This is a genomic window from Bacillus sp. 22446 (genome assembly GCF_052044955.1).
GTDB classification, from domain to species: Bacteria; Bacillota; Bacilli; order Bacillales; family Bacillaceae; genus Bacillus; species Bacillus altitudinis.
Window position 1 is genome coordinate 173,015 of sequence record NZ_JBQEOD010000001.1, and the last position, 56,806, is coordinate 229,820.

A 56,806-nucleotide genomic window follows, 5' to 3' on the forward strand; every position below is an offset into this window, starting at 1 on the left:
CTTTAGGCCGGCGAAAGTCTTCATATTCTGATTCAGTCCGAAACGTAGTGACCTCATAGCTGACCCCGTCAAGTAAAACAATAACAGTGCCATGCTCTTTGCCGACATCTACTGTTTTATCAAATAAAGACTCCACCACATCAGGTGTGGCATCTGTCGCAATATCGATATCTCCAATTTCCCTGCCTAAAAGGACATCTCTCACCGCACCACCGACAAAATAAGCTTGATACCCATGTTCGTGCAGTGTATGTAAAATAGGGATCGCATGTGTGAATGGTTCATTCATTTTCAACATCACCTTCGATCAATTCTAAGTAAAGCTCTTCATACTCTCTCACAATTTTGTCAGAAGAGAAATTGGCTTCAACACTAGACTTGGCTGCCATCGATATTTGCTTATGGAGCGCATTGTCTTTCAGAATAGAGATGGCATGTTTTGCTGCTCCATCTACATCACCAAGCGGAACAAGGAATCCTGTCTCTCCATGTGCAATCACCTCTGGAATTCCTCCAACGTCTGTTCCTATACAAGGTACTCCGCATGCCATTGCTTCAAGTAGTACAAGACCAAAACTCTCTTTCTCAGAAAGCAGCAGCTTCAAATCACTAATCGAATAGAGCTCCTCCACTTTCTCTTGCTTTCCTAAAAATAACACGCGGTCCGTTAATCCAAGCTTTTTCACAAGCTCGCAAACAACCGATTTTTCAGGTCCGTCCCCAATCAGTAGCAGTTTTGCATTCACCTGTTCAGAAATCTGTTTAAACACATGGATCACGTCATGCACCCGCTTCACTTTACGGAAATTTGATACATGGATGACGACCTTCTCATCCTGCAGAAGACCATAATGCGTCTTCAGCACTTCGTGATCTTCACGCAAATATACACGCTCATCGACGAAATTATGGATCGTATCAATTTTCTTATTCGGTTTAATCAGATCGTATGTCTGCGCAGCTAATGAATGTGATACAGCCGTTACGCGGTCAGATGATTCGATCGCAAACCGGATGACTTCCTTTAAAGATGGGTCATAGCCTAAAACCGTAATATCCGTCCCGTGAAGTGTGGTGACGACTTTGACAGACTGTCCAGTCATTTGCTTAGCTAAGAACGCACAGACGGCGTGAGGGACCGCATAATGCGCATGAATAATATCAAGCTTCTCTCGTTTTGCCACTTCTGCTAGTTTACTTGCCAGTGCAAGGTCATAAGGCGGATATTGAAACACAGCATATTGATTGACATCCACCTCATGAAAATAAATATTCGGATACACTTTATTGAGTCTAAACGGAATACTCGAGGTAATGAAATGAACATCGTGCCCTTTTTCAGCTAAACGTTTTCCAAGCTCTGTGGCAATAATGCCCGAACCGCCAACACTCGGATAACAAGTGATTCCGATCTTCAATTTTTTCATAATTACCCCCCAAGTAAGTCATCGTCCATCAAAAGTGGCTTCTTTGTCAGAAACCCTTCTGCAAAAGGTTTATTGACTTCCCTTCCATACATCGACTCTCTCATTTTGACAAAATCAATATAACCATTTACAAGCGGTGTCTCCACTGAACTCTCTGTTTTGACAAATTGGCTTTTATACGCATGTAAGCTATCAATTTTTTGCTTCATCTCGTCTGAAATATCAATCACAAAATCTGGACGATGGTGGCCGTTAATCATGTAATAATACATCTGGCTTATTTTATGCGCTGGCTGCTTGTATGAATCTTCAAATTTATGTATACCTGCAGAAAAAGCGGCCTCTTCTACAAGTGAACCCGCATGACCATGATCAGGATGTCGATCTTGGTGGTGCGGGGCAAAAATAAGTTTTGGTTTATATGTTCGGATGACACCTGCAATTTCTTTCATCGCTTCGTCATTCAGATAAAGTCCTCTATCTGGCAGCGTGAGCTGGATTCGAGTCGTGACGCCTAAAATGGCAGCGGCTGCTCTGGCCTCTTCTTTTCGGCTTTCAACCGTTCCATTTGAAGATAATTCAGCCTGAGTCAAGTCACAAATCCCAACACGTGCCCCTTTTTTTACGTATTTTGCAATCGTTCCACCCATACCGATCTCTACATCATCGCTATGGGCACCGAATGCAAGGATATCAAGTGGTTTCATGCGTTCCTCCGTTTTTTGCTACATCTCGAAAATCAAACGTACCTTTATTTAAATTCCTGACTAAAATTTCGGCAGTCCCCATATTGGTTGCTAATGGGATGGCATACACATCGCAAAGCCGGATGAGTGCAGATACATCCGGTTCATGCGGCTGTGCAGTGAGAGGGTCTCTAAAAAAGAGCACAAGATCCATTGCATTATCAGCAATCATAGCACCGATCTGCTGATCTCCTCCAAGTGGTCCTGATTGGAAACGATGAATGGGCAGCCCAGTCGCTTCTTTCACTCTTAAACCTGTGGTTCCTGTTGCATAAAGTGTATGATCGGCCAAAAGATCTTGATACGCAATGGCGAATTGAATCATGTCACTTTTTTTCTTATCGTGAGCGATTAAAGCAATGTTCATCAGGGATCCACTCCTTATTAGTCGATAATATTTTCTAAGCCATAGACGAGTTGATCAATATGCATCACCTGTTCAACAGAAAGCTTCACACCTGACATAAAGGATGCACGGTTATAAGAATCATGACGGATCGTGAGCGTCTGTCCGTCCATTCCAAACAGCACTTCTTGATGAGCAATCATGCCTGGAAGCCTTACGCTGTGAAGGCGGATGCCATCATAATCTGCTCCTCGAGCACCTTCGATTAGTTCTTTTTCTTCAGGGTGCCCCTGCTTTTTGCTTTCTCTTACTTCAGCAATCATTTCAGCCGTTTTTAGTCCTGTACCACTCGGAGCGTCCAATTTTTTATCATGATGAAGCTCAATGATTTCAACATCAGGAAAATAATTTGCTGCCATTTTGGCAAACTTCATCATTAAAACAGCACCAACAGCAAAGTTAGGCGCAATAATACAGCCTATCCCTTTTTCTTCTGTTAATTGCTGAAGTTCTTTTAGGTCGTCTTCTGAAAAACCTGTTGTGCCTACGACTGGACGTACGCCATGTTCAAGGGCTTTTTTTGTATGTACTTTCCCGATTTCTGGGGTCGTCAAATCAATTAACACATCCGGTGCTGTTTCTGAAAGACACACGTCAATATCCGTATAAATGGGCGCATCAGATGTTGTATGAAGCACATCAGATAGCTTTTTCCCCTCATGTGTGTGATCAAGTGCTGCTACTAGTTCGAAGTGGCTTGTTTCTTCTGCCAGCTTGACAGCCTCTATCCCCATTCTTCCTCTTGCTCCAGCGATTACAACTTTGATGGTTTGATTCGTCATCTTCTCTACTTCCCTTCTTTTTTCGTCCAGCGGTCTTTGTCTCTTGTATTGAATTTATGCATCACACGATCATGGGCTTCTTCAAGTGATATATTGAGTGAATTGGCAAGGCATGTTAACACAAACAGCACATCACCAATTTCTTCTTCCATGCTTTTCTCTGTTTCCGTTGTTTTTTTCGGCTTTTCTCCATAGTAATGGTTAACCTCTCTTGCCAGCTCACCTAATTCTTCTGTCAGACGGGCCATCATGGCAAGCGGGCTGAAATAGCCTTCTTTAAATTGTCCTATGTAATCATCGACTTCTTGCTGCACGTGACGCAGCGTTTTTTCATTCGTCATGAAGCTCATCCTCCTATCCATCTCTTACATGTTAGCGAAATCATAAATATTTGACAAATGTTTAAAACTCAGTTTGCTTGTTTCTCTTCCATACCATATAATATTATCGCTGTCTAAGCAAAAAAAGGAGTGATCTTTTGCTAAAAGAAATTCGTCTTAAAAATATCGTATTTATTTTAATAGGATCTGCGATTTTTTCTTTCGGCCTTGTTCATTTTAATATGCAGAACAACTTGGCGGAAGGCGGATTTACAGGTATCACACTGCTTTTATATTTTCTATTTCACATTGACCCATCTATTTCAAACCTTGTGTTAAACATTCCGATCTTTTTTATCGGCTGGAAAATGCTTGGCAGAACCATGTTTACATATACAATTGTCGGAACCGTCAGTCTTTCTGTCTTTCTAGCCATCTTCCAGCGCTTTCAAATACATATGCCCCTTCAGCATGATTTAGCCTTAGCCGCACTTTTTGCAGGTGTGTTTATCGGAACAGGCCTCGGAATCATCTTTAAATTCGGCGGGACAACAGGCGGCGTGGACATAATTGCAAGACTGATCAACAAACATTATCAAGTCGCAATGGGAAGAACGATGTTTATCTTCGACGCATGCGTCATTACCATCTCTCTTACCTATTTAAATTACAAGGAAGCCATGTATACACTTGTTGCCGTATTTGTTGCTGCAAAAGTCATCGATTTCATGCAAGAAGGCGCATACGCTGCCAAAGGAGCGATGATTATTTCTGAAAAGGATGACATCATTCAAAAGAAAATCACAGAGGAAATGGAGCGCGGAGTGACCATTTTAAAGGGTGTCGGCTCCTATACGAAACAGGAACGCAACGTCCTTTACTGCGTCGTTCCAAAAAATGAGCTTGTCCACCTCAAGAGCGTCGTAACTTCCGTCGATCCTCATGCCTTTGTATCAGTGAGTGACGTGCATGACGTACTTGGTGAAGGCTTCACATTAGATGAACATAAAAAGCCGCTCAATCCCCACTAAAAAAGAAGCCCGATAACGGTGCTTCTTTTTTTATGACTTTGGATAATCGGCTTGTCTCTTTTGCTTTTTTTCTTTTTCAGCACGGTATTTCCTAAACCCAACATACGTTAAAGTGAGTAAAATCATACTTCCTGTTGTTAAAATGACCCATAAAAGCGATGGATCCGCTTCATCTTGATCAACGTTCGCAAACACACTTGATAAATCTTCTTCGAGTTTCGTGAGACGCTCAAGCTTTGTCCCACTCGATGCCTTTAAAAATTCACCTTGTTCAATTACTTCCATGTGCTGCTTAATCGTTTGCAGCTTTTCAGGCGAGATATCAATGGTTAAGCTCGGATAAATCATATCATACAATGAAACCAGCTCATTCCAAGTTTCATAGAACGTCGTCGATTCTGGATCTTTTACTTCTTTCTTTAATGTCGGAAAAGACCCCATAATCGGCTTCTCGAGAGATCCCCAAAGAGGTTCTGAATTTGATTGTATCGCATCGAGAAGCATTCTAAACTGAGAGGCATACCGAAGTTTTTCGCGCTCATTTAAGTCTTCCTGCGGGAGTCCTTTAATGATATCTTGATAGCCAAGTGTAATTTGCCGAACTTGCGTATTCGTCAAAGTTCCGCGCCAATTCCCAGCTTTAAATGTCTTTTCAGCATACAATGCAACTTGTAATGCCTCATCATATTTAGCTTGTCTCGTTAATTGAAAGATTGAATCTGATAGTTCCGTTAATTCTTGCAGCGCTTTAGCAGCTGTTGTTTCCTCACCTTTTACAGCAGCTGGATGCAAGACGAGAAATAATAATAGAATCATCGCGATTGACTTTCGTTTCATGCAAGTCCCTCCTAGCCTTTCTCCATACAGCGTATGAAGAAAAGGACAAGGTTAGACCAACATTGTTAAGGGAGTTCAAGCTTGACCGATTTTTTCGAGAGGACAAGATAATACGAAACAAGAAGAACGGCAATACTTAACCAAAACGTCACGTAGCCGATCTCATTTGAATAGGCAGAAAGCATAGAATAACGCGGCATCATTCCAAATACATAATCAATCACATCATTATGTAAAATCCATATGCCTGCTACAACCAAATGACGCATGTGAAAACGATAATACGGCGCAAATAACACAGCCTGTACCGCCATCGCAAAGTGCGAACCAATTAGCATATATCCTTCCCACGGAAAATCATCAACAGAAACGAGCACGAAAAGATTCATCCCTACAGCCCATAATCCATATTTGATCAAGGTGACAAGGGCCAGTGCTTCAAAATAAGGAGCATGGCGTTTCATTAGAAAGGCTAGTAATACAAATAAAAAGAAAAAGCTTGCCGTCGGACTGTCCGGTACAAAAGGTAAAAAGACAGCCGGCGTCTCAACGAGCTGCGGAATATACCAGTAGTAGCCGTACACAGTACCAAGAAAGTTGACAATGAGCACAAGCACAAGCATGTAGCGTGTGGCTAGCAAATATTGAATCCATCTCATATTTCTATTCACTCACGATCTGTTAAAATCAGAAAAAAGCTGACAGCGCCAGCTTTTTTCTCCTTTTGAGTATATCCTTGTACTTACATTTAAACAACTGAATTATTTAGATTTGACCTCAGATAAATATTTCGAGAGCTTTTCAAGTTCTTCATCGCTGCCTTTAAAAATGCCCTTAGGCATGTTGCCTTTTCCTTCTACAGCGATTTTCGCAATTTCCTCTGGTGCTAAACCATTGTCAACAAGTGACGGTCCAGCTGCCCCGCCTTGCATATTATCTCCGTGACAGGAGATACATGTCTGCTCTTGATAGATTTTATACTCTTCAGCTGAGGTATCAATCTCTGCTTCTTTCTTGATTTCACCTTGCTTCGCTGCTGCTTCCCAGTCATGAGTAGCAACAGACTCCCATGTTAAATAGGTTGCTGCACCAACTGCAAGAATCATCATTCCAACTGCAATTGGTCTTCGATATGGCCTACGTTCAGGACCAGAATCAAGAAATGGTGCGAGTAAAAGAGCACCAAACGCAATTCCAGGCATAATCATTGCGCCAACCACCGTATAGCTCCCTGCAGCAAACTCATATTTTAACAACTGGTACAAAAATAGAAAATACCAGTCTGGCAGCGGAATATAGCCCGTATCTGTCGGATCAGCCATCCGCTCAAGCGGAGGTGCATGAACAACAGTTAGGACAAGAAATCCAATTAAAAAAACAGCACCTACAAGCCATTCCTTTAAAAGAAAGTTCGGCCAAAAGGCTTCGGTTTTTCCCGGATATTCGGAATAGTCTTTAGGTATGTTAGGTTTTCTTTCTGCCGGTATTCTGGAATCTCCGACAAACTTCATCCCTTTTCCCCTATGCAAAGTCATCCCCTCCTCATTGAACATTCATCAAACGCAAAATTTTACAGCGGTCCAGAAATTCCTTGCTTACGAATCATAATAAAGTGGGCAGCCATCAGCCCAAATAATGCCGCTGGCAAGAAAAAGACATGGATAGCGAAAAATCTCGTCAGCGTTTGTGCACCTACAATGTCAGGATGACCTGCAAGCAGCGTTTTAATCTCTTTCCCAATGAAAGGTGTCGCCTCTGCAATTTGAAGACCAACCTTCGTCGCAAATAGCGCCTTCATATCCCACGGTAAAAGATATCCGGTAAAACCAAGTCCAAGCATCACAAAGAAAATGAGCACACCGACAATCCAGTTTAGCTCTCTAGGCTTTTTATACGCCCCTTGGAAAAAGACCCTCAGCGTATGTAAAAACATCATCACAATGACTAGACTCGCACCCCAGTGGTGCATCCCTCTAACAATCTGTCCAAATGCCACTTCATTTTGCAAATAATAGACAGATTCCCATGCGTTTTTAATATCCGGTACATAATACATCGTTAAAAACATGCCCGAAAGGACTTGAATGACCGTCACAAAAAACGTTAAACCGCCAAAACAATACACAAAAGCAGAGAAATGATGTGCTGGATTGACGTGCTCAGGCACTTCATGATCCGCAATGTCTCTCCATATCGGTGTGATGTCCAGCCGCTCATCTACCCAATCGTAAATCTTGTTAAGCATCGTTACCCTTCCCCTTTCGGCACAGCTTTTCCAAGATAGAGGTATCCGTCCTTCACTTGCTGCTTATAATGGTCAAGCGGTGCAAGCGGCGGAGTTCCGGGTACGTTTGTACCATCCTTGTCGTACAGCCCATAATGGCAAGGGCAGAAAAATTTGTTTGGATTTTTCGGATCACTGTTCCAGTTCACTGTACATCCCAAATGTTTACAGATTGGCGATAAAGCGACAATTTCATCCCCTTCTTTGTACACCCATGCAGACCTAGATTCCTTTGACTCATACCATGCATCGACTTGATCAATTTTAAAGTCAAAGCGCTTCGGTTCTTTTGTCAGTTCATCTACACTGACAACTTGAACCATATCCTGATCCTCTGTTCCTTTTAGCACAGGGTCAAGCGCAAAGCGAACCATAGGCATGAGCATTCCAGCGGCCATAAATCCCCCCACGCCGGTCAACGTGTAATTCAAAAATTGACGCCTGGACACTCCATGTCTCTTCTCGCTCATTTTTTTCTCCCCCCCTCAGGTCGTCAGCTACTTTATAACTGAATTAGAAAAAATTTCATAAAACTAGGACACCCTCATAATATATCAATCTATTCACAAGGTCAACAGCCTAAAAAGCTATGTACAATGCAAATGTAAGGGTTTTTATGAAGGGTTCCATTTTTGTAACAAAAAGTTCAAAATTTGTTCTACACTGTCTTGAATGACTTTTTGCTTTAAATTGACCTTTAAATGCTCAAGCGGAACAGACTGCAATATAAATGCCGATTCGCTCACTTCTAGCTGTTCTTTCCATTTGTTATCAGATGTGATAAACACAACATGCTGAAAATGTTCTTGCAATGATTGTTTTACTGCAAGTATGTCTTCTTGCTTACGATGATTTACTTCTAAATATGTATGTGGAGGAAAAAGAAACACTCTGCCTTTCAGTTGCCTTTCAAGATCCTCTGCCACAAGCATTGTAAACTCACCTAAAGACACGGTTTGTTTGATATGGCTTGCATCTATCCCAACTAATGGAATGATAGCGGTATCAATGTAATCTTTAGATTGTAAAAAGAGATCCGCGTCCTCCGCCTGAAACTTCATCTAGTTCCCCTCTTTCATCACATAAGCCCTGCCTGTATAGGGCAAGGCTTATTGGCTTGGTTTATGATAATAGGCTTAATTCTTTTGCTAACTTATTAAATGTTTCTTGATCATGACGGTCAAGCGCTTCATCGATTTCTTTCATCAGCCGTTCTTTTTGGAAAGTAGCAATAGAATGCTCTAGCACTTTCTCAGCAAGATCTTTATCTTTTTCATTTTCATAAAGATCTTTAGGAATATGAGGATTTGTTTCAAGTACAGCGGCATATTCCGGCGAACGATATGCAGATCGGAAATTCAATTGAATAAACAAATCTTGCTGTTTATTCAAACGAATATCATGAAATGATTTTTCTGCATCTGTCGTCATGATATTTTCTTTATAAAATCTAAAGGGAACTTCATCCACACAGTGTGTTGACATAATAATTCCCCTTGGGCAAAATTCTGCTTGCTCTACAAAATGAACCTTTTCCATCAAAGAGTCGTGACTCATTAAATAATTTAATATCCAAACACACTCTCTTCGCTTTAACTGATAATGGTTTAAGAACCACCGGATAAATTCCTTCTTTTCATTGACAGAAACAGGGGTCTGCATGTTATTCCCTCCTCTATCGTAAATTAAATTGCTATACATGAATTATTCAACAAACCAGTTCTTCATTCCTGCAAACTATAAGGAAATTTCGTCTTCAATTCTTAAAATCGTTTCTTCAATTTCTTCATTCGTGCCATCTTTCTGAAGAACTTTTCGTAATAACGGCAAGGCTTCTTTTTGTCTGCCTTCTTCTAAAAGGAACGAAGCATATTCATATAAAAAGTCACGTTCCTCATCAAAATCAGGCAGAGCAAGTTTGAAATACTCAGCGGCTTCATCATATTCTTCTCGTCCGACAGAAGCAGAAGCAGCATACCAATTCCATTTTGGATCTTCTTCCCCAAAACTTTTAACCTCTTTAATCACATCCAGAATTTCATCAAACAGCTCTTCATTTAAATAGATCGCAAGCAGCGTTTGAACCGCTTCAATATATCCTGGATCAAGAGCAAGTGCTTCTTGAAGCAATTTTTTCGCATCTTCCGAATGGCCATTTTTCAAATCAATCTTTGCCCCATATAAATATAACTCTTTGTTATACTCATCCACTTTAATTCCTTCTTTTACTATCTCTAAAGCTTCATGATATAGTCCTTCTTCCTCATAGCTTTTAGCTAAAGGCATATAAAGTGACGAATACGAAGGATCAATATCTTTTAGTTCAGAAAGCTGCTGAATAGCCGTTTTCGTTCTGCCAGCCCTCATCGCTGTAAATCCGTAGCCAAAAAGTGTATTTGGATCCACTTGATCCTTTACAGCCTTTTCATACCATTCAAGGGCATCTTCAAATTCTCCAGCTGTGCTTAATGATTCAGCGAGCCGCTGATATACATTGACACCGCCAATTTCATTTTGTTGATCGGCCACTTTGTAGAAATAGTCGGCTGCTTTCTTTGAAAGACCTTGAGAAAAATACAATTCCCCTAAAGCAAAATCAATGACGGCTTCATGAGGTAGTAACTCTTTCGCTTTTAAAAGCTTTTGTTCACTGACTTCAAATAGTCCTTGCATTTGATACAAATCTGCCATTAACAATAAACTCTCTGGATACGCATCGTCATCTTCAGGAATCGTTTCAAGAACTGCTATTGCCTTCTCTTCTTCATCAGAGTCTATTAACAGCTCTGCATAAAAACAGGTTAATCCTGTTTCTTCTGGATATAAATCATGTAAATCACTAATGAGATTCCGTGCTTTATCAATATCTCCCCAGTCATAATATAACTGAGCTGCCTGCGCTTTTTCTTCATCATGAAGATGCTTCTCTGCTTGAGCAAGTGTTTGGAGTCCCTTTTCAGTCTCACCCGCCTCAACTAATTTTATGGCTTCTTGTAATGAACTATTCAAATCAAACCGTTCCTTTCTGTTTCCAAAAACCTAAACTGTTGTTACTTCATATCATAATCGACAGCTGCATATCCAGCAAATATGTTGCTCTTTTAACATGAAGCCATTTTTGTGTTTTGAAGACTCTTTTTCAATCAATACTTTACTAAACTGATGATTTGTAAACCGAATACGCTAAAAAATTGTTTTTGAATCAACAAAATGCTCTTTTTCAAGGTTTCACCTTGAGACAAGCTATGCTATAGTTCTTTCAAATATGCAAAAGGAAAGAAAAAGCCTGAGGAAATCCTCAGACTGTTTGCGTTAAGTATTCAATGTGTTCAAAGAAATTTGGGTAAGATACACGTACTGCATCTGTATCTTCAATCTCGATTGCTTGCTCTGTTATACATGCCGCAATTCCTAACATCATACCAATTCGATGATCTCCGTAGCTTGAAACGACTGCGCCGCCTTTAAGGCTCGTTTTACCATGAATCTTCATTCCATCATCTGTTGCTTCAATATGAGCACCTAGTTTTTTAAGTTCTGAAACGACTGTATCAATACGATTGGTTTCTTTCACTTTTAATTCAGCGGCATCTTTAATGATCGTTGTTCCTTCTGCTTGAGTAGCTAGGAGCGCAATAATAGGAATTTCGTCGATCAGTCTAGAGATCATATCACCTGAAATGTCGATCCCTTTTAATGAAGAGGTAGAGATCGTTAAATCACCGTACGGTTCTCCGCCTTTAGCATCCACTTCTTGAATGTCGAGGTTTGCACCCATTTGTTTTAGCACATCTATAATACCAGTTCTCGTTTTGTTCAAACCGACATTTCTCAATACAATCCGGCTGTTTGGAACGATAGATCCAGCCACTAAGAAAAATGCAGCTGAAGAAATATCTCCAGGGACAAATACATCTGTTGCTTTTAACGTTTGTCCACCTTCAATTGAAACACTTTGTGCATCTTCATGTAGCGAGACACCAAACATTGATAACATTCTTTCGGTATGGTCTCTTGATTTATGCGGTTCAGTTAACGTCGTTGTTCCTTCTGCCTGCAGTCCAGCTAAAAGGACAGCCGATTTAATTTGCGCACTTGCAACCGGAGACTCATAAGAGATAGCTTTTAAATTGCCCCCACGTATAGAAAGCGGTGTATACTCGCCACTTGCTCTGCCATCTATCTTGGCTCCTAATTGTCTTAGCGGACCTGTTACCCGTTTCATCGGTCTTTTGGCAATACTTTCGTCTCCGATCAGCGTACTGTGGAACTCACAGCCAGCCAAGATTCCCATCATTAAACGAATAGTCGTGCCAGAGTTACCGACATCGAGAATATCACTCGGCTCTTTAAGTCCTTTTAGTCCCTTACCATGAATGACAACATCTGTACCTTTTTGTTCGATGTCGACACCCATTTTTCTAAAACAATCAATCGTGCTTAAACAATCAGCGCCAGGAAGAAAGTTTTTTACTACTGTAGTACCGTCAGCAATAGCGCCAAACATCACAGATCTATGAGAAATGGATTTATCTCCTGGAATATGAATTTCTCCATTCATAGGAGCACTTTTATGAATTTTCATGTTCCTCACCTCAATCAGCATAAAATGTATCGTAATTTGCTCTATTTTTTATACAGAGTTCTGCCCGCTTTCGATCGTCATCTGTTTGAAAACTAATGCGTAAAATCCCGTTAATGTCTTCTCGCGTTTCAATAATACGGATATTTGTAATACTGATGTTTTCATTTGCTAGATATCCTGTAATTTCCGAAATAACACCAGGATGATCCGGCACATCGACATAAAGATCATAAAAAGCAGGGATAGCTCCTTTTTTCCTCAGAGGCAGGCCGTCGCGATATTCCTTTGCCTCTTGGAAATAAGAGAATAACCCCTCAGCATCTTCTTGTTGCACAAAGGATTCAATGCGGTCAATCTCTTTTTTCCATTCATGAAATCGGTCTAAAATCTTGTTTTTATTGTGCAAAAGGATATCGCGCCACATTGCAGGATTACTTGATGCAATACGGGTAATATCTCGAAAGCCTCCAGCAGCAAACCGTTTCACAAGAGGAAATTCTTCTTCAAAATGATGCGCTTGATGCACAAGACTGGCAGCGACGATATGTGGAAAGTGACTAATCACACTTGTCACAGCATCATGTTCTTCGGGTGTCATTTCAATGAAATGAGCATTGGTTCCCTTCAGCAGATCCTTCAAACGGTCAACAGTCTGACGACTTGTTAGTTTTGCTGGCGTTAAAATGTAGAATGCATTTTCAAATAAAAAGTCTTTCGCTGCAATGACACCTGACTTATGAGACCCTGCCATCGGATGCCCGCCAATAAATTGGTAATGATCAGGCAACGTTTTTTCAGCAAAGTGAACGACCTTTTGCTTTGTGCTCCCTACATCCGTAATCGTGAGCTCTCTTTCAATACCAGATGCTGCAATATCACTTAACATTTTGACGGTTTGTTGTACTGGCGTTGCCAAAATAATCGTAGCTGCTTCATTTAAGCCTCCTATAAAGGATTCGGCAGTCGCGTCGATGATCCCTAGTTTTGTTGCAGCAATCATTTGTTCTTTAGAGACATCATAGCCTACAATTTTTTTATGTGGAAATTCTTTTTTAATCGACAGTGCAATAGAACCACCAATTAAACCAAGTCCAGCGATTAATATGGTTTCGTTTGCTTCATTCATGTTCATCACCTGATTTTTCGCGAAAATTAAACAAGCTGTTTCAATAGCTTATATGTATATTGGATGAGTTACAACGAAAGCCATATCCCATAAACAGGATATGACTTCATTGTTATGCTACGCACGAATGCCTTGTAATAAATCGGCAAGTGTAGTTAGGATTTCTTCATTTTGCTCCTTTGTTCCAACAGTAATACGTAAAGAAGTTGGGAATCCGAGAGCTTGACCAGATCGAACGATATAGCCCTTTTTCAAAAGTGCATTGAACAGCTCATCTGCATCTCTTTTAAAATCAATCAGCACAAAGTTTGTTTGAGATGGATAGATAAACAATCCAAAACGGTCTGCAAATTCTTGATATTGTTTAAGACCTGCTTCATTTTTTTGTCTGCACGATTGAATGAAGTCTTGATCTTTAATGGCTGCACGTGCAGCTGCCTGAGCGATACGACTTGTATTAAAAGGCTCTCTCGCAGGTTCAATGGCAGTAATCAACTCCTCTGAGGCAACCCCATAACCTACTCGAAGTGCCGCAAGTCCATATGCTTTAGAGAACGTGCGCAGTACAATGACATTTTGATAGGCTTTTAATAGAGATAAACTGTTCGGAAAGTCTTCCGCGCGAACATATTCAAAATATGCTTCATCTAGAACGACAAGCACGTGAGCAGGCACTTGATCTAAAAACGATACGAGCTCAGACTCTGACAAATGATTTCCTGTCGGATTGTTCGGGTTACACACCCAAACGACTTTTGTGTTGTCATCCACCGCATTCAGCATTCCCTTTAGATCATGAGCTCCTCCATTTAGAAGTGGTACTTCTCTAATCTCTGCATGCTCAATCACTGCATTGTGACGGTATTGCGGGAATGACGGAGATGGGATCACCGTATTTGTATGTTGATCAAGGAATGCCCTAGCAATAATTTGCACAAGTTCATCTGAGCCATTCCCGAATATTAATTGTTTTTCATTTACTTGAAGAAACTCAGCCAGTTCCGTTCTTAAACTTGCGCTGTATCCGTCTGGATAAATCGCTAAATGTTCAAGTTCAGCTTGTATGGCCTCTCTTGCATGTGTGGAACATCCAAAAGGGTTTTCATTTGAAGCCAATTTCACAATTTTGTCTAATTGATATTCTTTTTTGACCTCTTCAATTGGTTTCCCAGGTTGATACGGTTTTAGCTGTTTTAATTGATCTTTGATTTGCAAAATGTTTCACCTCATTTGAATGAATAGAGGGGACTAAATGTTTTTGCATATGTTTCAAATTCTCTTAAAGCCTCTTGGCGTGTATCACTTGCTACTAATTGTTCTTGAAGCTCTTCAATTTTTTTGACAAGCGCACTGCCGACAACGACACCATCACTCATTTTATTCATTGAGTCTACTTGTTCTCTTGTTGAAATACCAAAACCTACAGCAACTGGTATTTGACTCAACTGTTTCACTTGTTGAATAAAATCTGTAATCGATGCGTCGAAAGATTGTCTGACACCTGTGACGCCGAGAGATGAAACACAATACACAAAACCTTCTGCCTGCTCTACAATTTTTTCTAATCGTTCCTTGCTTGTTGGTGCAACGAGTGATATATATGAAATGTCGTGTGCTTGACAGTTCTTCTGCAGCTCGCTACTCTCTTCAAAAGGCAAGTCGGGTGTTAAGAGCCCCGAAATATGATTTTTGCGCAGTAAAGCGAAAAAGTATTCTGTGTCTAATTGTAACACAGGATTATAATACGTAAATAGAATTACAGGAATTTTTACGCCGTTTTTTTTCATCTTTCCTGCTAATTCTATCGCTTTTACGATATTCATACCATGATGAAGTGCTCTTTTAGAAGCTCTTTGAATGACGGGGCCGTCCGCTAACGGATCGGAATACGGAACACCTAGTTCAATCGCATGTGCCCCTGCTGCTTGAAGCGCGAGGGCTAAATCAATGGTGATCTCTTCTGATGGATCACCCGCTGTAATAAATGGAATAAATAATTTCTGACCTTGCTCTAATTGAAATGTGATCATTTTGTTTCACCCTCACTTTCAAGCACATTCATTAATGTATGCACGTCCTTATCTCCTCTGCCTGACAAGCAGACAAGAACAATGTCGTCTTCACTCATGTTCTGGCTCATTTCAAACGCTTTTGCTAAAGCATGTGCAGATTCGATCGCTGGCAGGATTCCTTCTTTTTCTGTGAGCAGCTTTAACGCATCTAGTGCTTCTTGATCTGTCGCACTCACATATTGAACCCGGCCGCTCGCATGCAAATACGCATGCTCTGGCCCGATCCCCGGATAGTCTAATCCAGCTGAAATCGAATAAGGCTCAATAATTTGACCAAATTCATCTTGAATCAAGTATGTCAAAGATCCATGTATGACACCTTTTGTCCCTTTCGTGATGGTCGCTGCATGAAGCGGAGTGTCGATTCCTTTCCCAGCAGCTTCTACACCAATGATATCGACCTCTTCATCTAAGAACGCCCGGTACATTCCTATCGCATTGCTCCCTCCGCCAACACAGGCAACGACTTTATGAGGAAGCTGCCCTTCCTTTTCAAGTATCTGCGCTTTCGCCTCATCTCCGATCATCCGCTGAAATTCACTGACGATTTGAGGATACGGATGAGGTCCAACGACTGAGCCGATCATATAAAAGTGGTCACTGCAATGCTGGACCCAATAGCGGATGGCTTCATTGGTTGCATCCTTTAATGTTCCGTTCCCGCTTGTGACAGGTATGACTTCAGCGCCGAGCAGTTTCATTCGGAACACATTGAGTGATTGTCTTTCCACATCTTCTTTTCCCATAAATACAGTGCAGGATAAACCGAATTTTGCGGCCACCGTTGCAGCAGCTACACCGTGCTGACCTGCTCCTGTTTCGGCGATGATATTTGATTTCCCCATTTTTTTCGCTAGCAGTGCCTGCCCAAGCGCATTGTTAATTTTATGAGCGCCTGTATGGTTTAAATCTTCTCTTTTTAAATAGATTTTAGCACCACCGAGATATGCCGATAATTGATCAGCGTATGTGAGTGCAGTTGGTCTGCCTGAATAGTTTTTCAAAAGCGATATATATTCCTTTTGAAAAGCAGGGTCTTCTTTTAATTCACGAAAAGCTTGTTCGATCTCTTCTAGTGGCTGCATGAGCGTTTCAGGAACGAATTTCCCTCCAAATTCTCCATATCTGCCAATCTCATTTGGATATGCGTACATGGTTCAACATCCTTTCTTCGAGCACTTTCATCTTTGTACTGCTTTTCTTTCCGTTTTCTTCTATACCGCTTGAAAGGTCTATGGCGTCTGGACCAAAAGCAAGCAGATCTATTATGGTGTCTGGCGTGATCCCGCCAGCAATGGCGCAAGTTTTCCCCAGTTGTTTTGCATGCTGAACATATGAAGGCACCGCCTCCCATGCAAAAGCTGTTCCAGAACCGCCTCTCATTCCTTTTACTTTCGCATCAATGAGAAAGCCGTCGACACTTGGAGCAAATGCCGTCATATGTTCAAGTGTGTCGTTTACATCGGGCTCGTGATGGAACACTTTCCAAACGAGCGCCTTCGTTTGTTGTTTGATGTCGCTTGCATCTTCTGGCGTCTCATCGCCATGAAGCTGCACAATATCTAAGGGGAGGTTGTTTGTGATCTCGCACACTTTTGGTGTTTTTTCATTCACAAATACCCCCACTATCTCTTTTTTGCATTTTACTTGTGACAGCCAGTGTTTCACTTGATCTGGATCAACTCGTCTTTTACTCGGCGCAAAAATAAAACCGATGGCATCCGCTTGAGATTGCGAGATGCATGCGACATCCTCTTGTGAGACAGCCCCGCAATATTTTAAGTAAGGCTTACTTTTCTTCATTCTCCGAACAATGCCTGAACGGCTTTCTCCTGTGATTGTTCCCTCATTAAAGATTCACCAACAAGAACGGCATTTGCTCCGTGCTGTTTCACAAAGGTCAGATCATCAAATGTCTTTATCCCGCTTTCACTTACTAGTAATACGTCTTTTGGAACAAGTGGCGCGATCTCTTTTGTTTGTTCAACAGTTGTTGTAAACGTATTGAGATTCCGGTTGTTCACACCGATAATCTCAGGAGTGAATAGGTGTAAGATCTTTTCTAGTGTATGTGCTGCATGTACTTCAACGAGGACATCCAGTCCTTTTTCTTTCGCTTCTGTATAGAGCTCATACAGCTTTTGCGGCTCAAGCGCCTCTCCAATTAATAAAATGGCATCTGCCCCTATCCGTTTCGATTCTTCTACTTGTATAGAGTCAATAATGAAATCTTTTCTTAAAATAGGACGTGTGATGTGTTCTTTAATAAGAGACAAATATTCGTTTTTCCCTTGGAAAAACGGTTCATCCGTTAAGACAGATAAACAATCTGCATTTGATGCTTCGTATGCTTTTGCTGTCTGTAAAGGATCAAAATGAGGCTGAATGATTCCTTTGGAAGGAGACGCTTTTTTCACCTCAGCAATCAGTCCGATCGACCGGTGAGGATTCATAAGGGCTTCTTTAAATGATTGTCTTTCATAATGTCCTTCCTCAGGTAATTGCAAGGTTTGCACATGTTCTTTTTTACGGGCGATAATTTGATTAAGCATAGATCTCTTCCTCTTTCGTTTTTTGTTTTAGACGGGCTAATTGTTCTTTAGCTGATCCGTTTTTGATCGTTTCTAATGCTTTCATTGTGCCTGCCATCAGACTCTCTGCTTTTCCTGCCACATATAATGCGGCCCCAGCATTAAGCGCTGTAATATGAAGCGGTGCTCCACCCGCTTGATAATTCAATATATTCTGAATCAATTTGGCACTTTCTTCTGGTGATTGAACCTGAATGTCTGATAAATGCCCTTTTTCAAGTCCGAAGTCTTCTGGGTTTAACGTATATTCTGTCATGACACCTTTTTTGAGTTCAATGATGTATGAATTTGCTGTAATGGTTAATTCATCCAGCCCATCATCTCCGCAAACAAACAGGACATGTTCTGGCTCTAAAGGAGCAAGAGCTTTCGCCATGAGCTTTGCCTTTTCCTTTGCATACACACCGATGATTTGCTTTTTGGCCTGCATCGGGTGGCAAAGCGGTCCTAATAAGTTAAATACCGTCCGAAATCCGAGCTGCTTGCGTACGGCGGCTACTTGTTTCATAGAAGAATGATAGAGCGGTGCAAATAAAAAGCCCATGTTTTTCTGCTGTATTTGCCGTCTTGTTTCTTCAGGTGTGGATTGAATTTGAATACCAAGACATTCTAGCACGTCAGCACTCCCGCTTTTAGAGGAGACGGAACGATTTCCGTGCTTGGCGATTTTCGCCCCAGCAGCCGAAGCAACGATGGCAGCGGCTGTTGATATATTAAATGTTGATAAACCGTCGCCTCCTGTCCCGCACGTATCAACAACATCAAGTGACCTTTCTACTGGTGCTGCATGCTGCCTCATGGCTTTCACGAAGCCTGTCATTTCTTCAGCGGTTTCTCCTCGATGCGCTAAAATAGATAGACTAGCAGCGACTTCAGCATCTGTTAACGAGCCGCTCATCATATCATGCATCAGGTCATTCGCTTCTTTTTCTGATAGTTTTCCTCCATTAACAAGAGCTGATAGTCGTTGATTCATTTGGCACACTCTCCTTTTCTGAGAAAATATGTTCAGCAAGCTGAATGGCTTTTAGAAGTGCTCCTGCCTTATTGCACGTCTCTTCCCATTCGTTTTCTGGAACGGAATCAGCGACAATGCCGGCACCTGCTTGTATAGAAGCAGTCTGATGTTTGACGCTCATTGTGCGAATGGTAATACAGGAATCGATATTGCCGTCGAAACCAATATAGGCAATACAACCGCCATATGTCTCTCTTGGCTCAGGCTCCATTTCGTTTAATAATTGCATTGCCCTAATTTTTGGGGCGCCTGTCAATGTGCCTGCTGGAAAAGCGGACATAAGCGCGTCTACTGGATGTGTATCCTGCTTCAGCTTCCCTGTCACAATAGAAATAATGTGCATGACGTGCGAAAAGTTCACGACTTTTGTAAAAGTTGGGACAGACACACTGCCGTATTCTGCCACACGTCCAACATCATTTCGAGCCAGATCCACTAGCATATAATGTTCTGCTTTTTCTTTTTCATCATCGAGCAACTCTCTTGCTAGTGCATCATCTTCTTCTTTTGTCATTCCTCGTTTTCTTGTACCAGCAATTGGATGGATTTCTAAGTGACCGTTTTTCGCATGGATTAATCGTTCTGGCGAGCTTCCGACTAAGTCTCGATCTTTTAATTTCATAAAATACATATACGGTGATGGATTGACAATCCGAAGCACACGATACAATTCAAATGAGCTCACTGTCACTGGAATGTCAAAACGCTGAGAAAGTACACCCTGGAAGATATCACCCGCTCGAATGTACTCCTTGATTTTTTCGACATCCTTTAAAAATTTTGCTTTTTCATAGGTAGACGTCACCTGTTCAAACGAAGGGGGTTCATTCATATTCCCTGAGATAATCAGTTCTTTCATATCAATTTTTGTATGAAGCTGCTGTACCATCAGTTCAAGCTGCTTTTGATTTTCTCGATAAACCCGAATTTTTTCTTCCTCTGTTTCATGACCGTTCAGCTGCGTGTACTGAATAAAATGAACTTGGTTTGTTTCGTGATCAAATGCGATCATTGTTTGGCAAACAAATAATGTGCAATTATCTGTCGTTGATGCATTCGGATGCGGCTTGACAGACGGCTCAATGTTTGGAATGAGGTCGTAACTTAAGTACCCTACGGCTCCACCAGTAAATGGGATATCAATTTCAGGTGTCTTGATTAGATATTGCTCTTTCATCCAGTCAAGCAACTCTTTCAGCTCCGCTTTTTGCATCACTGACTTTCCCGCAGCGTCACGAGCAACATAATGGTCTTGCTCGTCATGTAATGTTAAAAAAGGATGTAATCCGATAAAGGAATATCTCGACCAGCTAGAAGATTCGTCTTTGCTTTCTAGCAAATACACAATATCCTGTTTCAGTTTCTCGACAATTTGAATGGGTGAGAGCGTATCAACTGTAATGGTTTCAACAATCGGGATGGTTTTGTAAAACTGACTGTCTCTTAAAAATTGGGTAAGGTTTGATTGGGATTTCATAAGCACACTCCTTAAATGGAATTAAGGAGAATGAGGGGACATCTTGAGGATTTGTTTGAGTATACGAAATAAGCCTAAAAGAGGCTTCGCTCTTTTAGGCAGTATGATTAAATAGAAGTATCGTATCTCTGCTCAACTCTACTCATCTCAACTACCCTAGTCTCATTCTCATCTTCTCTAAGCTTGCAATGCCGTTCACACCTGTGTGTAAACTTCGGCTGTTCATATCGTATTATAATTCCTTGTTTTTTGTCAACTGTAAATCAGGCCGAAGCGTGACAGCCTCTTCCAAGTATATGTGCTGTATGTCTTCCTGCTTGACATCTGTCTGAACGGTCATTAAAACGCGAATGCACTTCTTTAGACCTCCATCAATGTCAAGCTCTTGCATACAAGTGACAGGCACATAGGTCCATCCTTCAAACTGCCTGAGTGCTTTTGCTGGAAAAACGGAGTGAATATCTTGTGTAGCTGAAATCAAGATCTGCACGACACGCTCTGGATCTACTTGGTTTTTTGAAATGATCGCTTCTAGCAGCTGCTTCGTTTTGGTTAACACTTCTGTTTCAGTATCTTCTGTCACAGTTGTAGCCCCGCGTATCCCGCGAAACATCATAGACAGCCCTCCTCCCGTTTCCATTCTTCGAGCCAGTGATACAGCTCATCTTTTGTGAAAGATTGCAGGGTGACGTCTCCAACTTGTTTTAGCAAAACAAATTGAACACTCCCGCCTCTTGCCTTCTTATCACCAATCATGCGATCGACAAATGTTTTGGTTGAAATCGTTTGTGTGACTTGTACTGGGAACCCTAGTTCTTTCATCCACACTTTAAGTTTCTCACGATCTAGGCTGAGTCCTTGCTCTTTTTCACTGACATATAAAGCAAACTGCATGCCAATTGCAATGGCATCTCCATGCGTGATCGCACCGTATCCATACTCCGCTTCAATGGCATGCCCTAGTGTATGACCTAAATTCAAGTATGCCCGCACACCATGTTCTTTTTCATCTTCTTGAACAATGGATGCTTTCACTTGAATCCCTTGATAAAGCATATGTGCCAGTTCATCCTTTGATAATTCTGTCAACGAACGAATGGACATCAGTTCTGATAAAAAGACTTCACTTGAAATCAGTGCATGTTTTATCACCTCAGCAAAGCCTGATCTTAGCTCTATTGGTGAGAGTGTCTCTAGCATACTTGTATCATAGATGACAGCAGCCGGTTGATGAAACGCACCAATTAAATTTTTGCCGAGCGGATGATTGATTCCGGTTTTTCCGCCGACTGCACTATCATGTGCAAGCAGCGTGGTCGGTACTTGAATAAAATCAATGCCTCTCATATAAGTGGCAGCAGCAAAGCCAGCCAAGTCTCCAATCACCCCACCTCCTAATGCAATGATGCATGAGGAGCGGTCGAGTTGAAATTGGATGGCTTTCGTATGAATCTGCTCAAACTGTGCAAAAGATTTTGATTGTTCTCCGTTTGGCACCACTACTTTTTGTACAGACCATTTCTGTTTAAGTAATTGAACCATTTCATCTCCATAAAGGGCATCGACGGCTGAATCTGTCACGATGAAGAGCTTCGTGTAAGATCGCCCAGTGGAAGTAATCAAGTCTACGATATTTTGTCTAATCCCATCACCGATATATACAGGATAAGTGGCTGAAGACGTCTTCACTTCCAGTGTTTTCATTAAAACTCCCTCTGAAGCTGGCGCATTTTGTCGACATTTTCTTTAATGCGGTCAATTTGATCAAGACCAAACTGCTCAACCACTGCATTGGCGATTTCCCATGCAACGACTGCTTCTGCCACAACACTTGCGGCTGGAACAGCACAGCTGTCAGAACGCTCAATACTTGCAGAGAAAGGTTCTTTTGTTTCAATATCCACGCTTTGCAATGGTTTGTATAAGGTTGGGATTGGTTTCATAACCCCTCTTACGACAATCGGCATACCAGTTGACATTCCGCCTTCAAGACCACCTAAGCGGTTTGTTTTTCTCGTATAGCCTTTTTCTTCATCCCAGATGATTTCATCATGAACTTCACTGCCATTTTTAGAAGCTGCCTCAAAGCCAATACCGAATTCAACACCTTTAAAAGCGTTGATACTCAGTACTGCGCCTGCAAGCTTGCTATCCAGTTTACGGTCATAGTGCACATAGCTGCCGACTCCAACTGGCATCCCTTCAACGATGACTTCGACAATACCACCAATTGAATCGCCGTTTTTCTTCGCTTCGTCAATGGCATCCATCATTTTTTGACCAGCTTCACTGTCATAGCAGCGAACAGGTGATTCTTCTGTTACTTTTTGCAAATCTTCAATAGATTCATAAGCGGTATGGGAAGCTTTTACTCCACCAATTTCAAGGACGTGACCAGCCACTTTGATTCCAAGGTGAGCCAAAATTTGTTTAGCTACTGCACCTGCTGCTACACGAACCGTTGTCTCGCGTGCTGATGAGCGCTCTAATACGTTTCTCATATCACGGTGACCATATTTAATCGCACCATTTAAATCCGCATGCCCTGGTCTTGGACGAGAGATTTGACGCTTCATTTCACTCTCTTCTTCTTCAGTAATCGGCTCTGCACCCATGACCTTTGTCCAGTGCTTCCAATCATTATTTTCAACAACAAGTGCAATAGGAGAACCTAATGTTTTCCCGTGGCGAACACCACTTAACACTTTCGCTTGGTCTTTTTCAATCTGCATTCTTCTTCCGCGGCCATGACCTTTTTGTCTTCTAGACAGTTCATAATTGATGTCATCCTGCTCTATGTAAAGTCCCGCTGGAACTCCTTCAATAATTGTGGTCAGTTGTGGACCATGTGATTCACCTGCTGTTAAGTACCTCATGACTTATTCTCCCTTCATCGCATTAACGCTTTTAAGTAAAACTATGATAACACACTTCCTACTAAAAAGTCAGCTACTACCCCTTCTTTTGATAAAAGAAAGTATCAGCAGAGGTTAATCCAAACTTTTCTGGGTGAAAAATTTGTTCTGTAGAACCAACAAATAATACGCCATTTTGCTTTAAACTGCTGCTCATTTTTAAGTAAATTTCTTCTTTCGCCTCTTCTGTAAAGTAGATGAGAACATTTCGGCACACGATGAGATCCAGCTGTTTTTCATATGGATCCGCTAAAAGGTTGTGTTTCTTAAATTGAATGTGCTTTCGAATCTCATCCTTCACCGTGTAAAATGAAGAATCTTCTTTTGTGAAATATTTTTGCTTGATTTGATCTGGCACCTCTTGCAAAGATCGTTCATGATATCTTCCTTTTTGCGCGGATTGCAAGACTTTATCATCAATATCCGTTGCAATAATTTGGAAGTCTTTCACAAGCGGATGGCTTGATAGCAGCATTGAGAGTGTATACGGCTCTTCTCCAGTAGAGCAAGCTGCACTCCATATTTTTAGGGTGCCACTGTTTTTTGAAAGCAACGGCAGGATTTTTTGATCAAGTACTTCCCAGCGCTGATAGTTTCGGTAAAATTCTGACACATTGATCGTCATTCGATCCATCGTTTCATCTAATAGCGCTTTGTCCTTTTCAAGAGCAGACGCAAATGCCTCAAAATCTTTATATCCTTTTTTATCATAAAGGGATGTTAATCTTCGTTTCATTTGTGCTTCTTTATATAAATTCAGATCTACCCCAGTTAGTTTTTTCCATTTTCCAACAAATACTTGATACTGATCCATCAATGTCCTCTCCTGTCTCATCTATCTTTGTCCTAGTATAGCTGTTTTTATCATAAATTTGTATCATCTCATGCGAAAATTCGTATAGAAATCTCAATATAAAAAAGCCAAAGTGATCATTTGATGAACACTTTGGCTTGAACATTAATAAATCCAGCTTGAGATCGTTTGATCCCAGTTTGTCAGTTCTTCTTGTTTAAAGAAAAGGTTGATTTCTCTTTCGGCACTTTCTGGTGAGTCTGAGCCATGGATAATATTTTTGCCAACAGTTAATCCATAGTCGCCTCTTATTGTTCCTGGAAGCGCTTCCTTCGGATTTGTCTTTCCAATAATCTGCCTTGTTACGTCTACGACTTGTTCACCTTGCCATACCATGGCAAATACAGGTCCTGACGTAATAAAGTCAACCAATTCACCGAAAAATGGTTTTTCTTTATGCTCTCCGTAATGTGTTTCTGCTACTTCTTTTGGAATGCTCATGAGCTTTGCTCCAACAAGCTGAAGCCCCTTTTTTTCGAATCTTGACACAATTTCACCGATTAATTGTCTTTCCACACCATCAGGTTTGACCATAAGAAATGTTTTGTCCATATACGTTTTCCACCCCGTCGTTATGTATGTATAGGCTTACATTGTTACAAAGTGATCGTATCATTTTTTTTTATAATAATCAATTTTTGACAAAAAATTTCACAAAAAAACCAACCAACGAAACGTTGATCAGAATTTTCGTTTACCAATATATTTTGCAATCGACGCTAATGAAGATTTAGCCCGCCCACGCGGAAGTTGATCGAGCTGTTCAAATGCTTTTTTCAAATACATTTCACTCACTCGAATGGAACGGTCGATCGCATCTGTTTGTTTGAGATGTTCAATTACAGGTTTCAGCTGCTTTTCTGTCGTTTCACTATTGATCAGCTTCAACTGACCTTCTAACGTCGGGTTCTGAAGCGCATATAAAACAGGAAGAGTGACATTTCCTTGTAAAAGGTCCCCACCAACAGGTTTGCCTAATTCTTCTTCAGTTGATGTAAAATCAAGGACATCATCAATGATTTGGTACGACATACCAACATAGTACCCAAACCAGTAAAGGGCTTTATGTGTTTTTTCATCTGTTCCAGCTGCAATCGCGCCTAATTGACAGCTGCCTGCAATAAGCAAAGCTGTTTTTCGTTTAATTCTTCTTAAATATGTACGAAGGTTTTGGTCCATGTTGTATTTATCTTTGACTTGTTCTATTTCCCCAAGACAGAGCTCGACGACCATTTTTGACAAAATTTCATGTGCCATTGGGTGATTGATTTTCGTCATGTACTCGAGTGACCTTGCAAATAAGTAATCCCCCGTGTACATCGCAATTCTGTTGTCCCATTTTGCTTTAATCGTCGGTTTTCCTCTTCTTAGTTCTGCATCATCAATGACATCGTCATGGACAAGTGATGCCATATGAATTAATTCAAGCGCTACGGCTACATATTTAATTTTATTAATATCATAGTCACCAAACATGCCTGAAAGGAGAACAAAAACGGGGCGGATTCGTTTCCCGCCCGCTTGCAGCAAATGAAGACCGGCTTCACTTAATAATGCATAATCAGAGCGAACGGTTTGTTCAAGCTCTTTTTCAATTATATCGATATCATGATTTAGAAAAGAAATCATTGCTTTTAGTTTCATTATTTTCACCCAAATATCGTTTATTCAAAGCTTCTTTCCGATATGTGTTGCTGCTACACCGCCTGTAAATGGATGATACGTGACATCAGACAGACCGGCCTCTTCAAAAAGAGACGCCAGTTCTTTCATGCCAGGGAACGTTTTGGCTGATTCTTGAAGCCATGAATACTCCTGATAGCTTTTGGCAAACAGCTTGCCAAAGAGCGGCATGATGTATTTGAAATAGACATAATACCCTTGTTTAAACCCAATCATCTCAGGCTGTGATGTTTCAAGGCAGACAACCATTCCACCGGGTTTTACCACTCGTGTCATTTCCTTTAGCACTGTTAAGTAATCAGGGACATTTCGAAGGCCAAAACCGATTGTGACATAATCAAATGAGTTGTCCTCAAAAGGGAGCTCCATTGCATTGCCGTGGAGCAGCTCAATTTGATTGTAGCCGCCTGTTTTCACCTTCGTTTCGCCAACACTCAGCATATTTTTACTGAAGTCAAGGCCTTTGACCTCGCCAGTTTCTCCAACAGCGTCTGCAAGCGCAATTGTCCAATCGGCAGTTCCACAGCATACATCTAGTGCTTTGGCTCCTTTTTGAACATTCATGAGCTTCATTGTTTTATCGCGCCATTTTTTATGCTGTTTAAAGCTAATGACAGAGTTCATTTGGTCATAGTTTTTATAAATTTTTTCAAATACACCGTGTACTCGCTGTTCTTTTGATTGCTGCATGACTTACCCTTCTTCCACTTTCTGATGGTACGCAGGTTCATTTTTCATATGATCCAAGCGATTTAATAGCTCTTTTTGAACGATCGGAGATGAAACTAGATGCTCCTTGATTGATCGTTTGGCCTTTTCATAGCCTTCATTCTCAAAGTTGTCAAAACATGTATAGGCGTCCGTATAGCTATCGTTCAAAAAAAGTTTTAAATGTTTGTCGTCTTCTGCTTGTTTCATAAAACGTTTATAAACAAGGAAGCGACTTGCAATTTCATTCCAATGCGTCAATTGAAAGTGCTCAGAAATTCTTTGGAATAGCGCAGATTCCACTGTAGCAACACTTTTATAAAAGTGGGCTGCATCTTGAATGGATCGATCATATAGTCTAATTTTATGTTCATTAATCTCTTTGATCGCCGTGGCGAGAGTGCGGATCATGTAAATATCTTTCATGTCAGAGAGAAGAGAGTAATAGAGACCGCTGAAATAGTCTCCTGCTAGGATGGTCAACTGACGATTTTTGAACTCGTCTTGTTTGATGGCTGCAGCAGTTGTGACTTCGTCATGGGTATCAAGGGCAATTTGCACAAGCATCGCCGTTAAAATATAATTTTCTTTTTTCTCAGCATCGATTTGAGCTTCATCAAACATTGCATGAAAAAGAAGGAGCTTATCTTCATCGATGAGCGGCGCACGCAAATGCTTCGCCAAATAAGGATGAGAAAGCTTTTTGTTTAATTTTATATTCAGATTAGATAAAATTCCGTAGATGTCTTGCAAAGATATCACCCTTGTCCCAAAAATTACAGTTTCATATGTAGCTCTCTAGATTGTATAGAGATTTATTATACCATATCAGGCCTGACTTTCATGCTATCAAGTGCATAGTCGTGCGTTATTTCTTTGCTTCGCTTTGAATTTCACCGAAGCTTGTTTGAATGACAGCATCGCCCCGCACTTTGATGGCTGATGTGTGCTCAGTAAATTGTGCGATAATGACTTCACCTTTATCGAGCTTTTCGGAATGGTGAAATCTTGTATCGGAACCTCTAGTTAAGCCGATCACATTGACACCATTATCAATGGCTTTAATCACCACAAAATCAGATGCTTTATTTTCACTCAATCTGTTCACCTTCCATCTATGGATTAGTCGTTTTTAATAAATGAAAGCACTTCTGCTCTTGCTGCCGCATCATTTGCAAATGTACCGCGTACGGCTGAAGTGACTGTTTTAGCGCCGGGCTTCTTCACTCCGCGCATCGTCATACACATATGCTCTGCTTCAACGACAATCATCACACCATGTGGATTTAAAGTTTCCACCATACTATCTGCAATCGTTGATGTAATGCGCTCCTGAAGCTGCGGGCGCTTTGCCACGGCTTCTACTGCTCTCGCCAGCTTGCTGAGTCCCGTTACTTTTCCGCCGCGCGGAATATAAGCGACATGGGCTTTGCCATAGAATGGCACAAGATGGTGTTCACACATTGAATGAAAAGCAATATCTTTGACAAGAACAAGTTCTTCATGATCTTCACCAAAAATGGTTTTAAAATGTTCTTTTGGATCTTCATTTAATCCCGAGAACACTTCTTCATACATTTTTGCTACTCGTTTTGGGGTATCAAGAAGTCCTTCACGATCTGGATCTTCTCCGATTGCTTTTAATATATCGCGTACCGCGTGTTCGATTAATTCTTTATTTATTTCACTCATGTATTATATCCTCCAAAGGCGATTACATTTCATTCAGATTCTAGCACACTTCAGATCCTAAAAGCAAAGGAGAGCGTTCTAAACAAACCATTTGATTCAAAAGGAAAAGCCCCTTATCAAAGGGGCTTTTCTAGACCAGTGTGAAACTGTATATGTATAACTCCTTCAATAGGATCATTACACATAACGATTATTTACCTGCCACCGCGTCTTTAAGTGCTTTACCTGGTTTGAAAGCAGGTACTTTGCTTGCAGGGATTTCGATCTCTGCACCAGTTTGTGGGTTACGTCCTTTACGAGCTGAACGCTCACGTACTTCAAAGTTACCAAAACCAATAAGTTGGATTTTGTCACCATTTTTAAGTGCATCTAAAATTGTATCAAAAACAGAATCAACTGCTTTTGTCGCGTCTTTTTTAGATAACTCGCTTGCTTCAGCAACCGCGTTAATAAGTTCTGTCTTGTTCATGCCTTTCACCTCCTCCCAAAAATATGCATTCAATAGATTGTTATCATTTCTTCACAATTCATCTTCTTTCTATACACTTTTTTTGAAAAAAAGAGCGTCTAGAAAGCGTCATACATGGCTTTTCATTAGAAAACTTCTCTTTGAAGGAATGTTTGTCCAACAAAGTGAAGATTTTCTGTAAGTAGATTAACACATATGAAATACCATATCAAGCATTTTAAAGGGAAGAATCCTTATTCGTCAAGGATTAAGGGCACTTTTGCGAACGAATATTCCTAATTTCAGCCTGAATCTGACTAATCTTTATACAATTGTCTTTTTATGACTTCACCTGCACGCAAAAAAAGACCCCCATCAATGAGAGGTCTCACATCCTATAGAATAATCGCGATCAGACCGCCTGATCCTTCGTTAATAATTCGTTCAAGCGTTTCCTTTAGTTTATACCTTGCATTTTCCGGCATTAGCGAGAGTTTTGCTTGAATGCCTTCTCTGACAAGCGAGCTGAGTGAACGTCCAAATATATCGGAATTCCAGATAGAAAGCGGATCATCTTCAAAGTCTTGCATTAAGTATCGGACGAGCTCTTCACTTTGTTTTTCTGTTCCGATAATCGGCGCAAACTCACTTTCTACATCTACCTTAATCATATGAATAGATGGCGCGACTGCTTTTAATCTGACGCCGAATCTTGATCCTTGCCTAATGATTTCCGGCTCATCTAAACTCATATCTGACAAAGCTGGTGCCGCAATTCCGTATCCAGTCTGCTTCACCATTTTTAAAGCATCAGACACTTGATCATACTCCGTTTTCGCATGTGCAAAATCTTGCATGAGCTCAAGAAGGTGATCTTTGCCCCTAATTTCCACACCAACCACTTCTTTTAGGATATGATCATATAGATCATCCGGCGCATACAGATCAATTTCTGCGATCCCCTGACCCATTTCAATGCCTGCTAAGCCTGCTCTTTCGATAAAATCGAATTCACTGAACTGACCTACCACTCGGTCAACATCTCTTAATCTCTTAATATCCTTGACGGTTTCTTTCACTGAATCCTGATAACTCTCTCTTAGCCAATGATCTTCTTTTAGTACCATGACCCAGCTTGGCAGGTTCACATTCACCTCAAGCACTGGAAATTCATATAATGCTTCACGAAGTACACTGAGAACGTCTTGTTCTCTCATACTTTCGACACTCATCGCGAGTACAGGAATATCATATTTTTGACTAAGTTCCTGCCGCAGTGCTTCTGTTTCAGGGTGATAAGGTCTCACAGAGTTGATCACCATAATAAACGGCTTTCCAACTTCTTTGAGTTCGTCAATGACACGTTCTTCTGATTCAATATAGTCATGTCTTGGGATTTCTCCAATTGATCCATCTGTTGTAATCACAACACCAATGGTGGAATGCTCTTGAATGACCTTGCGTGTACCAATTTCCGCTGCTTCATGAAACGGGATTGGTTCTTCATACCACGGCGTATTAATCATTCTCGGACCATTTTCATCTTCATACCCGCGTGCACCAGGCACGGTGTAGCCTACACAATCGACAAGCCTAATGTTGACATCCAGGCCGTCACTCACGTGAATGGATGCCGCTTGATTTGGCACAAATTTTGGTTCTGTGGTCATAATGGTTTTTCCTGCTGCGCTTTGCGGCAATTCATCCTGTGCTCTTGCACGGTCTGCCTCATTATTGATATTCGGGAGCACCACGAGCTCCATAAACTTTTTAATAAACGTAGATTTCCCTGTACGAACGGCTCCAACGACTCCTAAATATATATCGCCTCCTGTTCGTTCAGCGATATCCTTGAAAATATCGACTTTTTCCAAGTGATCCCCTCCCGGACTTGCTATCCTCGTTTTCAAATAAAATACTCTATACTTCAATCAAACGGTGCTTGAAAGGTGTCAGGACAATATATGTGTATGACGTTGTCCTATTTGAATATGACACCTTTTTTGTTTTGAGAGTATGTTTAGCCATAAAAAAACCTTTCTCCTCATTTATATGCAGAGGAGAAAGGTTCATTCTTGTTTATGACGTCTTTTTTTCTAAAAAAGCCGGCTCACCTTTTTTGTTGATCGTATATGGAACAGAAAACGCTGGTACAAACGGGGTTTCCTGCCAATAGACATCTTGAATATTTTCACCTGGTTTCAGCTTTTGTTTCGTATTTTTCAAAATCTGGGCAAAATCACTGCGATAGTCAACATAGATTTCGCCATTTGAGGAAATCAGTAATGGAAGTGATTCACCCGTGACAGGGCTCGTCACTGTAGGCGGTGCTTTTAACCCTAGTTTTTTTTCATTTAACGTATATAAATCTTTAGAGACTACTTTGCCATATGGCGGATATGTATGTTCATCTTGATATATTTTGATCCTTAGACGTAATTCACTGATCGTTTGTGTCATTTTGACATCAAGCAGTTTCACCGTTGGGTTTTGTTCGACGTCTGTGAGGACATAGATATATTCGCCCCCGCCTTCAAAAGATGTCGACGGTACATCGTGTAAATATCTTGGTGACAGACGCTTAAAGTCAATGACATACTTCTGATAAATAGGTGTGTCGCCTTCTTTTGTTTCAATCGGTAAAAGGCCATTTGTCGCTTTTTGAAAATCTTCAATTGCGGTCTGCACACTTTGCAGCTGCTCTTTATATGGCACGCGGTTTTCAGCTTTACGATTCTCTGGATAGAGGCACCCCGTAAGTAAAATAAGTGTTAACAGCATGACACTGATTTTTGCTTTGATCATCACATTCTTCCTTTTTCTTTATTCATTGACTGGTCCGCTAAATACAACTAAAAACACAATGATACCTGATATGAGCATTAAGCTGTACGCGACAGTTGAGGCTGTTATTTTCAGAAACCGGCTCTTCAGCTTAAACCTACTCAGATAAATGGTTACAACGGCTAAAAACATGAGCCCCATTGAACCAAGCGCAAACCACATCTTGATTAAAGCAAAACTCATCGTGCCTGTCCCCCTTTAATACAAACGAATTGTAAGCGTTTATATTTCATTCTAAACCAAAATTAAGTAAAATATCAATCATTTTTCCAATCAATTCAGAAAAAAATGCATAAAAAAACTGAAGCAAAGAGGGGGACTCTGCTTCAGTCATTAGGTCGACTATTTTTCCTCATTCTGTAGAGGCAAAGCTCTATTCAAACTTCATTGTTATGTTATGCAAGTCTTCCCCTTCTTGCATCCTCTACACGCCTAAGTTCAGTCTTCCAATTATTTTGTTTGGTTTTCGAACATGTTCACAAGGTCTTCCATCTCATGTGTTTTCACACGTGCCATTAATGATTCTACAGCATCGTCTACCTTTTTCCCTTCAAATAGGACGCCGTAAAGAGCCTCTGTAATCGGCATGCTGACCTTGTATTCTTTGGAGAGCTGATAAGCGCCTTTTGTTGTGCGGACGCCTTCGACAACCATCCCCATTTTTTCAAGCACTTCTTCGAGCTTATATCCTTTACCGAGTAAATTCCCGCAGCGCCAGTTACGCGAATGAACACTTGTACAGGTGACAATCAAATCTCCAACACCTGTTAATCCGGCAAACGTAAGAGGGTTTCCTCCCATTTTTGTGCCGAGGCGGGCGATTTCAGCAAGACCCCTTGTGATGAGCGCTGCTTTCGCATTATCGCCATATCCGAGTCCGTCTGTGATCCCTGCCGCAAGAGCGATGATGTTTTTCAGCGCCCCGCCAATTTCCACCCCAATCACATCAGGGTTTGTGTACACTCTGAAGTTATTGTTCATAAACAAATCTTGAACAAATTGAGCCGCTTCAATATGTTCTGATGAAACTGTAACAGTTGTCGGATGACGCAAGCCAACTTCTTCAGCGTGACTTGGTCCTGACAGGACAACAACTGCTTCTCTTTTTGCTTCTGGGACTTCTTGTTCGATCATTTGAGAAATTCTAAGAAGTGTATCTGGTTCAATTCCTTTACTGACATGAACAAATGGCACCTTTGACGTAATGAACTCATTTGCCTGTTTCAATACTTCTCGAATGGCCTTTGTTGGCACAGCGACAATAATCGCATCTGTCCCTTCTAGTGCCTGTTTCATATCTGTTGTCGCTTGAATAGACGCTGGTAATGCAACATTAGGCAAGTAATCATGATTTTCATGTTTCTCATTGATTTGATCAATTAATTCTTGTCTATGTCCCCACATGTGTACATCATGATGATTATCAGCTAATACAAGCGCAAGAGCTGTTCCCCAGCTCCCTGCTCCAAGTACTGAAATTTTCTTCATCCTGCTCACCCTTTTTATTTTCTCGCTCTCGCAAATATTTTAATTGGTGTTCCTTCAAAACCAAATGCATCTCGAATTCGGTTTTCTAGGAAACGCTCATAAGAAAAGTGCATAAGTTCTGGATCATTTACAAACACAACAAAGGACGGCGGTTTGATCGCCACTTGTGTTGCATAGTAAATTTTCAGACGCTGTCCGTTATGGGTCGGCGTTGGGTTCATTGCTACGGCATCCATGATAATATCGTTTAGAATGTTCGTTTGAACGCGCATCGCATGATTTTCACTAGCGGTAATGATTGTTGGCATTAACGTGTGAATTCTCTTTTTCGTAAGAGCAGACATGAATAAGACAGGGGCATAATCAAGGAATTGAAAATGCTCACGAATGTTTTGCTCAAATTCCTTCATTGTACGCTCGTCTTTTTCAACAGCATCCCACTTGTTCACAATGATCACAACGGCTTTACCCGCTTCGTGTGCGTAGCCGGCAATACGTTTATCCTGTTCAATAATGCCTTCTTCACCATCAAGAACTACAGCGACAACATCCGATCGATCAATGGCTTTCAACGCACGGAGTACACTGTATTTCTCTGTTGTTTCATAAACTTTCCCTTTTTTTCTCATACCTGCTGTGTCGACAATGACAAAGTCACGTTGGTTGTACGTAAACATTGTATCTACAGCATCTCTTGTCGTACCAGCGATGTTGCTGACAATGACACGTTCTTCACCGAGCATCGCATTCACCAAAGAGGATTTCCCTACATTTGGGCGGCCGATTAAGCAGAACTGTACCACTTCTTCATCATATTGTGTATCTGGTAAGTTTTTGAAATGCTCTGCGACAGCATCAAGCAGATCACCTAGACCGAGTCCGTGCGTTCCAGAAATCGGATACGGTTCACCAAATCCAAGTGCATAAAAGTCATACACGTCGCTTCTCATTTCAGGGTTGTCCAATTTATTGACAGCAAGTACGACAGGTTTTTTCGTGCGATATAAAATTTTTGCGACTTCTTCATCCGCAGATGTGACGCCATCTCTTCCATTGACCATAAAGATAATAACATCCGCTTCATCCATTGCGATTTCAGCCTGATGGCGAATTTGCGCCAAAAACGGCTCATCTCCAATATCAATTCCACCAGTATCTATTAAATTAAAGTCATAATTTAACCATTCAGCAGAGCTATAGATTCGATCTCTTGTTACACCAGGTGTGTCTTCTACAATCGATATTCTTTCGCCTGCGATTCGATTAAAAATTGTAGATTTTCCAACGTTGGGCCTTCCAACAATGGCTACGACAGGTTTACCCATAGTACCCTTCCTTTCAATCCAGCCGCGATTCAATATGTTCATCATCATGTTTCAACCGGGATTTATAATTTTCATTCAGTTTTATGAAATAAACCCTTCAAACATGAAGGGTTCAACTTATATATTATATCAATTTTTAATCAGACCACAATGAATAACTTAAAAATGTTTGACGATCAAATAAAGATCTTCTCCAATGCCGTGTGCAATTCCATCTAAAATGGCCTCTAAATTCATGGCATACATGTCGAGCTCTTCTTTATTTTCACAGAAAAAAACGGCTGTTCCGCCAATGACCCGCTCTTTATTTGTTGTCGCCACAGCCAATATAAATTGTTCAATGGTGTTCGCCATGCCCTATTACCTCACTTTCTTTTTAATGAAATCTGTCGGCATTCTAATGGCATTTTCTAAAATAGGCACCTCTTCTAATACACGGACAGCCAAATCTTCACGCTGCCATTGCGGTAAAATGAATACGCCAAGTGTGCCGTTATTCAGATCACGTTTTGCGAGCGGACAAAGCGATGGTTCACCAGAATCTCGGTATACACCAAGCACGTTGGATAAATCAAATAAGATGGCTTGTCGCTGCCCAAGGTTTGCGATGGTTGTGGCCGAGTTAAAATTCTTTGGAGTCAAGATGAACCCCATTCCATGCTCTAAAATCAATTTTTGCTTTTCAGGCAGCCCGATATTCATAATGTAAATATCATTTACGTAAAGTCCTGCGCCGTCAAAGCGAAGTTCCCCTTTTTGAATATTCACGATATCCTTTAATTGGCTCCCTGACATTAATAGTTTTGCCATGAAAAAACAAAGAATACCGACCACTGTCCCAACGACGAGCGAGAAGAAAATACAGGCGGTCGTTGTAATAAGGGCAGTAAGAATGGCAATATAATTTCGACTTTCAAAGGCAATCGCAATGCCTTCGATATATGTACTGCCTCGTGAGACAAGCTCATACGAATCCATTTGGGTCAATGTATTTCTTTCCATATTACGCACATCACGAAATTGCGTGGCTGCAAGCGTCAGAAAGGTAATTGCAGTGAATTCTTCCTGGATCAGTGCAGGCATAATAATAGCACCAAGGCCTGATGCGATAAAACCTAACGCAATGTGAATCACTTGTCCATGAATATATGTGGGATATTGCCGATAATCAGTTCTTAGCATATAAAGCCTAGCCGCCATCCCAAAGATGACACCAATAATCACAGGAAACGTGTAATCCGTCATGTTGATTTTGCAGCCCCTTTTACTGGTTTTCTAGATGAACGGGTGTTCAAGAGTTTTTCAAGCTGACCTACACCTAATAGAAAGACAGCTCCTTGAACAGCCATGGAAAGAAACGAGAGATCTCCTATGACAATGGAAGATGTGAGGCGATGAATCGTAAGCGCATAAAGGGCTTCCCCCAGACATATAGCCATCATCCATAAAGTGATCCGTTCCGTTAACTGATGCCCATATGTTAAACACATCAAGATCAGCAAGGCAAATACAACCCAGTCCACCTTTATTATCGTGAACCAAACTGGATCATATAATGCAAAAATCATAAAAAAGGCATACGCACTGACCATGGAACCTAATTGCATGATTCGCATGATTCGATGAGCAGGGCGAAAGATCACGAATGACATGCAAGCATATAAAAAGGTCATCAAAAATCCTGCATTGATCCTAATGTCTAAAATAGAAACCATGACATGACTGCATATAATATGAATGAGAACACATACGCCCAGCACATTGCGCCACGTGCTTTTCTCCATGATAAATGTCACCATAATCCAAACGAACCATATTGACCAATAATAGTACAATGCCTCCAACCCTCATCACCTCAATTACATTATGGGAAAATCTCCAATTTTTAAACATATGAGAAGGTGCGGGATTTGCATGAAATAAACAAGAGGTGACACCCTAATAGTTGAGGAGGGATGTATGATGGGTAAGGATAGACAGGAAAAACGCCTAAAGGCGTCAAGAAGAGTTGAATCTGACCGCGATCAATCCATTCATCACAAAGGGGCAACAACTTTAGAAGGCCCGGAAGACGCTCGCAAAAGAAATCAATAAAAAAAGACATGTGATTACCACATGTCTCAGCGTGCAGACAAACCCTCGCATTCAGTGTCAGTCCTGCGCATTGCTGCTCACGAATGTCAAATTCGCTCCGCAAAAAGCAGCTGTCTTTCATAGACAAAAAAGTTTTCTTTCACGCTGAAAAGAAGACAAAGGGCTACATTTCATTTAGTCCTTTGTCTTCTTATTTCTTAAACTATAGTACGTAGTATCCACGCCTCTTTCTTTCAGCCAATGACTTGTTTCCCCTGTAAGCACAATCGGAGCTTGCCTTAGCTCCTCCATTGTTTTCATGCCAAGTACTGTCATCAACATCTTCACATCATCTTGTAGATCAATGATATCAGAGATGAGGCCCTTTTCTCCTCCACTCGTCAGGGATTTTAAGAAAAAGCCGGCTAATCCAACGGCAGACGCACCAAGAGCAATTGATTTTGTCACATCAAGTGCATCTTGAATGCCTCCAGAAGCTAGGACGGTTTGATCTGGAAAGGCTGTATGTACTTCAGCCAGACTCGCTGCAGTTGGAATTCCCCACTGGTCAAAATAGCGAAGTGCTTTTTGACGGCGCAGGTTCTCGATTTTAGAAAAATTCGTTCCCCCAAATCCACCTACATCAACAGCAGCAACTCCAGCATCAAATAATTTCTTTGCTGTTTCCTTACTCATCCCAAATCCAACTTCTTTGACGACAACAGGCACCTCAATTGATTCAGCAATGGCTGAGATCCGCTCAACAGCACCTCTGAAATCACGATCTCCTTCAGGCATGACGATCTCTTGAATCACGTTTAAGTGAATTTGGAGCATGTTTGCCCCCAGCATGTCAACGGCATCCCGTGCTTGCTGAATAGTCGCCTCACTGCCCAAATTGGCAAAAACGAGTCCATCTGGATTCACCTTTCGAACCACTTCATACGTACGACGTTCGTCTGCATCTTTCAGTGCAGCCATTTGTGATCCGACTGCTACTGGAATATTGGTTTCCTTCGCTGCGATAGATAAAGAGCGATTAATCTCATAGGTCGATTCTCCGCCTCCACCAGTCATTGCATTGATAAAAATTGGCGAACCGAAAGTCAGTCCGCCAATTGTCGTATGTGTATCAATTTGTGATGTCGCAAGATCTGGTAAACTGGCGTGAACGAAGGAAACATCTTGTAAACCTGTTGCTGCATGCTGGCCAGTCGACAAAGCATGCTCAATATGCTGTTTCTTTCTTTCTGCTCGCGTCAATTTTGATCACCAAATTATTTTAGTTTATTGAGTTTATCACCAATCAGGTCACCAAGCTGGAATCCGCTTGTATTTTCTTCTTTCGCCTGATACTGACGGTAATCCTCTTCGATTTGTTTTTCAGAATTCTCTTCTAATTCACGAATGCTAAGTGAAATGCGCTCTTCATCTTCATTGACATCAAGCACTTTCACTTTCACAGTCTGCCCTTCTTCAAGGACTTCTTGAGGAGTACCGATATGTTTGTGTGAAATTTGGGAAATATGCACAAGTCCTTCTACACCTGGCAGAATTTCAACAAATGCTCCAAAGCTCACAAGACGTTGAACGGTTCCTTCAAGAACATCACCTTGTTTTACCTTTTCACCAATTTGGCTCCAAGGTCCTGGTAATGTTTCTTTAATAGATAGTGAGATACGTTCGTTATCGCGGTCAACAGCAAGAACTTTGACTTTCACTTCCTGTCCTTCTTCAACAACGTCAGATGGCTTTTCGACATGCGCATGGGATAGTTGAGAAATGTGAACTAATCCATCAATGCCGCCAATGTCAACAAATGCACCAAAGTCAGTCAGGCGCTGCACTTTTCCATCAATCACACTGCCTACTGCAAGCTTTTGCAGGAAGTCTTGCTTCTTGTCTAATTGTTCTTGCTCAACGACTGCACGATGCGATAGAATCACGCGGTTTTTTTCGCGGTCAAGCTCTACCACAACAAGCGAGAGTGTTTTTCCTTTGTAGTCAGTGAAGTCTTCTACATAGTGTGCCTCAACAAGAGACGCAGGAATAAATCCGCGAACACCAATGTCGACCACTAGACCACCTTTGACAACGTCTTTTACTTCTGCTTCAAATACTTCTTTTGTTTCAAACTTTTTCTCTAGGTCTTCCCAAGCGCGGTCTGCATCAACAGCACGTTTCGATAAAATCAAAGCATCGTCTTCGACCTTTGTTACTTTAAGCTCTAACTCGTCGCCATCTTTCACGACATCTGATGCTTTTTCAACGTGAAGACTTGATAATTCACTGATTGGGATGATCCCAGGTTGTTTCACATTGACGATATCTACATTGACATGCTTGTCCTCAACTTTAGAAACAATCCCTTTCACTACATCTCCAACCTCTGGTACCTGAACATCGATTTGATTCATTTCCTCTGTCATTTCGATAACCTCCTTGGTCCAAACCTACACAGCTTAGTTAAAACGACTGGGTGAATATGTGTCCTTAGCATGATGATTGCCAGCCGAATATGTATTATAGAAACATTCAAATCAACAGAATTGCTTGAATGATCAATAAAAATAGTATTAGTATAAACTTCTAATAAAAGACCTTGTTTGTCAAGAGATAAACCTCTAACTTATAAAAGTTTTCTAAAATTTCTTACTGTTTTTCTACACGCTCTGCTGCATCTAAAATTTTACCTGCAACCTCTTGAATAGAAAGGGAAGTCGTGTCAATTTCAATGGCATCATCTGCTTTCTTCAGCGGTGATACCTCCCGCTCAGAATCAAGCTTGTCACGTCTTGCAATCTCTTCGATCAGCTGATCGTAATTGACATCGTAGCCTTTTTTCTGATTTTCTTCAAAACGACGTTTTGCTCTTTCCTCTACTGACGCAAGCAAGAAAATTTTCACTTCTGCATCTGGAAGAACGTGCGTGCCAATGTCTCTTCCATCCATGACGACACCGCCTCGGTTCCCCAGCTCTTGCTGCCTGCGGACCATTTCTTCCCGGACAGCTCGATGCTTTGCAACAACAGAGACTTGATTGCTTACGCGGTCTGTTCTGATGTCTTCTGTGACATCGATCGTGTCTAAATGTACTTTTTGACCTTCGTCAGTTGACACAAGTTCAATGACTGTGTTTTTCAATAACGCATCAAGTGCCTGTTCGTCTTCAAGGTCTACGCCTTGATTGAGTGCTGCAAGTGTAATTGCGCGGTACATCGCACCTGTATCGATATAAATATATGATTTTTTCGCTGCGACAATTTTTGCCACAGTGCTTTTTCCTGCTGCAGCAGGACCGTCAATTGCGATAGATAATTTCTTTTTCATAATACCTCTCCTTGATTGAATCTCCCTTATGAATTGTAACACGATCACCGCTCAAACGGGGGAATTTTCTATCAATCCTTTTGCTTAAATGTCTCAATCCAATCTTCAATGCTCATGTTATTCACACCCTCGTATTGTACGACTTTTGACAAAAATAGTTCTCCTTTCGTCAAGTGAAGGGTGACCTGAACCGCCAAAAGCAGAATGAGCTGAATGAGCACTGCTTTGAATAGCCATCTTTCCATTGTTTTCATACAAAAAGCCTCCAACGCTAGATTCTTTCTCTCTAGTATGGAAGCTTTTGACAACCTTTATTCTTATACTTTTTTCACACGTGTTAGAAGCTGCTGCTGGAAGCAGTACTTCATGATGTGTTGCTGGTGGTCGTTTGTGATTTCAGTAAATTCCATGATCGCTCTTGTTTTCCCGGTCTGATCATCTTGATAAACACGATTCATTTCTGCAATCGCTTTAATTTTCACTGGTTCTTTAAGTGAAAGTTCAAACTCTGTGACGACCTCGCCATATTCTTTTAGTGAGACACCTTCTGGAACAGCAATTGCTACACCGCCAGCACTCATATTGACAATAAATGTGTCGAAGGTTTCTTCACCATTTTGCGTTATGGACGCTTTCACCATCGTATCCACTCGAAGATATTCTCTTCGCTGAAGCCGAATCATTTCTTCTTTTGGCGGAATCGAAACGACAATCATCGGGATATCTTCTTTTCTTTTCCCAATGACTTTGCTTGTACATTTGTATGGAATTTGATTTTCATCGAAAAAGAAGACGGTGATTTCTGTTTCTTGATTTAAATAGATCGTGCGCCCCGTTTCTTTATCAGCTGGATAATTAATGCAAATATCATCGTTATTATTTTCCAAAACTTTCGATTTTGCAGTTTTCACTTCTTTGTTCTCATTGACATACTCAATTGTGATTGCATCCCCTATTTGTAACATTCCTCATCACTCTTTTCATCTGTGAAATCGTATCCTCTCTTATATTAAACCATGTATAAAACAAAAGGAAAAGGCTTATTCGCCTTTTCCTCGCTTCCTTTTCTATAGGTCTTTATATATAGGTTCTGCATTTTTTAGCTTATCTACTCTTTCTTCTTTTCCAGTATCTGCATTAATAAACATTCGGTATGTGTCGTTTTTAATGGTTCCTAAAAACTCATAGCAGAGAACTTCCTCTGACATATCATTTTGAACAAGAGCTACATGTGTATCCTCAATCTTCACATGTTTATTTAAGGTCTTTTCAGCTTCTTTTTGAGAAATCTTTGGTGCTTTTATGTCACGTTTTCTGTGATTCATTAAATAGTCTTTCGCTGAGAATCCCACAACCTCTCCATCATCTAAAGCGACTTTCATTCGAATGCTATCTGGATAAAGCAATACGTTATTCTGTAAAGGGACATAGGTAAATACGCCGATATTATCAAATTGCGCACTCTCATCTAAATGAAATGATTCAGTATCGAATCCATGCTTCTTTAAGAAACTTAGTGCTTTTTCTGAGGCATCATTTAAACTGATTTTTTGTTTGTTCACTTCACGGTTCTGAAGAAGATAAACAGGATGGCCTCCTTTTTCAGTCAAGTCTAAATAAAAGTTTGCTCGGCTATCTGGGTCAGACATTGACAGGCTGTAGACATCACGGTTCGTTTTACTCCCACTTTTTCTCACCTTAAAATCTTTGTTATGGTCAGGCGCAAATTGCTGGGCGATACGAATCGCTTCTTTTTTTGAAATCTTTTGCCCTTTTAAGTGATTGTAGCCTTGTGTTTCTGATTCAGTTGACACATTTGTAGGGCCAAGATCAACATCTGCAAACGCATCAGCATTTCTCTCAACGGTTTTTAATCCGTCAATGATGGTGTTGTCGTTTTTTCGATCTCCATCAGCCAGTGCCATTTCAACATCCATCCACTTTAAATTTTTGTTGAGTACGAGATGCTGCACTTGTCTAAGTTCGTTTTGAATATCTGCCGCTTGATCATATAAAGTGGTAATGGTTTTGTGTGTATCTTTGTTTAATGGTTCATCTGATAAAGATTTAAGTGACGATTTGTAGCTAAAGTCACCGACATTCGCTAGAAACTCTTCTGTTTTGTTAAAAGGCATCAATGTGAGCGGAAGCTGGCTGACATTGTTATGCGCTTCTGATGACATTCTCCATACATCTGCAAGTGCTGGAGATATAGATGTTTGGCTGTTCATCGCAAGTGTTGCGCCAAGTTTATCGTGCAACTGATCGACTTGATACGTTAGATCATGGAAGGCTCTTTGATAGTTGTTCTCTGCATGAAGCAGCACTGCATCTTTTTCTTGATGCTCCTTATAGCCCCAGTATCCTGTTGAGATGACAGCAATTCCTAAAATAGCAATCAATATTCCTCTGATCATTTATTTACACCTCTTTTTATTCACAGAAAATATGTTTCCCGATTCGTTTAATTTGTGGTCTTCCCCAAATCCATGGGCTTGTTGCTGTATCAGGATTAAAGTAATAAACGGCGCTTTCAGATGGGTCCCAGCCATTAATGGCATCAAATACTGCCTTTTTAGCGGTTTCATTTGGCGCCATATAAAATTGTCCATCTGCTACAGCAGTAAACGCAAGCGGTTCAAAAATGACACCAGCAATCGTGTTTGGAAAGGTCGGGTTGTTTAAACGGTTTAAGATGACGGCTGCGATCGCTACCTGTCCTTCATAAGGTTCACCTCTCGCTTCACTATAAACAGCTTGTGAAAGGAGCTGAATGTCATTGCTTGAAAAACCACCTGGCATGTTGGCTGCTGTTTGTTTCGGCGTTTGATTTGCTTGACCATTTCCTGACTGGTTTCCAGACGAGCTGTTTCCTCCGCTTTGACTTTTTTGATTCTCTTTTGCACCTTGTGCTGTCTTTTTTTGCGTGTTTCTTTGCGCAGGAGCCTTTGTTTGCTGATCAAGAGGTTTCCCGCCATAGTGCGTAAACTGATTCCCTTTTTGCAACTGCTGTTGCACAAACTCTTTATAGTATTTCGTCTTTTGAACTAATAGGCTTTTTGTTTTTTCCCCTACGAGTCCATCGACTTTCTTTACACCAAACTGGCTTTGAAAATTGCGCACGGCCCAGTAAGTTCCCCAGCCATACACCCCGTCTATTTTTCCATTGTAAAAACCATTGTATTGGAGCCTTGCCTGGAGCTCGACGACATCTTCTCCTGTAGCTCCCCGCTGAATCACTTGATTTGTGAAAGCTTCACTTTTTTCAGCTGTCATCAATGAAGACGCGAGCAGAACAATTGAGAAGATAAGGACGATTTGTTTCATGAAACGAGCTTTGTCCATATTTGATCCTCCTGTACTTTTGATGTTTGAATATATGTTTCTTCCGATCCCTATTTTTATACATTCATCACAGGAGGGAATTGGATGGAAAAGACAAAAAACGCCCTAAAGACGTATAGGACGTTTTCCAATTTAAATTTGTACCATCTTCACCGCACGGGCTTTTTTGGCTTTCCGCAGACCAAACCACCATAAAAAAATCATGAACGGTAACATAATATATCCCCAATTTTTCATGCCAAGAAGAATGAAATCATATAAGCCATGAAAAAGGATAGGAAGTATTAAAGAGAGAATCAGCCATTTTCGCTGCTCTTTTTTATCAGAGAAGCGAGCTTTACCTATATAAAACCCCATCACCACACCAAATAAAGCGTGGCTTGATACAGGCAGCAAGGCACGTGTAAACGCGTACTCTACCCCATGACCAACTAAGTACAGAATATTTTCAAGTGTCGCAAATCCAAGCGAGACACTTGTTCCATAGACAATCCCGTCATAGTGTTCATCAAACTGTACGTGCGCATAGACACTGACCATTAAAATAAACCACTTTAATGATTCTTCTAAAAAACCCGATGTCACAAATGAAATCACGATAGGATTCGTGGCGATATTTTCCTCTTGGAGGACATACTGAATAAACATGGTTGGAAACACAAGTATGACACCTAGCATAAAAGATCTGATGACCATATGAACCGGCTCATTGTCGTATTGATCTTTCAAATAAAAATAACTTAAAAGTGCGATGCCGGGAGCTAAACCTGCTGAAATGATTGCGATCATAATCAGACCTCTTTCCCTACATTATCCTTTATTATCGTACCACGAATCACCCCTTTTTTATATGACTGGAGCCCATTTTCCCAAAAATAATCTTCTATATAATCCCAATTTACATAAAAAAGAACTGAATCCCTTAGAAGGACCCAGTTCTTTTTTTACCCGTTGATTCTTTTGTTGATTTCTTCTGCAATTAACCCACCATGAAATCTTCCATTTTCAATGAAAATTTCGTTGGCGTTGTTACCAGCTGCAATGACCCCTGCAATGAAAATACCTTCTACATTTGTTTCCATTGTTTGTTCATCAAATGCTGGGCGGCCTGATTCTGGATCGATTGTTACACCCATTTTTTCTAAAAATGAATGATCAGGATGATAACCTGTCATCGCAAACACATAATCACTTTTCACTCGATCCGTTTGACCCTGCTGGTTTGTAAAGACAATATCCTGTTCTGTGATTTCCTTCACCTCTGCACCGAACTCCATTCGAATGGTGCCATTTCGAACAAGCGCTTCAAACTCTGGTAAAATCCAAGGTTTGATGCTGGATGAATATTCAGTTCCTCTATATAAAACCGTCACCCTGCTTCCGCATTTCACAAGTTCCAGGGCAGCATCAACACTAGAGTTCTTCCCGCCGATCACCGTCACATCTTTATCAAAGTAGGGGTGTCCTTCTTTAAAATAATGATACACATGAGGAAGGTCTTCCCCTTTTACATTCATATAGTTAGGATGATCATAGTAGCCAGTCGCAATCACAACATAGTCACATGTATAGTCGTCTTTTGATGTATTTACCGTAAAACGGCCATCTTTTTTCGTCACAGCGTTTACCTTTTCAAAAGCATTCACACGAAGGCTTTTTCGTCTGACCACCTCTCGGTAATAGGAAAGCGCCTGAATACGAACGGGTTTCCGATTTTCAGTGATAAAAGCGACGTCACCGATTTCAAGCTTTTCACTTGTACTGAAGAAGGTTTGGTGTGTAGGGTAATGATAAATACTGTTGACCACATTGCCCTTTTCAATCACAAGTGCATCAATCCCAATTTGCTTGAATGCAATGGCAGCTGATAGACCGCACGGGCCGCCTCCTATTATGATCGCTTTTTCTTGTTTCATTTGTTCCACTCCTGTCGTTTCACTGCAATAACAATTGCTGGACTGTTTGATTCTTTGCATGATTCCATAAAAAAATCTCCTATTTAAGGATAGGAGATTTTAAGGCGCGATGCAAATAAGTCGCTTAAATCCAGCCTCTGAATCGAGAAGCTTCAGCCATTTTACGTACACCGACCATATATGCTGCTAGTCGCATATCAATACGGCGGTTTTGCGCCATTTCATAAATATTATTAAATGATTTCACCATCATATCTTCTAAACGAGTTTCTACTTCTTCTTCTGTCCAGTAGAACCCTTGGTTATTCTGAACCCATTCAAAGTAAGAAACAGTCACTCCACCCGCACTTGCAAGTACGTCTGGAACAAGCAGTACACCACGATCTGAAAGAATTTTTGTCCCTTCCAATGTCGTTGGTCCATTTGCTGCTTCTACGACAATTTTGGCTTTAATGTTCGCCGCATTATCTTCTGTAATTTGATTTTCAATGGCTGCAGGTACTAAGATATCACAATCTAGCTCAAGCAGCTCTTGGTTTGTAATTGTATCATTAAATAATTTAGTGACGGTTCCAAAGCTGTCACGTCGGTCAAGCAAGTAGTCAATATCGAGACCATCTTCATCATACAAACCGCCGTAAGCATCTGAAATTCCTACGATTTTCGCTCCGGCATCATACATAAATTTAGCCAAGTAACTTCCTGCATTTCCGAATCCCTGAACGACAACACGAGCCCCATTGATGTCAATTCCTTTTTTCTTCGCCGCTTCTTTGATACAGATCGTTACACCTTTTGCCGTTGCAGTATCACGTCCATGTGAGCCTCCAAGAACAATTGGTTTTCCTGTAATAAATCCTGGCGAGTTAAATTCATCAATTCTAGAATACTCATCCATCATCCATGCCATGATTTGAGAGTTTGTAAACACATCTGGTGCTGGAACATCTTTTGTTGGTCCAACGATTTGACTAATTGCGCGTACATATCCGCGACTTAGTTTTTCAAGCTCCCTAAATGACATTTCTCTTGGATCACAGATAATACCGCCTTTTCCTCCGCCATAAGGAAGATCCACAATACCACATTTTAAACTCATCCAAATTGAAAGCGCTTTTACTTCTTTTTCAGTAACGTTCGGGTGGAATCGAATTCCGCCTTTTGTTGGACCGACAGCATCATTATGCTGCGCACGATAACCAGTGAAAATTTTCACCGATCCATCATCCATACGTACTGGAATTTTGACCGTTAATAGGCGAATTGGCTCCTTCAGCAATTCATACACTTCTTGCGGATAGCCCAATTTATCAAGCGCTTTATGTATGACGGTTTGAGTTGACTTTAAAACATCTAGCTTATCTTCTGCGTTATGAGCGGCGTTTTGATCGGCTGCCATTAAAATAAACCCCCTAGAAATCTTTCATGATCTACTGCTCCCTTTCAAGCAATAGTATACACCTTCGTACTGGTAAAGCAAAGGTAAAAAGCGTTTTTTATCAAAATAAAATATCAGCGTTTATAAATATAAAAATGGATATAAAAAAATACTGTTGTTTCATCACAACAGTATTAAATATAATAGAAAAAAGTGATTAAAAATACAGTTGAATCGTTTTCACTGCATCTTCCTGCATGATCACTTTTCCGTATTCTTTTAACCGGTGAATGGTTAATGTCGTCGGTGAACCGAACTCCGCTAAAATAGAAATGACCGTATCTGCAGACAGTTCTTCGAAATCATCTAGGCTGAGAAAATATTGACCTTCATAATGGTAAACTGTACCCCCTAAAAGTCCAATACGACTTAAACTATGGGACAGTTGAATCACATCTTCAAACGAGGCAAATTGATAGAGCACATGCTTGCTCTCGTCGAGCTTGACTTGCATCTCAATGTAATCTTCATCAAACTCATCATCAGCATCTTCCTGCTGACTCTTTGTCACAATGACGACCATCCCCTGCGCCTGAAGAGAAAATACTTCAACAGCAATCGGTCCATTCGCTTCAAAACCGAGCTCCTGATTCGCTTCGTTCATCATGTCTTTAAACAGCTGATGAACTTTGAACGAATCTTTCCAAAGGTCTTCTTTCGTAAGACCTCGGTCTGTCAGATCATCTAGTGTGAGAAAAATTTTGATTTTATTATAATTCAGACGCTCTAGCCGCATAACGTTCCCTCCTGCCTCTTCTAACACACATCATACTGTAGTATATGAGATGATGAGTCATAGGTTCTTAATTTTGTATTCAGTTTACACTGTGTCAAGACGGAAGACAAGCATGAAGCTATGCTTACGGTGACTTTTATGGAAAATATTGATGGGGCATCAACTTAGCGCGTTTTTAGCGGCATTAAATAGATCAGATGGGTTTCTGGTTCTGCTCCAAGACGCATCGGAATCTTTGTTGTTCCGTAACCATTACTAATTAGAAAGAAAGCACCTTTGACTTGGCCTGTTCTTCCTTTTTCATACGGACCAAATTTCCCAATGCGAATTTGACCCCCATGGGTATGACCGCTCAAAACGAGATCAATTCCCTCTTCTTCACTCATCAAGTGATGCACATCTGGGTTGTGTGATAAAAGGATATTCACGTCTTCTTTGACAAACTCCGGCCGTATCGCTTCATAATCTGCTTTTTCAAGCCGGATATCATCGATTCCGCCTATTTTAATGGGCTGTCCTTCAAAATCCCACACAGCCGTCTCATTTTGCAATGTCGTCACCTGATAGGTATGGAGGAGGTCTTTGAGTTTTTGCTGATGCAGCTCATGGTCGTTATTCCCCCACACAAAGTACACCGGGGCAATCCTTGCTAAACGTTTCACATTTTCTTCGACTCTAGCATAAGGGACTCCCTTTTCAGCTAAGTCCCCGCCGATCATAATGACATCAGGCTGCTGCTCTTCTACTTCCGCTAATAAAGTATCACTAATTAGACGGCGATGGGTATCAGAAATAAAGAAAATGACTGCAGGTCGATCTGACTGAAGTCCTTCTATTGTAAAGTAATGCTTTTTGATGTTGTTTTGTTTTGCCGTTTTCACCATTTTCGCTGTTACACACACACCTGTTGTCACAGCCGCTATGGCAGCAGTAAATCCGATGGCATATTTCATTATGAATGACTCCCTTGTATCAGCTTTCTTTTATAGGACGCTTGAATGAAAAAAGACGTTTCAACTGTTTAAACGTCTTTTGCTCATTTATTTACTTTCATAATAGAGGTTGATGTCATATTGCGTCTGCATGAAGTGAAAAACGGCCTCGCGCTCTTTCCACTGATTTGATTGAGGCCATAAATCTGTGCTTTTCTGTATAATTTCACATCTGAGCTTATGATATTCATCCTCAGCCTTTTCTTCTTTTTTCTTATAATAATACGATGCGTAAAAAGCAAACACTTCAGCCATGATCCAAAACAGAAACACCTCATGGCCAAGCAATGTGGCAATCATCGCTTCCGGCTGCAGGGAGCCCCCGCTATTAGCTGTTATCACAAAATAAAACAGAAGAATCGCAAGTGATAAAAGGGCTGTCCATTGCCATCTTTTGCATTGTTTTGCAAATCCCTCGTATTTACGTTTCCTTTTGATCAATGTTTCAATCATTTTCTGTGTCGGCTGATCCATATAGCGGCTGATTGCGTGCAATGTCATCACATACACCCTTGTCCCTTTTTTCTACATATGTATGTGCTTTTCGATTCATTCATGTCAAATATTAATTTTCTAATGGGATATTCAATACTTGTCCGCTGTACACGCTATTTCCTTTTAAATGATTGTAAGCTCGAATTTTCTCTTCCCCTGATCGGTTTTGATAATACTTCATGGAAATTCGATACAAGTTTTCCTCTGGTCCAACAGTATGCTGCACGACACGAACAGGCTTTTCTTCCTGCTTCTTCTTCTCTTCTGCTTCTTTTCGCTTTTTCTCTTCTTGCTGTTTTTGAAGAGCGAGCTGCTGCTGCTCACGCTTTTTTGCAGCTTCGGCCTTTTCACGCTCAGCCTTCTCTTTAGCGGCTTGTTCTTTTTTCTTTTGCTCTGCTTTTTCTTTTGAACGCTGCTTTTCTTTATCAGCATCTTTCTTTTTCTTCTCGTCATCAGATGCATCCGCTTTGTCAGCGCTTGAATCATTTTTTGTTTCAACAAGTGCTGACGGGACTGGATCTGTGTCAGCACTCGATGTTTTATCAATATATACACCTTGATTGTTATTATCGTTAATTTCCTTTGATGTGTAATAAATCAACAGGAAGAAAACCGTGACGACAATAATAGGAAAGATAATAGCCAGTGTCGTAAACAATGGATTACGCACCTTTTTGGTTCGCTGCTTTTTATATTCATGAAAATCTTCTCGTGTAGGAAAGTGAGAGTCATCTGAAGGATGCACTTTTTCTTCTTCAAGATTTTCCTCTACATCATCATCATGGATGTTTGTCAGCTGCTGCTTTTTTCTCTTCATTCTCGACATTTCTTCCATGTTCATCCCTCCCCCAATATTTAAAACGAATTTGACATGCAAAGACTAAGTCAATGACAAAGTGTGTCATGACAGGAACGAATAAATTCCCTGTCCACTCGTATAAAAGTCCTAAAAAAATACTAATAGAAACCACAAGGATAAACAAGAGTATTTTTGACAAGTAGCGAAAGTGAAGAAGTGCAAACACAATGCTTGCAATCTCCAGTCCAAATTGCTGCTGAACGATCCCGCGAAATAAAATTTCTTCTGAAAAGGCAATGAGCAGCGTTAACCAAACAATATGCGGGATGCTGCGGTTTTTGAACATTTTTTCATTTAATCCGCCATCATCATACATATGAGCCGGAAACACCTTCATGACAATAGCGTCGACAATAATCACAAGCAAAGCGCCGCCAATTCCATAAGTCAGGATACGCATATCTCGGATCTGCCATAGGGCTGTAAAATCAGTCCAATGATCAAACATAAACATCCCTAGTAAAAAAGAGACAATCAGCATGAGCAGCTGTGTGAAATACAACTGTTCTACTACTTGTCGATCGGTTAATTTTTCAATAATACGGCGATGTTGTTCAATCAATGCTGCGCCTCTTTTGTCAGGTGAAACAGACGATCCAGCTCGGTCTTCCAGTGTTTCATTTCATTCAGCTCCAATGGTTGATCTTTTTTTTCGTAATCTGATAGGTCAAGTCCGCATGAAGAGCAGCAGTTCCCAAATGAAGCGTCCTCCGTTAGATCAAGCTGCTCATCAAAGTATGATAACAGAGATTGCCTAAAGCAGGGATGACCAGTGATATGCTCTTTAAACTGCCACACTTTTTTTAGCTTCTCTGTTTGTCTATCCTGCAGCTTTTCTTTCAGCTTCTTCATGAGCAAACGGGGCTGTTCAGTTTGGTACATCATGTAATAATGCGAGAGCATTCGCGCACGCGTCTCCTGAAGCCCTGCTTCCATCAATTGTTCACGTAATTTCTTTTCATCATTTATCGGCATTTGTGATACTCTGGCTAAGAAAAAATCAATTTCTGGATCATCAAAACCTTCTGCTTGAATCAAATGACTTTGAATATCCGCATCCTCTTCTGTATATAAAAGAACGCTCACACTATTTTTCCCGTCCCGTCCAGCTCTTCCAATTTCCTGCATAAATGCTTCAATTGACTGAGGCGGACTCATATGAATCACAAAGCGTATATTTGCTTTATCAATTCCCATTCCAAAAGCACTTGTACAGCAAATGAGATCAATTTGACCACTGATAAATTGCTGCTGGATCAGCATGCGGTCCCCTGACTCCATTCCGCCATGATAAAACTCTACACGTTGATGCGTTTTTTGTTTCACCAAACGTGAAATATCTTCTGTCATTTGCCGGGTCGGACAATAAATCAGCCCAGGCCCTTGAAGGGTTTCCACAAGCTCAAGTGCTCGTTTCTCTTTTGCTTCTTTCGTTTCATGCGCCTCTTTTAATAGTGCAATATTCGGCCGGTTGACTGAATGAATATGAACATCTGGATGCTCTAGCCGCAACGTTTGCACAGTATCTTTTAAGGTTTGTTTCGTCGCAGTTGCCGTTAGTGCTAAGGCGACAGGATTGCCGAGCGCTTCTCTCCATTCTCCAAGCTTGGAGTATTCCGGGCGGAAATCATGTCCCCATTCCGATATACAGTGAGCTTCATCTACAACGAATAGACCAACATGCATCGCTTTGAGCTGCTCTAACAATACCTCTGACATAAGCGCCTCAGGTGCGACAAATAAAAATTTATATGATGGCAAATGCCGAATAATATGTCTTCTTTCTTGAAAAGACAGTGTACTGTTAAGCGCAGCTACTCGCTTTTCACCGCGCATTTTCATGCGTTCCACTTGATCTTCCATGAGTGATAAAAGAGGTGAAATGATCAGCACTAACCCGTCTGTCAAATAGCCCGGAATTTGATAACAAAGTGACTTCCCGCCACCAGTAGGAAGCATGGCAACCGTATCTTTTTGTTGAAGTACACTTCGAATAATATCCTCCTGACCTGTTTTGAAGGCATCATAACCAAAGTGTCGCATCAGCGTCTGATGAAGCTTATCCACTTGCTTTCACCATCCTTGTCAATGCCAATCGTATTTGAAAATAAGTAAATGAATGCTCGAGACTTTCTTTGATCAGCTTCATCTTGTTGGTTTGGAGCTGACCGGCTACCTCATGTATCGCCTTTTGAGCTTCACTGCTGACATATGGTTCGATCGAGAAGCTCGGCTCATGTATCGAGAGCTCCACAATATGATCTTCAATTGTCGCTTTTTTTAATGAACGAATATGAGCAATTTGATCAATACTGAACCCTTTTTGTACAAGCTCAAGCGTTTTATGGGTAGAGGTGGTCAGCACACGTTTGAATTGAAGATCATCTATCATTCGCTGGATGATCGGTGCCTCACCTTTTTGCGCACATTGAATAAAATAATGGAGCACATTCCAAAAAAGCAAGTAAACATACCATACATCTTCTTTCATCCATTCCGCCATTTGCTGGTACGTCCGTCCGATTCTTTCATTGGAAGTCAATGAATAAACAAAAAGCAGTGCCTCTTGATCAGTTAAATGAGCAAGAAGTGTTTCAAGCTCATGATGGATATCTTCAGAAAGCTTTTTCTTCTGATGATATTGCGAGAAAAAGGATTTCGTCCAGTTTTGAACCGATATATCTCTTTGAATCGGCACATAGTGTTGTGACCCCGCTGCATGATGTGAAAGGACCTGCACAAGTAAAGACAGCCTCATCCATAACACCTTTGCTTTATCATGATACTTGGCACCATCAAAATAAACTGGCATTGGTTTTTCAGCAAAACGCTGACTTAGCATACTTATTCCTTCATCTGTGGCAATGAATGTATCCTCTGTATTTCTGATAAAGTGTTGCTCTAACAGCCTTTTTACAGAGCGGTTCAGCTGATCCCTCGTAAAAGCTGGGTAGCAGCCGAAGTAGCTAGAGAGCTGAAACAAACTTGCATCCTGTATCGTTTGTGATGATTTTTTCCCTTTAAAAAGATGGTAGACAGCACTAATGGAGCGTTCGCCGTTCAATTTATGTACGCTGTCCATCAACATGACATCCAAGTAATGAATCGTCATTGACCAAAGCACCTGTCTTCCTGACAAAATTCGAATATTTTCTCCCTTTATTTTAACAGATTTCATTGAAGAAGAAATGTTTAAACTCAATTAATGGGGGAAAGTTATGAACAAACCCTTATGTGATAAGCATTCTCAATCACTTTACAGTTGAAATGTGAATTTAAAATCATTACAATAAGGTTTGAGGAAATTGGTTTTTTATCGGTGAAACTAAAAAGGTTAAACCATTTGTTCCATCGAACAATCTGGGAGGTATTTTTTTAACATGGCAAAATATACAATTGTAGACAAAGACACATGTATTGCTTGCGGCGCATGCGGTGCAGCTGCTCCAGACATTTATGATTATGATGATGAAGGCATTGCATTTGTCACGCTTGATGACAATCAGGGGACTGTAGAAGTTCCAGAAGTACTTGAAGAAGATATGCTTGATGCATTTGAAGGTTGCCCAACTGACTCAATTAAAGTTGCGGACGAAACTTTCGATGGTGATCCACTTAAGCATGAATAGGATAAAAGCCCCTTTAAAAGGGGCTTTTTTTATATTAACTATTTTGAAGTCGGCGTTTATTTTCAAACCATGGACGCATTTTGACAAAAATGAAACTAAAAACGATGGTGATGATGATTCCTTTAATCAGGTTAAAAGGCAAGATCCCTGCTGTAATGGTTGCCTTTAGCACATGATCTGACAGGACGGGTGCATTCAAAAACCATGTATAAGCAGGTAGGAACAAGAAATAGTTTAAGATGCTCATCATGACTGTCATGAGTAATGTTCCGAGAATCATGGACCACGCTAACCCTCTTGCTGATTTAATCTTTTTAAAAATAAAAGCCACCGGTAAGATGAATAGTACACCTGCTGTAAAATTCGCTACTTGATCCACAGGAACACCGGACATGCTACCATGAATGAGGTAGTGCAGTAGATTCTTTAAAGCTTCAACAGCAATCCCAGCACCTGGCCCATAAATTAAAATTGCAATAATCGCAGGAATATCACTAAAATCAATTTTTAAATACCCAGGAAGCCCAGGGAAAGGGAAATTCAATAACATTAATACAAATGCGATACTGCTAAGCATGCTGATGACGACTAAACGTTTTACTTTACTTTGATTCAATATTCTCTCTCCTTTTCGATCAAATCTTTCGAAAAGAGGATTGTTCAATTTTAGCCACAAAAAAACCGCTCTGAATACATACACAGGAGCGGGAAATTTAGGCTACACAAATAAACGTATAAACAGACATGTTTTCAACGTTTACGAACCTCCATCTTCTCCCATCCAGACTATACTGTCGGCTTCGGAATCACACCGAATCCTGCCAAAAAAGGCTCGCGGGCTTAGAGACTATGCCTCATCACCGCCGGTAGGGAATTACACCCTGCCCCGAAGATTGATCATTATTCAATTCGACATCATTATATATGATATATGAGCATTTGTACAGATAAAAATCCTGAGCAAATTCATCAGTTTTAAGAAATCGTAAAAAACCTAAAATTTATAATGACAAATGCGTAAAAATTGGTTATCTTTTGTTTAAAGGTGTCCATTCTTGATCAAGACACTAAAAAATGTTCGTGTTTTCTTTTTCGCTTTACTGCTTTAATTTGATTGACACAGTGAAAAGGAATATGGTAAATTATCAGATATTTATGACGTTTATTTTAGGAGGAAATCTTACGATGTTTCGAGTATTAGTCTCAGATAAGATGAGCAATGATGGTCTTTTACCACTATTAGAATCAGATTTTGTTGAAATTGTTCAAAAAAATGTAACAGAAGCAGAAGATGAATTACACACGTTTGATGCCTTACTTGTCAGAAGTGCCACAAAAGTGACAAAAGAACTTTATGAAAAAATGACTTCATTAAAAATTGTTGGCCGTGCCGGTGTGGGAGTCGACAACATTGACATTGATGAAGCGACAAAACACGGTGTGATTGTCATCAATGCACCAAATGGGAATACGATTTCAACGGCAGAGCATACGTTTGCGATGATCTCATCTCTCATGCGTCATATTCCTCAAGCCAATATTTCTGTGAAATCAAAAGAATGGAACAGAGGCGCATATGTTGGTGCTGAGCTTTACGGAAAATCTCTTGGGATTGTTGGCTTAGGCAGAATTGGAAGTGAAATCGCCCAGCGTGCAAGAGCATTTGGCATGACGGTCAACGTATTTGACCCTTTCCTCACAAAAGAACGTGCCGAAAAAATTGGTGTCAATGCAAAATCACTTGATGAAGTGCTTGAAGTATCAGATATTATTACGGTACATACACCTTTAACAAAAGAAACTAGAGGACTTCTCAATAAAGAAACAATCGCAAAAACGAAAAAAGGTGTTCGTCTAGTGAACTGTGCACGCGGCGGCATCATTGACGAACGCGACCTTCTTGAAGCACTTGAAAATGGTCATGTCGCAGGGGCTGCTCTCGATGTATTTGAAGTAGAACCACCTACTGAGAATCCACTTGTGGATCATCCAAACGTCATTGCCACTCCGCATCTTGGTGCATCTACAAAAGAAGCACAATTAAATGTGGCGGCACAAGTCTCTGAAGAAGTTCTTCAATTTGCAAAAGGACTCCCGGTCATGTCATCTATTAATCTACCAGCGATGACAAAAGACGAGTTCAAAAAAATCCAGCCTTATCATCAATTTGCGGGAAAACTTGGACGTCTTGTTTCTCAATCGATGAGAGAACCTGTAAAAGAAGTCAGCATTTCATATGAAGGATCTATCGCAAAACTCGAAACATCATTTATTACAAAAAGTCTGCTTTCTGGCTTTTTGAAAGAGCGCGTCGATTCGACTGTAAATGAAGTCAATGCAGGTATGGTGGCAAAAGAACGTGGCATTAGCTTTAGCGAGAAAATTTCTTCAAGCGAATCTGGCTATGAGAACAGCATTTCCATTGAAGTCAAAGGTGACCTTTCCACCTTTACATTAAAAGCAACGTATATCCCGCATCTAGGTGAACGTGTCGTTTCTATTAATGGTTTCAATATTGACTTTTACCCAGATGGGCACCTTGTCTATATTCAGCATACTGACGCACCTGGTGTGATCGGTCAAGTTGGAAAGATTTTAGGCGACCACGATGTGAACATCGCGACAATGCAAGTAGGCCGTAAAGAAAAAGGCGGCGAAGCCATCATGATGCTTTCTTTTGACAAGCACCTTGAAGATGAAATTGTCCAAACGTTAACTGAAGTAAGCGATATTCTTTCTGTGCGTCTGATTGACCTATAAAAAATGGTAAACCTCATGCAAAAGCATGAGGTTTATTTTGTTGAAACGATTAAACGTTCACCCGTACGTATGAGATGCGTTGTCAGTCCATTGATTTTCTTCAATTGATCAACAGTCATTTGATGTGCTTTAGCAATGGACCAGAGCGTGTCCCCTTGTTGTATGACATATGTATGTTTCTCATATCCATCTACATGAAGGGCTGGCTCTTGGAAACGATCTCTTGCAATGATTGTGAGCGGATCTACTGCATCTTCTTTACTAACTGACCAATGACCCCTGTGCACCTCAAAATGCAAATGAGTGCCCCTAGAAGCGCCTGTGTTGCCTATGATGCCGATCGGCTGTCCTGTTTGTACATGGTCACCATTCTTCACAAAACGCGCATTTAAATGCGCATAGACGGTTTCATATCCATTTGGATGCCGAATAAATACAACTTCTCCATATGTAGCAGATACATAGGAACGAGTAACCACACCTTCGCTAGCAGCCAAAATGGATTCTCCTTCTGGTGCAGCAATGTCTAGCCCCTTATGCGAACCACCTCTTGTCCCAAACAAATCAGTGACTTC

Annotated in this window: 65 protein-coding genes and 1 riboswitch (2 of these 66 cut by a window edge); of the genes, 4 read left to right on the forward strand and 61 right to left on the reverse strand. The window is 40.8% G+C overall.

Annotated elements, in window-relative coordinates:
• The 6 genes in view from ACTJJD_RS00880 to ACTJJD_RS00905 are tightly spaced (at most 17 nt apart) and all read right to left on the reverse strand, a layout consistent with a single transcriptional unit that may run on beyond the window.
• Positions 1–289, reverse strand: the beginning of a protein-coding gene (locus tag ACTJJD_RS00880; protein WP_440608027.1) for a CCA tRNA nucleotidyltransferase. Its footprint begins 914 nt before the window's first position; the window shows 289 of its 1,203 coding nt (coding positions 1–289); its start codon is at positions 287–289; its stop codon lies beyond the left edge, outside the window.
• On the reverse strand, positions 282–1,427 hold the full coding sequence (gene bshA, locus ACTJJD_RS00885) for an N-acetyl-alpha-D-glucosaminyl L-malate synthase BshA (RefSeq protein WP_041091689.1): 1,146 nt from the start codon (positions 1,425–1,427) through the stop codon (positions 282–284). The genes ACTJJD_RS00880 and bshA overlap by 8 nt, the downstream gene beginning before the upstream one ends.
• Positions 1,428–1,429: 2 nt before the next feature.
• A complete protein-coding gene (gene bshB1 / locus ACTJJD_RS00890; RefSeq protein WP_057079351.1) occupies positions 1,430–2,134 on the reverse strand; it encodes a bacillithiol biosynthesis deacetylase BshB1 in 705 nt (234 codons plus the stop codon).
• The gene (gene mgsA / locus ACTJJD_RS00895) at positions 2,121–2,540 is read right to left on the reverse strand and encodes a methylglyoxal synthase (protein WP_060781143.1); all 420 of its coding nucleotides are present in this window, start codon (positions 2,538–2,540) and stop codon (positions 2,121–2,123) included. The genes bshB1 and mgsA overlap by 14 nt, the downstream gene beginning before the upstream one ends.
• Positions 2,541–2,557: 17 nt before the next feature.
• Positions 2,558–3,361: a 4-hydroxy-tetrahydrodipicolinate reductase gene (gene dapB, locus ACTJJD_RS00900; RefSeq protein WP_017359745.1), complete on the reverse strand. Its 804-nt coding sequence runs from the start codon at positions 3,359–3,361 to the stop codon at positions 2,558–2,560.
• 5 nt (positions 3,362–3,366) lie between these two features.
• Entirely contained in the window at positions 3,367–3,702 is a 336-nt protein-coding gene (locus ACTJJD_RS00905) for a nucleotide pyrophosphohydrolase (protein ID WP_008344575.1), read from the reverse strand.
• A 137-nt stretch (positions 3,703–3,839) separates the two neighbouring features.
• On the opposite strand from ACTJJD_RS00905, the gene ACTJJD_RS00910 reads away from it, so the two are divergent.
• A complete protein-coding gene (locus tag ACTJJD_RS00910) occupies positions 3,840–4,712 on the forward strand; it encodes a YitT family protein (protein WP_003215598.1) in 873 nt (290 codons plus the stop codon).
• A gap of 30 nt (positions 4,713–4,742) precedes the next feature.
• Here the strand turns inward: ACTJJD_RS00910 and ypjB are convergent, their stop codons facing one another.
• The 36 genes from ypjB to ACTJJD_RS01090 all read right to left on the reverse strand — a co-directional run bounded on the left by ypjB (position 4,743) and on the right by ACTJJD_RS01090 (position 36,502).
• Positions 4,743–5,549, reverse strand: coding sequence for a sporulation protein YpjB (gene ypjB, locus ACTJJD_RS00915; RefSeq protein WP_440608028.1), 807 nt, complete (start codon positions 5,547–5,549; stop codon positions 4,743–4,745).
• A 65-nt stretch (positions 5,550–5,614) separates the two neighbouring features.
• A complete protein-coding gene (locus ACTJJD_RS00920; RefSeq protein ID WP_148779983.1) occupies positions 5,615–6,208 on the reverse strand; it encodes a DUF1405 domain-containing protein in 594 nt (197 codons plus the stop codon).
• 102 nt (positions 6,209–6,310) lie between these two features.
• The gene (locus tag ACTJJD_RS00925) at positions 6,311–7,078 is read right to left on the reverse strand and encodes a menaquinol-cytochrome c reductase cytochrome b/c subunit (RefSeq protein ID WP_008344567.1); all 768 of its coding nucleotides are present in this window, start codon (positions 7,076–7,078) and stop codon (positions 6,311–6,313) included.
• Between the two features lie 41 nt (positions 7,079–7,119).
• A complete protein-coding gene (gene qcrB / locus ACTJJD_RS00930) occupies positions 7,120–7,794 on the reverse strand; it encodes a menaquinol-cytochrome c reductase cytochrome b subunit (protein ID WP_003215804.1) in 675 nt (224 codons plus the stop codon).
• Positions 7,795–7,796: 2 nt separating this feature from the next.
• A complete protein-coding gene (locus ACTJJD_RS00935) occupies positions 7,797–8,303 on the reverse strand; it encodes a ubiquinol-cytochrome c reductase iron-sulfur subunit (RefSeq protein WP_007500911.1) in 507 nt (168 codons plus the stop codon).
• A gap of 144 nt (positions 8,304–8,447) precedes the next feature.
• Complete coding sequence (locus ACTJJD_RS00940; protein WP_007500913.1) at positions 8,448–8,894, reverse strand: YpiF family protein; 447 nt, start codon at positions 8,892–8,894, stop codon at positions 8,448–8,450.
• A gap of 61 nt (positions 8,895–8,955) precedes the next feature.
• Positions 8,956–9,495, reverse strand: coding sequence for a ReoY family proteolytic degradation factor (locus ACTJJD_RS00945; protein ID WP_008344562.1), 540 nt, complete (start codon positions 9,493–9,495; stop codon positions 8,956–8,958).
• 75 nt (positions 9,496–9,570) lie between these two features.
• Positions 9,571–10,842 (reverse strand): tetratricopeptide repeat protein, encoded by a 1,272-nt coding sequence (locus tag ACTJJD_RS00950; RefSeq protein WP_035702924.1) that lies wholly within the window; start codon positions 10,840–10,842, stop codon positions 9,571–9,573.
• A 289-nt stretch (positions 10,843–11,131) separates the two neighbouring features.
• On the reverse strand, positions 11,132–12,418 hold the full coding sequence (gene aroA, locus ACTJJD_RS00955; RefSeq protein WP_440608029.1) for a 3-phosphoshikimate 1-carboxyvinyltransferase: 1,287 nt from the start codon (positions 12,416–12,418) through the stop codon (positions 11,132–11,134).
• A 10-nt stretch (positions 12,419–12,428) separates the two neighbouring features.
• Complete coding sequence (locus ACTJJD_RS00960) at positions 12,429–13,544, reverse strand: prephenate dehydrogenase (RefSeq protein ID WP_440608030.1); 1,116 nt, start codon at positions 13,542–13,544, stop codon at positions 12,429–12,431.
• 117 nt (positions 13,545–13,661) lie between these two features.
• A complete protein-coding gene (gene hisC, locus ACTJJD_RS00965) occupies positions 13,662–14,759 on the reverse strand; it encodes a histidinol-phosphate transaminase (protein ID WP_041507023.1) in 1,098 nt (365 codons plus the stop codon).
• An 11-nt stretch (positions 14,760–14,770) separates the two neighbouring features.
• Positions 14,771–15,574 (reverse strand): tryptophan synthase subunit alpha, encoded by an 804-nt coding sequence (gene trpA / locus ACTJJD_RS00970; protein ID WP_017359752.1) that lies wholly within the window; start codon positions 15,572–15,574, stop codon positions 14,771–14,773.
• Positions 15,571–16,770, reverse strand: a complete 1,200-nt coding sequence (trpB, locus tag ACTJJD_RS00975; RefSeq protein ID WP_007500937.1) for a tryptophan synthase subunit beta — start codon at positions 16,768–16,770, stop codon at positions 15,571–15,573. The genes trpA and trpB overlap by 4 nt, the downstream gene beginning before the upstream one ends.
• Positions 16,751–17,419: a phosphoribosylanthranilate isomerase gene (locus ACTJJD_RS00980; RefSeq protein ID WP_024718510.1), complete on the reverse strand. Its 669-nt coding sequence runs from the start codon at positions 17,417–17,419 to the stop codon at positions 16,751–16,753. Before ACTJJD_RS00980 ends, trpB begins: the two co-directional genes overlap by 20 nt.
• Positions 17,416–18,168 carry an indole-3-glycerol phosphate synthase TrpC gene (trpC, locus tag ACTJJD_RS00985; protein WP_047945941.1) on the reverse strand — a complete coding sequence of 251 codons (753 nt, stop codon included), beginning with the start codon at positions 18,166–18,168 and terminating at the stop codon, positions 17,416–17,418. The genes ACTJJD_RS00980 and trpC overlap by 4 nt, the downstream gene beginning before the upstream one ends.
• Positions 18,161–19,183: an anthranilate phosphoribosyltransferase gene (gene trpD, locus ACTJJD_RS00990; RefSeq protein WP_047945942.1), complete on the reverse strand. Its 1,023-nt coding sequence runs from the start codon at positions 19,181–19,183 to the stop codon at positions 18,161–18,163. Before trpD ends, trpC begins: the two co-directional genes overlap by 8 nt.
• Positions 19,155–20,702, reverse strand: a complete 1,548-nt coding sequence (gene trpE / locus ACTJJD_RS00995; protein WP_181891505.1) for an anthranilate synthase component I — start codon at positions 20,700–20,702, stop codon at positions 19,155–19,157. Before trpE ends, trpD begins: the two co-directional genes overlap by 29 nt.
• A gap of 232 nt (positions 20,703–20,934) precedes the next feature.
• Positions 20,935–21,318 (reverse strand): chorismate mutase, encoded by a 384-nt coding sequence (aroH, locus tag ACTJJD_RS01000; protein ID WP_181891506.1) that lies wholly within the window; start codon positions 21,316–21,318, stop codon positions 20,935–20,937.
• Positions 21,315–22,406, reverse strand: coding sequence for a 3-dehydroquinate synthase (gene aroB / locus ACTJJD_RS01005; protein WP_181891507.1), 1,092 nt, complete (start codon positions 22,404–22,406; stop codon positions 21,315–21,317). Before aroB ends, aroH begins: the two co-directional genes overlap by 4 nt.
• On the reverse strand, positions 22,406–23,578 hold the full coding sequence (aroC, locus tag ACTJJD_RS01010) for a chorismate synthase (RefSeq protein WP_138825992.1): 1,173 nt from the start codon (positions 23,576–23,578) through the stop codon (positions 22,406–22,408). Before aroC ends, aroB begins: the two co-directional genes overlap by 1 nt.
• A gap of 76 nt (positions 23,579–23,654) precedes the next feature.
• Positions 23,655–24,431 (reverse strand): CheR family methyltransferase, encoded by a 777-nt coding sequence (locus ACTJJD_RS01015; protein ID WP_008344547.1) that lies wholly within the window; start codon positions 24,429–24,431, stop codon positions 23,655–23,657.
• A 144-nt stretch (positions 24,432–24,575) separates the two neighbouring features.
• Complete coding sequence (gene ndk, locus ACTJJD_RS01020) at positions 24,576–25,022, reverse strand: nucleoside-diphosphate kinase (protein ID WP_003216015.1); 447 nt, start codon at positions 25,020–25,022, stop codon at positions 24,576–24,578.
• A gap of 129 nt (positions 25,023–25,151) precedes the next feature.
• On the reverse strand, positions 25,152–26,114 hold the full coding sequence (hepT, locus tag ACTJJD_RS01025) for a heptaprenyl diphosphate synthase component II (protein WP_007500951.1): 963 nt from the start codon (positions 26,112–26,114) through the stop codon (positions 25,152–25,154).
• A gap of 24 nt (positions 26,115–26,138) precedes the next feature.
• Positions 26,139–26,843 (reverse strand): demethylmenaquinone methyltransferase, encoded by a 705-nt coding sequence (locus ACTJJD_RS01030; RefSeq protein ID WP_342494795.1) that lies wholly within the window; start codon positions 26,841–26,843, stop codon positions 26,139–26,141.
• Between the two features lie 3 nt (positions 26,844–26,846).
• Positions 26,847–27,614: a heptaprenyl diphosphate synthase component 1 gene (locus ACTJJD_RS01035; RefSeq protein ID WP_007500958.1), complete on the reverse strand. Its 768-nt coding sequence runs from the start codon at positions 27,612–27,614 to the stop codon at positions 26,847–26,849.
• Positions 27,615–27,729: 115 nt separating this feature from the next.
• On the reverse strand, positions 27,730–27,960 hold the full coding sequence (mtrB, locus tag ACTJJD_RS01040; RefSeq protein WP_008344541.1) for a trp RNA-binding attenuation protein MtrB: 231 nt from the start codon (positions 27,958–27,960) through the stop codon (positions 27,730–27,732).
• A gap of 23 nt (positions 27,961–27,983) precedes the next feature.
• Positions 27,984–28,553: a GTP cyclohydrolase I FolE gene (gene folE / locus ACTJJD_RS01045; protein WP_003215789.1), complete on the reverse strand. Its 570-nt coding sequence runs from the start codon at positions 28,551–28,553 to the stop codon at positions 27,984–27,986.
• Positions 28,554–28,743: 190 nt separating this feature from the next.
• A complete protein-coding gene (hbs, locus tag ACTJJD_RS01050) occupies positions 28,744–29,022 on the reverse strand; it encodes a non-specific DNA-binding protein Hbs (protein ID WP_003215863.1) in 279 nt (92 codons plus the stop codon).
• A gap of 374 nt (positions 29,023–29,396) precedes the next feature.
• The gene (gene spoIVA, locus ACTJJD_RS01055; protein ID WP_008344534.1) at positions 29,397–30,875 is read right to left on the reverse strand and encodes a stage IV sporulation protein A; all 1,479 of its coding nucleotides are present in this window, start codon (positions 30,873–30,875) and stop codon (positions 29,397–29,399) included.
• Positions 30,876–31,080: 205 nt separating this feature from the next.
• Positions 31,081–31,806: a hypothetical protein gene (locus tag ACTJJD_RS01060; RefSeq protein WP_007500961.1), complete on the reverse strand. Its 726-nt coding sequence runs from the start codon at positions 31,804–31,806 to the stop codon at positions 31,081–31,083.
• Positions 31,807–31,824: 18 nt separating this feature from the next.
• The gene (locus ACTJJD_RS01065; RefSeq protein ID WP_008344530.1) at positions 31,825–32,028 is read right to left on the reverse strand and encodes a DUF2768 domain-containing protein; all 204 of its coding nucleotides are present in this window, start codon (positions 32,026–32,028) and stop codon (positions 31,825–31,827) included.
• A 267-nt stretch (positions 32,029–32,295) separates the two neighbouring features.
• On the reverse strand, positions 32,296–33,333 hold the full coding sequence (locus ACTJJD_RS01070; RefSeq protein WP_008344529.1) for an NAD(P)H-dependent glycerol-3-phosphate dehydrogenase: 1,038 nt from the start codon (positions 33,331–33,333) through the stop codon (positions 32,296–32,298).
• A gap of 14 nt (positions 33,334–33,347) precedes the next feature.
• Positions 33,348–34,658, reverse strand: coding sequence for a ribosome biogenesis GTPase Der (gene der, locus ACTJJD_RS01075; RefSeq protein WP_008344528.1), 1,311 nt, complete (start codon positions 34,656–34,658; stop codon positions 33,348–33,350).
• 159 nt (positions 34,659–34,817) lie between these two features.
• Positions 34,818–35,012 carry a capping complex subunit for YIEGIA gene (locus tag ACTJJD_RS01080; RefSeq protein ID WP_008344527.1) on the reverse strand — a complete coding sequence of 65 codons (195 nt, stop codon included), beginning with the start codon at positions 35,010–35,012 and terminating at the stop codon, positions 34,818–34,820.
• A 6-nt stretch (positions 35,013–35,018) separates the two neighbouring features.
• Complete coding sequence (locus ACTJJD_RS01085; RefSeq protein ID WP_007500964.1) at positions 35,019–35,903, reverse strand: YIEGIA family protein; 885 nt, start codon at positions 35,901–35,903, stop codon at positions 35,019–35,021.
• Positions 35,900–36,502: a YphA family membrane protein gene (locus ACTJJD_RS01090; protein WP_419145717.1), complete on the reverse strand. Its 603-nt coding sequence runs from the start codon at positions 36,500–36,502 to the stop codon at positions 35,900–35,902. Before ACTJJD_RS01090 ends, ACTJJD_RS01085 begins: the two co-directional genes overlap by 4 nt.
• Positions 36,503–36,620: 118 nt before the next feature.
• Here ACTJJD_RS01090 and ACTJJD_RS01095 point away from each other — a divergent pair, with 118 nt between their 5' ends.
• Positions 36,621–36,752, forward strand: coding sequence for a YpzI family protein (locus tag ACTJJD_RS01095; RefSeq protein WP_008344525.1), 132 nt, complete (start codon positions 36,621–36,623; stop codon positions 36,750–36,752).
• 174 nt (positions 36,753–36,926) lie between these two features.
• On the opposite strand, the gene fni is transcribed toward ACTJJD_RS01095, so the two are convergent.
• The 17 genes from fni to ACTJJD_RS01180 all read right to left on the reverse strand — a co-directional run bounded on the left by fni (position 36,927) and on the right by ACTJJD_RS01180 (position 52,954).
• On the reverse strand, positions 36,927–37,994 hold the full coding sequence (fni, locus tag ACTJJD_RS01100) for a type 2 isopentenyl-diphosphate Delta-isomerase (protein WP_046527082.1): 1,068 nt from the start codon (positions 37,992–37,994) through the stop codon (positions 36,927–36,929).
• A 14-nt stretch (positions 37,995–38,008) separates the two neighbouring features.
• Positions 38,009–39,160, reverse strand: a complete 1,152-nt coding sequence (gene rpsA, locus ACTJJD_RS01105) for a 30S ribosomal protein S1 (protein ID WP_440608031.1) — start codon at positions 39,158–39,160, stop codon at positions 38,009–38,011.
• A gap of 223 nt (positions 39,161–39,383) precedes the next feature.
• Positions 39,384–40,061: a (d)CMP kinase gene (gene cmk / locus ACTJJD_RS01110; RefSeq protein ID WP_017359766.1), complete on the reverse strand. Its 678-nt coding sequence runs from the start codon at positions 40,059–40,061 to the stop codon at positions 39,384–39,386.
• Between the two features lie 71 nt (positions 40,062–40,132).
• Positions 40,133–40,315: a YpfB family protein gene (locus tag ACTJJD_RS01115; protein ID WP_008344514.1), complete on the reverse strand. Its 183-nt coding sequence runs from the start codon at positions 40,313–40,315 to the stop codon at positions 40,133–40,135.
• A gap of 63 nt (positions 40,316–40,378) precedes the next feature.
• Positions 40,379–41,026 carry a flagellar brake protein gene (locus tag ACTJJD_RS01120; RefSeq protein WP_046343862.1) on the reverse strand — a complete coding sequence of 216 codons (648 nt, stop codon included), beginning with the start codon at positions 41,024–41,026 and terminating at the stop codon, positions 40,379–40,381.
• 102 nt (positions 41,027–41,128) lie between these two features.
• A complete protein-coding gene (gene ypeB / locus ACTJJD_RS01125; RefSeq protein WP_113747221.1) occupies positions 41,129–42,478 on the reverse strand; it encodes a germination protein YpeB in 1,350 nt (449 codons plus the stop codon).
• A 16-nt stretch (positions 42,479–42,494) separates the two neighbouring features.
• Positions 42,495–43,406 carry a spore cortex-lytic enzyme gene (gene sleB / locus ACTJJD_RS01130; protein ID WP_035391637.1) on the reverse strand — a complete coding sequence of 304 codons (912 nt, stop codon included), beginning with the start codon at positions 43,404–43,406 and terminating at the stop codon, positions 42,495–42,497.
• Positions 43,407–43,538: 132 nt separating this feature from the next.
• The gene (prsW, locus tag ACTJJD_RS01135) at positions 43,539–44,195 is read right to left on the reverse strand and encodes a glutamic-type intramembrane protease PrsW (protein ID WP_008344507.1); all 657 of its coding nucleotides are present in this window, start codon (positions 44,193–44,195) and stop codon (positions 43,539–43,541) included.
• Positions 44,196–44,350: 155 nt separating this feature from the next.
• Positions 44,351–45,322: a YpdA family putative bacillithiol disulfide reductase gene (locus ACTJJD_RS01140; RefSeq protein WP_024718498.1), complete on the reverse strand. Its 972-nt coding sequence runs from the start codon at positions 45,320–45,322 to the stop codon at positions 44,351–44,353.
• Between the two features lie 124 nt (positions 45,323–45,446).
• Entirely contained in the window at positions 45,447–46,721 is a 1,275-nt protein-coding gene (locus tag ACTJJD_RS01145) for a Glu/Leu/Phe/Val family dehydrogenase (RefSeq protein WP_007500982.1), read from the reverse strand.
• 196 nt (positions 46,722–46,917) lie between these two features.
• Positions 46,918–47,496, reverse strand: coding sequence for a genetic competence negative regulator (locus ACTJJD_RS01150; RefSeq protein ID WP_007500984.1), 579 nt, complete (start codon positions 47,494–47,496; stop codon positions 46,918–46,920).
• 164 nt (positions 47,497–47,660) lie between these two features.
• Complete coding sequence (locus tag ACTJJD_RS01155) at positions 47,661–48,449, reverse strand: metallophosphoesterase (protein WP_061419508.1); 789 nt, start codon at positions 48,447–48,449, stop codon at positions 47,661–47,663.
• Between the two features lie 87 nt (positions 48,450–48,536).
• Complete coding sequence (locus ACTJJD_RS01160) at positions 48,537–48,989, reverse strand: DUF2663 family protein (RefSeq protein ID WP_007500988.1); 453 nt, start codon at positions 48,987–48,989, stop codon at positions 48,537–48,539.
• Positions 48,990–49,053: 64 nt separating this feature from the next.
• The gene (locus ACTJJD_RS01165) at positions 49,054–49,818 is read right to left on the reverse strand and encodes a LysM peptidoglycan-binding domain-containing protein (protein WP_019744027.1); all 765 of its coding nucleotides are present in this window, start codon (positions 49,816–49,818) and stop codon (positions 49,054–49,056) included.
• The gene (locus ACTJJD_RS01170; protein WP_008344498.1) at positions 49,763–50,404 is read right to left on the reverse strand and encodes a CPBP family intramembrane glutamic endopeptidase; all 642 of its coding nucleotides are present in this window, start codon (positions 50,402–50,404) and stop codon (positions 49,763–49,765) included. The genes ACTJJD_RS01165 and ACTJJD_RS01170 overlap by 56 nt, the downstream gene beginning before the upstream one ends.
• On the reverse strand, positions 50,401–51,909 hold the full coding sequence (locus tag ACTJJD_RS01175; RefSeq protein ID WP_242730619.1) for a RecQ family ATP-dependent DNA helicase: 1,509 nt from the start codon (positions 51,907–51,909) through the stop codon (positions 50,401–50,403). The genes ACTJJD_RS01170 and ACTJJD_RS01175 overlap by 4 nt, the downstream gene beginning before the upstream one ends.
• Positions 51,902–52,954, reverse strand: a complete 1,053-nt coding sequence (locus tag ACTJJD_RS01180) for a helix-turn-helix domain-containing protein (RefSeq protein ID WP_242730621.1) — start codon at positions 52,952–52,954, stop codon at positions 51,902–51,904. Before ACTJJD_RS01180 ends, ACTJJD_RS01175 begins: the two co-directional genes overlap by 8 nt.
• A 268-nt stretch (positions 52,955–53,222) precedes the next feature.
• Here ACTJJD_RS01180 and ACTJJD_RS01185 point away from each other — a divergent pair, with 268 nt between their 5' ends.
• Positions 53,223–53,471 (forward strand): ferredoxin, encoded by a 249-nt coding sequence (locus tag ACTJJD_RS01185; RefSeq protein WP_008344492.1) that lies wholly within the window; start codon positions 53,223–53,225, stop codon positions 53,469–53,471.
• Between the two features lie 34 nt (positions 53,472–53,505).
• Here ACTJJD_RS01185 and ACTJJD_RS01190 read toward each other — a convergent pair whose 3' ends face one another.
• Positions 53,506–54,087 carry an ECF transporter S component gene (locus ACTJJD_RS01190; protein ID WP_008344490.1) on the reverse strand — a complete coding sequence of 194 codons (582 nt, stop codon included), beginning with the start codon at positions 54,085–54,087 and terminating at the stop codon, positions 53,506–53,508.
• 149 nt (positions 54,088–54,236) lie between these two features.
• Positions 54,237–54,369: riboswitch (FMN riboswitch) on the reverse strand.
• Between the two features lie 287 nt (positions 54,370–54,656).
• On the opposite strand from ACTJJD_RS01190, the gene serA reads away from it, so the two are divergent.
• A complete protein-coding gene (gene serA / locus ACTJJD_RS01195; protein ID WP_017359773.1) occupies positions 54,657–56,231 on the forward strand; it encodes a phosphoglycerate dehydrogenase in 1,575 nt (524 codons plus the stop codon).
• A gap of 32 nt (positions 56,232–56,263) precedes the next feature.
• On the opposite strand, the gene ACTJJD_RS01200 is transcribed toward serA, so the two are convergent.
• Positions 56,264–56,806, reverse strand: partial view of a M23 family metallopeptidase gene (locus ACTJJD_RS01200; protein ID WP_242730622.1) — the 3' portion only. 105 nt of this gene lie beyond the right edge of the window; 543 of the gene's 648 nt are visible here — the last part of the coding sequence; its start codon lies beyond the right edge, outside the window — the gene reads right to left on this strand; the stop codon is at positions 56,264–56,266.

What these genes read in the sequence shown, in the direction of transcription:
- bshA (WP_041091689.1), bottom strand. Translation starts at nt 1,427, where the DNA reads ATGAAAAAATTGAAGATCGGAATCACTTGTTATCCGAGTGTTGGCGGT.
- bshB1 (WP_057079351.1), bottom strand. Translation starts at nt 2,134, where the DNA reads ATGAAACCACTTGATATCCTTGCATTCGGTGCCCATAGCGATGATGTA.
- mgsA (WP_060781143.1), bottom strand. Translation starts at nt 2,540, where the DNA reads ATGAACATTGCTTTAATCGCTCACGATAAGAAAAAAAGTGACATGATT.
- dapB (WP_017359745.1), bottom strand. Translation starts at nt 3,361, where the DNA reads ATGACGAATCAAACCATCAAAGTTGTAATCGCTGGAGCAAGAGGAAGA.
- ACTJJD_RS00905 (WP_008344575.1), bottom strand. Translation starts at nt 3,702, where the DNA reads ATGACGAATGAAAAAACGCTGCGTCACGTGCAGCAAGAAGTCGATGAT.
- ypjB (WP_440608028.1), bottom strand. Translation starts at nt 5,549, where the DNA reads ATGAAACGAAAGTCAATCGCGATGATTCTATTATTATTTCTCGTCTTG.
- ACTJJD_RS00920 (WP_148779983.1), bottom strand. Translation starts at nt 6,208, where the DNA reads ATGAGATGGATTCAATATTTGCTAGCCACACGCTACATGCTTGTGCTT.
- qcrB (WP_003215804.1), bottom strand. Translation starts at nt 7,794, where the DNA reads ATGCTTAACAAGATTTACGATTGGGTAGATGAGCGGCTGGACATCACA.
- ACTJJD_RS00935 (WP_007500911.1), bottom strand. Translation starts at nt 8,303, where the DNA reads ATGAGCGAGAAGAGACATGGAGTGTCCAGGCGTCAATTTTTGAATTAC.
- ACTJJD_RS00940 (WP_007500913.1), bottom strand. Translation starts at nt 8,894, where the DNA reads ATGAAGTTTCAGGCGGAGGACGCGGATCTCTTTTTACAATCTAAAGAT.
- ACTJJD_RS00945 (WP_008344562.1), bottom strand. Translation starts at nt 9,495, where the DNA reads ATGCAGACCCCTGTTTCTGTCAATGAAAAGAAGGAATTTATCCGGTGG.
- aroA (WP_440608029.1), bottom strand. Translation starts at nt 12,418, where the DNA reads ATGAAAATTCATAAAAGTGCTCCTATGAATGGAGAAATTCATATTCCA.
- ACTJJD_RS00960 (WP_440608030.1), bottom strand. Translation starts at nt 13,544, where the DNA reads ATGAATGAAGCAAACGAAACCATATTAATCGCTGGACTTGGTTTAATT.
- trpA (WP_017359752.1), bottom strand. Translation starts at nt 15,574, where the DNA reads ATGATCACATTTCAATTAGAGCAAGGTCAGAAATTATTTATTCCATTT.
- trpB (WP_007500937.1), bottom strand. Translation starts at nt 16,770, where the DNA reads ATGTACGCATATCCAAATGAGATTGGCAGATATGGAGAATTTGGAGGG.
- ACTJJD_RS00980 (WP_024718510.1), bottom strand. Translation starts at nt 17,419, where the DNA reads ATGAAGAAAAGTAAGCCTTACTTAAAATATTGCGGGGCTGTCTCACAA.
- trpC (WP_047945941.1), bottom strand. Translation starts at nt 18,168, where the DNA reads ATGCTTAATCAAATTATCGCCCGTAAAAAAGAACATGTGCAAACCTTG.
- trpD (WP_047945942.1), bottom strand. Translation starts at nt 19,183, where the DNA reads ATGAATCAACGACTATCAGCTCTTGTTAATGGAGGAAAACTATCAGAA.
- trpE (WP_181891505.1), bottom strand. Translation starts at nt 20,702, where the DNA reads ATGAAATCCCAATCAAACCTTACCCAATTTTTAAGAGACAGTCAGTTT.
- aroH (WP_181891506.1), bottom strand. Translation starts at nt 21,318, where the DNA reads ATGATGTTTCGCGGGATACGCGGGGCTACAACTGTGACAGAAGATACT.
- aroB (WP_181891507.1), bottom strand. Translation starts at nt 22,406, where the DNA reads ATGAAAACACTGGAAGTGAAGACGTCTTCAGCCACTTATCCTGTATAT.
- aroC (WP_138825992.1), bottom strand. Translation starts at nt 23,578, where the DNA reads ATGAGGTACTTAACAGCAGGTGAATCACATGGTCCACAACTGACCACA.
- ACTJJD_RS01015 (WP_008344547.1), bottom strand. Translation starts at nt 24,431, where the DNA reads ATGGATCAGTATCAAGTATTTGTTGGAAAATGGAAAAAACTAACTGGG.
- ndk (WP_003216015.1), bottom strand. Translation starts at nt 25,022, where the DNA reads ATGGACAAAACATTTCTTATGGTCAAACCTGATGGTGTGGAAAGACAA.
- hepT (WP_007500951.1), bottom strand. Translation starts at nt 26,114, where the DNA reads ATGAAACTAAAAGCAATGATTTCTTTTCTAAATCATGATATCGATATA.
- ACTJJD_RS01030 (WP_342494795.1), bottom strand. Translation starts at nt 26,843, where the DNA reads ATGCAGCAATCAAAAGAACAGCGAGTACACGGTGTATTTGAAAAAATT.
- folE (WP_003215789.1), bottom strand. Translation starts at nt 28,553, where the DNA reads ATGAGTGAAATAAATAAAGAATTAATCGAACACGCGGTACGCGATATA.
- hbs (WP_003215863.1), bottom strand. Translation starts at nt 29,022, where the DNA reads ATGAACAAGACAGAACTTATTAACGCGGTTGCTGAAGCAAGCGAGTTA.
- ACTJJD_RS01060 (WP_007500961.1), bottom strand. Translation starts at nt 31,806, where the DNA reads ATGATCAAAGCAAAAATCAGTGTCATGCTGTTAACACTTATTTTACTT.
- ACTJJD_RS01065 (WP_008344530.1), bottom strand. Translation starts at nt 32,028, where the DNA reads ATGAGTTTTGCTTTAATCAAGATGTGGTTTGCGCTTGGTTCAATGGGG.
- ACTJJD_RS01070 (WP_008344529.1), bottom strand. Translation starts at nt 33,333, where the DNA reads ATGAAGAAAATTTCAGTACTTGGAGCAGGGAGCTGGGGAACAGCTCTT.
- der (WP_008344528.1), bottom strand. Translation starts at nt 34,658, where the DNA reads ATGGGTAAACCTGTCGTAGCCATTGTTGGAAGGCCCAACGTTGGAAAA.
- ACTJJD_RS01080 (WP_008344527.1), bottom strand. Translation starts at nt 35,012, where the DNA reads ATGGCGAACACCATTGAACAATTTATATTGGCTGTGGCGACAACAAAT.
- ACTJJD_RS01085 (WP_007500964.1), bottom strand. Translation starts at nt 35,903, where the DNA reads ATGACGGATTACACGTTTCCTGTGATTATTGGTGTCATCTTTGGGATG.
- ACTJJD_RS01095 (WP_008344525.1), top strand. Translation starts at nt 36,621, where the DNA reads ATGGGTAAGGATAGACAGGAAAAACGCCTAAAGGCGTCAAGAAGAGTT.
- rpsA (WP_440608031.1), bottom strand. Translation starts at nt 39,160, where the DNA reads ATGACAGAGGAAATGAATCAAATCGATGTTCAGGTACCAGAGGTTGGA.
- cmk (WP_017359766.1), bottom strand. Translation starts at nt 40,061, where the DNA reads ATGAAAAAGAAATTATCTATCGCAATTGACGGTCCTGCTGCAGCAGGA.
- ACTJJD_RS01115 (WP_008344514.1), bottom strand. Translation starts at nt 40,315, where the DNA reads ATGAAAACAATGGAAAGATGGCTATTCAAAGCAGTGCTCATTCAGCTC.
- ACTJJD_RS01120 (WP_046343862.1), bottom strand. Translation starts at nt 41,026, where the DNA reads ATGTTACAAATAGGGGATGCAATCACAATTGAGTATGTCAATGAGAAC.
- ypeB (WP_113747221.1), bottom strand. Translation starts at nt 42,478, where the DNA reads ATGATCAGAGGAATATTGATTGCTATTTTAGGAATTGCTGTCATCTCA.
- sleB (WP_035391637.1), bottom strand. Translation starts at nt 43,406, where the DNA reads ATGGACAAAGCTCGTTTCATGAAACAAATCGTCCTTATCTTCTCAATT.
- prsW (WP_008344507.1), bottom strand. Translation starts at nt 44,195, where the DNA reads ATGATCGCAATCATTTCAGCAGGTTTAGCTCCCGGCATCGCACTTTTA.
- ACTJJD_RS01140 (WP_024718498.1), bottom strand. Translation starts at nt 45,322, where the DNA reads ATGAAACAAGAAAAAGCGATCATAATAGGAGGCGGCCCGTGCGGTCTA.
- ACTJJD_RS01145 (WP_007500982.1), bottom strand. Translation starts at nt 46,721, where the DNA reads ATGGCAGCCGATCAAAACGCCGCTCATAACGCAGAAGATAAGCTAGAT.
- ACTJJD_RS01150 (WP_007500984.1), bottom strand. Translation starts at nt 47,496, where the DNA reads ATGCGGCTAGAGCGTCTGAATTATAATAAAATCAAAATTTTTCTCACA.
- ACTJJD_RS01155 (WP_061419508.1), bottom strand. Translation starts at nt 48,449, where the DNA reads ATGAAATATGCCATCGGATTTACTGCTGCCATAGCGGCTGTGACAACA.
- ACTJJD_RS01160 (WP_007500988.1), bottom strand. Translation starts at nt 48,989, where the DNA reads ATGACATTGCACGCAATCAGCCGCTATATGGATCAGCCGACACAGAAA.
- ACTJJD_RS01165 (WP_019744027.1), bottom strand. Translation starts at nt 49,818, where the DNA reads ATGGAAGAAATGTCGAGAATGAAGAGAAAAAAGCAGCAGCTGACAAAC.
- ACTJJD_RS01180 (WP_242730621.1), bottom strand. Translation starts at nt 52,954, where the DNA reads ATGACGATTCATTACTTGGATGTCATGTTGATGGACAGCGTACATAAA.
- ACTJJD_RS01185 (WP_008344492.1), top strand. Translation starts at nt 53,223, where the DNA reads ATGGCAAAATATACAATTGTAGACAAAGACACATGTATTGCTTGCGGC.
- serA (WP_017359773.1), top strand. Translation starts at nt 54,657, where the DNA reads ATGTTTCGAGTATTAGTCTCAGATAAGATGAGCAATGATGGTCTTTTA.